This is a genomic window from Pseudomonas sp. S3_C06, assembly GCF_054667675.1.
The window spans coordinates 806,311-863,981 of sequence record NZ_CP162747.1; the positions used below are offsets into that span (position 1 = coordinate 806,311).

Consider the following 57,671-nt stretch of genomic DNA (forward strand, 5'->3'; position numbering starts at 1 on the left):
CCGGCGTGCGCGGGAGTCACTCATGGCTTGGCCGCCGCCCAGTCGATCCAGCCAAACTGCCACGTCGCCAGAATCACCAGACCAAACACGATCCGATACCAGGCGAACGCCGCGTAGCTGTGGCTGGCGATGAACTTGAGCAAGCCGCGCACGGCGATCATGGCGAAGATGAACGCTGTGACGAAACCGATGGCGAACACCGGGAAGTCTGCCGGTACAAACAGATCGCGGTACTTGTAGCCCGAGTAGACCGCTGCACCGACCATGGTTGGCATGGCGAGGAAGAACGAAAACTCGGTGGCGGTCTTGCGCGACAGGCCGAACAGCAACCCGCCAATGATCGTCGAGCCAGAGCGCGAGGTGCCAGGAATCATCGCCAGACACTGGGCGAAGCCGACTTTCAAGGCATCTTTCCAGGTGATCTCGTCGACCGTTTCGGCGTGCACTTCATGCTGACGCTTTTCCGCCCACAACATGATGATGCCGCCCACCACCAGTGCAGTCGCAACGGTAATCGGGTTGAACAGGTATTCGTGGATCAGGTCGGCAAAAATCACCCCCAGCACCACAGCGGGCAGAAACGCGATCAGCAGGTTGGCGGTAAAACGCCGTGCGCTTGGCTGGGTCGGCAAACCGATGACCACATCGAAGATCTTGCGTCGAAACTCCCAGACCACCGCGAGAATCGCGCCGAGCTGGATGATGATATTGAACGCCATGGCTCGTTCGCCGCCGAATTCGAGCAAGTCGGCAACAATGATCTGGTGTCCGGTACTGGAAATGGGCAAAAACTCCGTCAGCCCTTCTACAACTCCTAGTATCAGTGCCTGCAAGGCCGTCCAAAGATCCATCAATCCCCCAAAGAGCGATGCGCGCCGGCATGCCCCGATAGTATTTTTTTACGTTCACTGCGATCAGCGTAGCTGGTTGTGGCTGTACCGATTCCGCGCGCACAGGATCCACACGAAACGGTCAAAATTCCGTGAAATATCAATTTGGATTCAGGTTTTCACGCGCGGGGCCGAAATCCTAACAGACAAGCCTTAATAGCGCTGCCGCGTTATACGACTTGGGTCGCGTATGCCCGCTCACGAAATCGTGGTTGGATGCTGGCGGTCGTTTATTACAAGAAAAAGAATCCGGAGTGACAGCGTTATGAACAGCTTGCGCAGTGTGTCGATCAGCCGACGCTTGTGGCTCATCTTGATTGTGGCGGTGGTCATGTTGCTGACCTTGGGCGTGTTGATGCTCAAGCAGATCCACGACGACCTGTATCACGCCAAGGCCCAGAAAACCCAGCACGTGGTGCAGACGGCCAGCGGCCTGCTGACCTATTACCACGACCTCGAAACCGCCGGCACTTTGAGCAAAGACGCGGCGCAGAAGCAGGCACTGACGGCGATTCGCGGCCTGCGCTACGACCAGAGCGATTATTTCTGGATCAACGACCTCACGCCCGTGATGGTCATGCACCCGACCAACCCGAAACTTGAAGGCCAGAACCTCTCGGCGATCCGCGATCCGGACGGCTTTGCGGTGTTCAACGAAATGGTTGCCATCGCTCGAGCCAAAGGCGCTGGCATGGTCGACTATCGTTGGCCAAAACCGGGCGCCAGTGAGCCGGTGGCCAAGACTTCCTACGTCAAACTGTTCGAACCTTGGGGCTGGGTGCTCGGCTCCGGGGTTTATGTCGATGATGTGCAGGCGGAATTCCAGGGCCAAATGATCAAGGCTTCGGTCATCGGTTTGGCGATTGCGCTGATCATGGCGCTGCTGGTGATCCTGATCGCACGCAGCATCGTCCGTCCGCTGCAAGAAACCGTGAACGCCATGGCCAACATTGCCAGTGGTGAAAGCGACCTGACTCGCAGTCTCGATACCCATGGCAGGGATGAAGTCACCGAGCTTGCGCATCACTTCAACGCCTTCACCGCCAAACTGCGGCGGGTGATCGGTGATTTGCAGGTGTCGGCCAGCGCCTTGGGCCAGTCGTCCAGCGAACTGGGCAACGACGCCTCGCAGGCCCAGCAACGCAGCCAGCAGCAATCGCAGCAGATGGAACTGGTGGCCACGGCGATCAACGAAGTGACCTATGGCGTGCAAGATGTGGCGAAGAACGCCGAGCATGCCGCCGCCGAAATGCGTGACGCCGAAGCGCAGGCGCAACAGGGCCAGATCAACATCGACGGCAGCTTGCAGCAGATCGACAAGCTGTCCGGCACCATCGATCAAGCGGTTGAAGTGATTCGCACCCTGGCGGCCGAAAGCACCCAGATCGGTAGCGTGCTGGAAGTGATCCGCTCGATTGCCGAACAGACCAACCTGCTCGCACTCAACGCCGCGATCGAAGCCGCCCGTGCCGGTGAACAAGGTCGCGGGTTTGCCGTGGTGGCAGACGAAGTGCGCTTGTTGGCGCAGCGCACGCAGAAGTCGACCGCGGAAATCCAGTCGATGATCGAGCGCCTGCAGAACCATTCCGAGGCGGCCGTGAAGGTGATCGGTGACAGCAGCAAGGCGTCGCAATTGACCATTGAACAAGCCGGGCTGGCCGGTGCCAGTCTGAATGCCATCGGCCAGGCACTGCGCAATCTCAATGGCCTGAATGCGTCGATTGCCAGCGCTACGTTGCAGCAGGCGCATGTGGTCGAGGACATCAATCAGAACGTGACGCAGGCTGCTGGCCTCTCGCACAGCACGGCGATCGCGGCCGAGCAGTCGAGTGCCGCCAGCCTGCGCCTCGGCCAGTTGAGCGAACAACTCAACGCCCTCCTGCGCCAGTTCCGCGTCTGACCCGTGTAACTCTGGTGAGCCCACCCCTCACCCCAGCCCTCTCCCGGAGGGAGAGGGGGCCGACCGAGGTGTCTCAAGCTATACGTCGACCTGAAAAATCGAGTCGATTATGGATTCAACGCAGAAAGATCAGGTCGGCGTATCTCGAACATCCAACTTGGTCAGTCCCCTCTCCCTCCGGGAGAGGGTTAGGGTGAGGGGTTTGGCCCAATGCAGTACAATCCGCCCCCTCCTCAATTTCCCCCAAGGAAACCCCATGTCCGGGCTTGAACTGTTTGCCGCCGCCCTTGGCGTGATCGCCGTGTGGCTGACGGTCAAACAGAATCCGTGGTGCTGGCCGATCGGGCTGATCATGGTGCTGCTCTACAGCTGGATCTTCTTCGAAGTGAAGCTGTACTCGGACATGTTGCTGCAAGTGATTTACGCCGCATTGCAAGTCTATGGCTGGTGGCAATGGACTCGCGCCGGGACGATGCATGACGGCCGCGAGGTCACCCGCCTCGATCAACGCTCTATCCTGATCGGCCTCGGTGCTGGCGCGGTCGGCAGCCTGCTGCTCGGCGCGGCCATGGCCCACTGGACCGACGCCGCGCAACCGTGGCTCGATGCCGCGCTCACCGGTTTCAGCCTGGTTGCGCAACTGTGGATGGCGCAGAAACGCCTGCAATGCTGGGCGTTGTGGTTTGTGCTCGATGTGATCTTTGTCGGCTTGTTCATCTATAAAGGGCTGTACCTGACCGCTGCGCTGTACGGTCTGTTCACTCTGCTGGCCATTCAAGGCTTTCGCGAATGGCGCGCTGACCCGGCGTTGCGCACATGAAGGTCGTGGTGCTGACCGGGCCTGAATCCACCGGCAAGAGCTGGCTGGCGGCGGGCCTGCAACAACGCTTTGGCGGTGTGCGCGTGGATGAATACGTGCGCCGCTTTATCGAACTCAATCCCCGTGACACCTGCCTGGCCGACATCCCTGCCATCGCTCGGGGCCAGTTGCAACGGGAAGATGAAGCGCGGGCGCAACAGCCGTCGTTGCTGATTCTCGACACTCACTTATTGAGCAACATGCTGTGGAGCCAGACGCTGTTCGGTGACTGCCCGGACTGGTTGGCATCCGAGTTGCTGACCCGGCATTACGACCTGCACCTTCTCTTGTCCCCGGAACAGGTCGACTGGACCGATGACGGTCAGCGCTGCCAACCGGATCTGGACGAGCGTCTGGCGTTTTACCAGTCCACGCAAAACTGGCTGGAAACCCACCATCAGCGCTTTCTGATCATTCAGGGCAATTGGGCCGAACGCCAACGACAGGCTTTTGCCGCCGTCGAGCAACTGCTGGCGGAGTGACCCGGCCAACGGGTCAGTTTCCCCAATGATCCCCCCTGTTTTGGGGGCAAAGTGTCCGATCCTGAAACACTCCGTGAGGTGCAAAGTGCCCGTCTCAGCACTGTTCACTGTTTTGTCATCGCCGTTGTTTCACGGTTGAAACACATCGTCGCAAACCCTCGTTCCAGAGCTTTGTTCAGCCAATAGACAGGTCGGCGCGCGCACGCGTGTATCAATCCTGAAACAGTGTGTGTATCAGCTGCGCGGCTGATTTTTGCAAGCATCTGAAACCAAACGACATTTAAAAAGCGGCACAGCTTTCGCTCTCTCCTTCACAACGCTGACTCGGGCCAGCCCACTGAAGAAGGAATTGCAGCCGTGGGGAATATCCAAAAAGGTTTGACCTGCCTTCTGCTGATCGGATCAGCAGCCAGCACATTGCTCAGTTTCAATGTCCACGCAGAAGGCAATGGCGTCATCGTCCTCAACCGCGATGTCCAGCCGATCCCGATTGGTCGCAATGGCGGCAAAGACCCCTACCCGACCACCGTCAATGCCAATCCGTCCGCACGCATCAACTCCACCATGAACAGCACCGAATTGAGCGACGGCGACTTCGCCGGTGTCGCCAGCGGCAGCGCGTTCCGCACCGTCAACAATGTCCAGGCCGGCAGCAATCTGCCAGGCCTCAATACCGTCACCAATCCCAATGGCATGCCCGGCATGAGCGCAGGACACGGCGGCGGTTCCGGTGGCGCGATTTCCGGCACGATCAACCGCGCCATGAGTTCCGGCCTTGCGCCATTGACCCGCATGGCCGGAGGCCAATGAGATGAATCGTTCACTCCTTCTGCTTGCCCTGCTCGGTTGCACCACTGCCATGGCTGCTGAACCTGGTTCAGTGAACAAGGCCAACATTCAAGATTCCGGGGTTCAGTACCGCGGCAATTTCAACGTCAACCAGGCGGCTGGCGATCAAATGCAACAGGCCAACGTCAAGGCTGTGGCGATCGGCACCGAATCCCACGCCACTACCAGCGTCATGCAGAAAATCGATACACCTGCCTCGCGCTCGATGGACGCCAGCGCAACCATCGGCGGCACCTCTTTCAGCAATGGCAACGGGATCCTGGGCGTGAACCAGGGTGCCGGGGCCAACAACCAGATGGCCAATGTGACGCGCGTCAGCATCAGTGCTGCCCCGCAGAGCGTTGACGACAGTGCCCTTTCGCAACAGAACGTGGCGCTTTTACCGAGCTCAGGAGCAACTGGTACCTCACCCGGCAGTCGCCAGGTCACGACAAGTGATCAGGCCTTCACCGGCAGCCGCGGGGTAATCCAGGTGAACCAGAGTGCCGGGGTGGGGAACCGAATGGCTAACACCCTGAGCATCCGGGTCGCTGACTGACCCAAACAACAAAAGCAGTGCAATTAGAAAGTACCAACACTTAACCAACTAATAAGCACGATGGAGAAACACCATGAAACCTACAATGGCTCTCAAACCACTGGTTTTCGCACTTGCAGCAGTGATGGCAATCGCAGCACAGGCAGGCGGTCGTGATGACGATCATGGTAATGGTCACGGTAACGGGCACGGTAACGGCCATGGTAATAACCAGCCTAAAGGCCCAACCCTGGAACAACTGCTGCAAATCACCGCAGGCGCTGGTGCCGCTGTGCTTGACGTGCAAGACAGCGACGGCAACGTGGTGAAAAACCAGGGCACTCTGAACAACGCTAATGCCAGTGATTCGCTCAACGGTTCCAACGGCAACATGGGCGCCAACGTTGCAGCCGGCGACGGCAACCAGCAGGACAACGCTGCTGCGCTGGCCACAGCTGACGAAAGCTTCATCTTCGGTAACGCTGTTGCTGCTTCGAGTGCAACTCAAGTCAACAACAACAACTATGTGAAAAACTCGTCCACCTTCAACAACGCTACGCTCAACAACGCAGGCAACAATGGTTCCGGCAACATCGGCATCAACGTCACTGCCGGCAACTTCAACCAGCAGAAAAACAACCTGGCGATCGCCGTATCCGGTGGCCGCGTAGCTCAGGCTGCTGCTTCTGCCAACCAGTCTTCCACTGGCCTGGTTGTAGAAAACAAAGGCGTGCAAGCCTACAAAACCGACACACTCACCGGCACTTATGCCGCTGCTGGCGTGTTCAAAGCCAAAGGCACTGCAACCATCGAAGATGATGACCACCACGGCGGTTATGGCAATCGTGGCGGCGGCCACGGCGGCAACGATGACCAGAAAGCCAAGTTCGAAGCCGTCGGTACCTTTGGCCTCGCTGGCGTAACCACTCAGCAAGTGATGACCAAAGACGGCTGGAAAGCCCCTGTGGTCAACAATGCCAACATGACCAACTCGATGAACAACTTCTCCGGCAACGGCGGAGCCAACGTCTCGGCGGGTGTGGGCAACCAACAAAGCAACTCGCTGTCCATCGCTGCTGGCTGCAGAGCCTGCCTGTAATCGCGATCGAACGAAAGCCCCGGAAACGGGGCTTTTCCTCAGTCCGCAAAGGCGTATCGATCATGCGTAAGACTGCCCTCCTCGCTCTGCTTTTCGTCTGTGGCCTGACTCAGGCCGGTCAGATGCCCGTGGCTGCCCTGCCGGGTGGCACGCTCGTCTACAAAAACGTGCAGAGCATTCGTGAGCGCAAGTTTGCCGACATCGTCGAACAGAAAACCGATTTCAGCTGCGGCGCTGCTGCACTGGCAACGGTATTACGCCAGGCCTATTGGCTCGACGTCGATGAGGAGCACATCATCAAAGGCATGCTGGTCAACGCTGACCAGGACCTTGTTCGTACTCAAGGTTTTTCCATGCTGGACATGAAGCGCTACATAGAAAGCATCGGCATGCGCGCCAGGGGTTACAAGATTCCACCGGAAAAGCTCGAAGCGGTAACGATCCCGGTGGTGGTACTGATGGAAATTCGCGGCTACAAGCATTTCGTCGTGTTGCAGCGCTCGGACAAGGATTGGGTTTACATCGGAGACCCGGTGCTCGGCCATAAACGCTACAAACATGATGACTTTGTCAAAGGTTGGAACGGCATTGTCTTCGCCATCGTCGGTCCCGGATATGACAAGGCCAACGCCTTGCGCAGCCCTCCGGTGCCCTTGACGGCCAAGAACAAGCTGGATGGTTTCAACCCGGTCAAAGATGCTGAATTGATGGATTTCGGGTTCATTCAGAGCGACTTCTTTTAATCGCCGATTATAGAAAATGGGACTGGATGTCCCGGGAGCAGCAGATGAAAACCTCATACTGGCTGGCCGCCGCCTGCCTGGCAGCGAGTGCGTCAGGCTATGCCAATGCAGGATTCAAACCCATAGAAATCAAGGACCAGGAGCTCGCCGAGCTGCGTGGTCGTTATGTCATGCCGGGGCGGATTATCAGCTTCGGCATTGTCATGAGCAGTACCTGGCGCAACGCCAGCGGAGACCTGATCGGAGCGTCTGCCTCGATGCAGGTGCAACAGGCCACAATCAAACCAGAATTCTACGTTTCGACCATCAAGGAGATGGGCAACGGCAGTACGCCGGAACTGGGCACAGGATCGATTATCGGCGGTGCCGGTCTTAACTCATCGTCGGGCGTGACGCAGAGCGTACGCGCGGCGGGTGATGGCAACACGGCGAACAACAACGTCGCCATCAACGTCAAGGAAGCCAATCAGGCGCCAGCACTCGCACCCGCACAGGGCCAAGCCCTGCTGGCCGGCCAGACCATTTCCGGCAGTAATGCCGCCGGCAATGTCGCGGTGTCGGCAACCGGTACGGGTGGCGTGCAAATGGCGATTCAAGCCAGTGGCAATCAAGGTTCGGCGCTGCAACAGGTCGCCTCCAGCGGTTTACTGCAGAACACCCGCCTGCTCGGCAGTGCCAACGTGGTCAATAACCTGACTCAACTTAATGTCGTACTCAATAATAACGGCAGAAGCGCCGGCGCACTGGATTGCAACCTGACTCAACTCGGGGCCCTACGCAGTATTGGATATTGAACTACGCTGAGTCTCGATCATTGGGCTTAAAGGGACGGCTTATTCATGTATCGATCAGTATCACTGCGTGCCGCAGTGTGTTTGAGCACTCTTCTTCCTGCGGCGATGCTGCAAGCAGCACCGGATGCAGATGTACAGGCCCTGAAACAGGAACTTCTGGAGCTGAAACAACGATACGAAGTACAACAAAAGGCCCTGGCGGTTCTCGAACAACGAGTCCGCCAGGTTGAAGAACAACCCGCCGCCCCACCATCAAAACGGCTGGCAAAATCGCCGTCGGACATGAAAGGCAACCGCGTCGCCACCGGCACCGGTGCGGCAGCAGCATCAGGAGGCGCCGCCGGGGGCAGTGGCGCTTCTTACGGGCAATCACTGGCGGACGACTCACAACCGGCGCAGAGCGTTTCCAACCTGTACGACGAAGCCAGCGGCTTCTTCGGCGGCGGCAAGTTCAGTGTCGAAACCGGCATCACCTACTCGCGCTATGACACCCGTCAGCTGATTCTCAACGGGTTCCTCGCACTCGATTCGATCTTTCTTGGCAACATCAACCTTGACCGGATCAAGGCTGACACTTGGACCCTCGACCTTACCGGCCGCTACAACTTCGACAACCGCTGGCAGTTCGACCTGAACGTGCCCGTGGTCTATCGCGAATCGACTTATCAGTCGGGCGGCGGCAATGAGGGCGCGGCGGGTGTCACCACAGAAGAAACCGTCACCAAGGATCCCACCATTGGCGACGTCAACTTCGGCATCGCTTACAAGTTTCTCGACGAGTCGGTCAATACACCGGACGCGGTGGTCACACTGCGGGTCAAGGCGCCAACCGGCAAGGATCCGTTCGGGATCAAACTGCGCCAGACCGATGCCAACTCCAATCTGTTTGTGCCTGACACCCTGCCCACCGGCAACGGCGTCTGGTCGATCACCCCCGGCATTTCGCTGGTCAAGACGTTCGACCCGGCGGTGCTGTTCGGCAGCTTGTCCTACACCCACAACCTGGAGGAGTCGTTTGACGACATCAGCTCGACGGTCAACCAGAAAAACCCGGGCAAGGTAAAGATCGGCGACAGCTTCCAGATCGGCGCCGGTATTGCGTTTGCGCTGAACGAGAAGATGAGTATGTCGTTCTCGGTGTCTGACCTGGTGCAACGCAAGAGCAAGCTGAAACAGGATGGCGGGGATTGGGAATCGGTGGTGTCCAGCGACGCCAATGCCGGTTACTTCAACGTCGGCATGACCATTGCGGCCACCGACAACCTGACCATTGTGCCCAACCTGTCCATCGGCATGACCGACGATGCCCCGGACTTTTCCTTCAGCCTGAAATTCCCGTACTACTTCTAGGCAAAAGCCAAAGATCGCAGCCTTCGGCAGCACCTACATCGGATTTGTGTAATCCCTGTAGGAGCTGCCGAAGGCTGCGATCTTTTGATCTTCAGGTATCTAGCGAATCTGGTGTTTATGCAGCAGGCGATAAAACGTCGGCCGCGACACCCCCAGGACTTTGGCCGCCACACTGAGATTATCGCTGTGCCGGTTCAACACATCGCACAGTGCCTGGCGCTCGGCGCGGGTCTTGTAGTCTTCCAGCGTGCCCATGGGTGTCGCGATCGAATGCTGACTGATCAGCCCCAGGTCTCGGGCCTCGATCTGCCGCCCTTCGGCCAACACCAGCCCGCGCCGCACACGGTTGGCCAGCTCACGGACGTTGCCCGGCCAGTCATGTTTGCCCATGGCAATCAGCGCGTCTTCGCTGAAGCTGCGCGGGCGTCGACCGGTTTCGTGGCTGTAGAAATGGGAAAAATGGTTGGCCAGCATTGAGAGGTCGCCGTGGCGTTCGCGCAAAGGCGCAGTGACCACTTGCAGCACGTTGAGCCGGTAATACAAATCTTCGCGAAATCGCTTCTTCTCAATGGCCGCTTCCAGGTCGACGTGAGTCGCCGCCAGAACCCGCACATCCACCGGAATCGGCTGGCTGCCGCCGACACGTTCAATGTGCCGTTCCTGCAGGAAACGCAACAGATTGGCTTGCAGTTCCAGCGGCAGATCGCCGATTTCATCGAGAAACAGCGTGCCGCCATTGGCCGCTTCGATGCGCCCGATCTTGCGTTGATGCGCGCCGGTGAAGGCGCCTTTCTCGTGGCCGAACAGCTCGGATTGAATCAAATGCTCAGGAATCGCCCCACAATTGATTGCCACAAACGGCTTGCTGTGACGCTGGGACTGGCGGTGCAGCGTGCGCGCGACCAGTTCTTTGCCGGTACCGCTTTCGCCGCGGATCAACACAGGCGATTCGGTGGGTGCCAGTTTGCTGAGTAGTTTGCGCAGTTCACGGATCGGCTTGCTGTCGCCGAGCAGTTCATGTTCGGGCTGATCGACGTGGATCGTGCCTTGCCCGCGCAAACGCGCCATGCCGAACGCGCGCCCGAGCGTCACCTGCACGCGCGAGACGTCGAACGGCAAGGTGTGAAAATCGAAAAACCATTCGCAGACGAAGTCACCGACGTTTTGTAATCGCAGCACTTCCTGATTGAGCACGGCGATCCATTCGGTGCCACTGCGGCTGATCAGTTCTTTGACGGCTTCGGGACGTTCGAGGTGAAACGGCTGCAAACGCAACAAGCCGACGTCACAACTGCGATCGGCAGCGTTTTCCAGGGTACAACTATCAACATCCCAACCTACGGCGCGTAATCCGGGCAATAAGCGGTGGCAGTCGTCGCACGGATCGACCACCAGTAAACGTCGTAACGCAGGCGCTTCGCTCATGACTGTTCCTTGGCGCCAAATTATTAGAAATGATTGTAAAAACAGTCATTTGGCAGACCCGACTGTAACATTAGCAAGATTTTGACAGGGCCTTGTATCGATTGCTTATAGGTGTACAAGCAATCACGTTATAAGAAGCAAAGTTGTTAGTGAGCTATCGACTAATCCCAGCCTTAACCTTTCAGGGAGCTTTCAAAAACCTGTCGGTAAAGCAACGCCATGAAAGAAAGTTGAAATTTCTTTGTTTCATGTGTGACCTGCCTGCGGGTTCGGTGCATCAGTACAAGTACCAGCCGAACGGTAAGCCCAACCGACGGCACATCACTTGATTGGGCACCATAGAGAGAACAACCCATGACCGCCCCGCTCCGTATCAACGAAGCTCTTTTGATTGCCAACCACGCGTTCAAACCTTTCCAGTGCGTGGCCTGGGCGCCACAAGACGGCAATGGCGAACTGAGCCTTACCGTCATTGACCGAACCAATTCGCACATCGGTCGCAAACAGATCCCAAGCAGCGCCTACTCCGATCCAGCGCAACTCGAGCAACTACTGCAGCAGGCTCGCGCTGAGCTCAGCGAAGAAGGTTACAGCCTGCAATCGTGGTCGATGCCGCACTAACAGCCGGGCGATGCGGATGACTTTCAGGTCATCCGCCCTCTTCGCTTAGTTGTAATCTTTTAAACACCCGATACTTTTGTACAACTCTTTGCAAGGTGCTCAGGCTTAACTGCTTGGCCGGCTTGCTATTGGTTCAAAAAGACACTGTTCTGGCACAGTGCGACCCTCCACCTGTTAGTTCTTACAGTTGTACTTCTCCCGGTTCAGGGATTGAATGTTCCGCTCATGCAGTTACCCACCCGGTTCCGGTAAAGGTCAACTCGCAAGGAGATGCGTGCATGTCCACTCTGAACACTTTTGCGCTGCCGGCGTTATCGACGTCTGCCGGTCAACTCGATAAAACATTTGCCACCACCGGCATCGCCCAAGTGTATTTCGCTGACAGCCTGTCCAGCCTGACCGAGGATATCGCCCTCGATGCGCAGGGGCGGATCCTCGTCGCGGCGAAAGTCGGCGTTGCTGCCGGCAATCGATTCGGACTGGCACGAATGCTCGCCGATGGCTCGGCTGATCTGGCCTTTGGCGACAAAGGCAGCGTGATCGATACGTTTGCCCCAGGCTTCGAAGCCACGGCCGGTAAAGTCCAGGCACTGCCCGACGGGCGCATCCTGCTCGCCGGCCTGCATTATGAAAACGCTCATCGCACCCTGCCCGCACTGGCCCTGTTCGACGCTCAGGGCAAACCGGATTTGCGCTTTGGCGACAATGGTCGTCAGGTGGTGCGCTTGCCCGGCGATCTGTCCATGGGCAGCCGTGATGCCTGGCTGCCGCCGGGCGTACCGGGCGCCGAAGCCTGCGATTTTGTCGTCCAGGAAGACGGCCATATTCTGTTGATCGCCAATCACCACTTCGAACTCGCCGACCATGCCGGCATGCTGATTCGCCTCAAGCCCGACGGCAGCCTCGATGAAACCTTCAATGGCCGCGGTTTTGTGATGATTCGCCACTTGCTGCTCAACACCTGGCTGAGCAGTCTGCTGGTGCAGAAGGATGGGCGGATTGTGGTGGCAGGCTCCATCGACTTCCCGCAGGAGGGTTTATTGGCGCGCTACCTGCCCAATGGTCGCCTCGACGAACGCTTCGCCGTGGATGGTTTCATGGCGTTCAAGGCGCACGGCAAAAGCGCTCTGGTCAGTCAGGTCCTTGAGTCCGCCGACGCGCTGCACTGTTTCGGCAGCAGCCGCGATCCGATTCGTTGTATGGCGTACAGCCTGCACACCAATGGCCGCCCGAACCTGCACAACCATGCCGGCCAACCCCAACTGCTGGAAATCGGCCCCAGCGGCTGCCAATGGAGCGCCGCGCAACGTATGGCGGACGGCCGCATCATCGCGGTCGGTGCAACCATTGGTGGAATCGAAGCGGACTTTATCGTCGCCCGCTACTCGAGTGATGGCGGCCTGGATCACAGCTTTGCCGACGGTAAAGGCTGGCTGCGCACGCGCTTGGGCCGCAGCCTGGATACGGCCAACTCGCTGGCCGTGCAAGCGGATGGCGCCACCCTCGTTGGCGGTTATTCGCTCGATGGCAGCTACCGGGCAATGGTGGCGCGGTATTTCAATCACTAGTCAAGCGAAGAGCCGCAGCGCTGCCATTCATCGGATTTAGCCCTGCACCTGTAATTTCTGACAGTAGACGCTGCCATTGATCGGCGCTCAGATAGCGACACGCGCAGATGGCTGCGCGTTGAACCTGAAAAAGGAATTTTTGAATGACTGATCAACAGAAACTACCTGGACAACTGACGCAAGTTGAAGCCTCGAGCACGCGTGCTAGCAAGATCGAACCACGAATCCTCGAACTCACCGATCTGGATGGGAATTACATCGAACCCGACAGTGTTGTCACGGTTAGCGACTTTTTTATCAAAGGCGTGGCCACTCCGGCGAGACCGGCGGACATTCTGGATAGCCGAACCCCGATTGCCCCTGTTCTTGTAGACGCGACTGGCCACTTTACAACAGAACTTTTTAACCAGTCGCTGGGTACTCATGTATACACCGTGCTAGACGAGTCTGGACAAGAATCATCGCCTTGGGTGGTTACTATTGCTGCACTAGATCAGCTATTAATCGAATCTATAAAAGGGCCGGACGACCAGCCCATCGGAAACGGTTCAAGTACAGCTCATACCGACCTGAGGTTTATCGGCAAGGGCGTACCTGGCCAGGTGGTGGAACTTGTGGATAACGGTATTGTGCTTCGCTTGCTCAATGTCGATAACAGCGGGCACTGGAGCGCCCACCTCACAGGCCTTAAGCCAGGCAAGCATAAATTCGTCGCTCGAGAGTTAAACGGCAAAGAATCAGCCCCCTGGCATGTCGAGATCGAAAAACCGGCATTGTTGAGTATTCAATTTGGATACGGCCTGGGAAATTATCAGCCCATCAAAGATGGCGAAACCACAACGCAGACAGCAGTAGTTCTGATTGGCACGGCCAAGCCGAACGAATTTGGCCGGATACTCAGTGATGCCCATGAAGGGGTTGTCTTCGAAGCAAATGAATACGGGGTTTTCATTACCCCTATTAAGGACTTACTCCCCGGCGATAGTTATATGTTCATCTGCCGATCTGAATCCGAACCGGATCGCCACTCGGAACCTTGGATGATCCATGTAGCGTCTGAGAAACTGGCGCAACGGTAGTTCTGTTTCATCGTCAACATGACCCGTCGAGCGATAACTCGGCGGGTCTTGTTGTTTGCCCCGCGAATCGTCTAAAAAAACCTGCTTCCACGGCGACGACGGGGATTAAATCGACGAGCGGCTTGATCTTCCTCGACACATCCGGCAACTTTCGCGCTTCTTAATAAAAGGAGCTGCCGATGTCCGGTTCAATGGCCCAAGCGTTCGCGCATAATTTTCTCGGGCACTCGCCACGCTGGTACAAGGCGACCATTGTCGGTTTCCTCATCCTCAATGCGCTGGTGCTGTTCACCGTTGGCCCGGTCGCGGCCGGCTGGTTGCTGGTGATCGAATTCATCTTCACCCTGGCCATGGCGCTCAAGTGTTATCCGCTGATGCCCGGCGGCTTGCTGTTGATCGAAGCCTTGCTGTTGAAGATGACCACCCCGCAAGCACTTTACGATGAACTGGTGCACAACTTCCCGGTGATCCTGTTGCTGATGTTCATGGTGGCGGGCATCTATTTCATGAAAGACCTGCTGCTATTTCTGTTCTCGCGCCTGTTGTTGGGCGTGCGCTCCAAAGCGGCGTTGGCCTTGATGTTCTGCTTCCTCTCGGCGTTTTTGTCGGCGTTTCTCGATGCCTTGACGGTAACCGCCGTGATCATCAGTGCAGCGGTCGGTTTCTATTCCGTTTATCACCGTGTCGCGTCCGGCAACGATCCGCGCCAGGACAGCGAGTTTGCTGACGACGAGAACCTGCCGAAACTGCATCACGAAGATCTGGAACAATTCCGCGCTTTCCTGCGCAGTCTGTTGATGCACGGCGCTGTCGGTACGGCGTTGGGCGGCGTGTGCACACTGGTCGGTGAACCGCAGAACCTGTTGATCGGCCACGAAATGGGCTGGCACTTCGGCGAGTTCTTCCAGAAAGTCGCGCCGGTTTCGCTGCCGGTGCTGGCGGCAGGTCTGGTCACCTGCGTGCTGCTGGAAAAGCTGCGCTGGTTCGGCTACGGCACGCTACTGCCGGACAATGTTCGCACCGTGTTGGCTAACTTCGCCGCTGAAGACAATGCTGAACGCACGGCGCGCCAACGCGCAGCACTGCTGGTGCAAGGCGCTGCGGCATTGATCCTGATCGGCTGCCTGGCTTTTCACATCGCCGAAGTCGGCCTGATCGGGTTGATGGTGATTGTGTTGATCACCGCGTTTACCGGCATCACCGACGAGCATCGTTTGGGCAGTGCATTCAAGGACGCCATGCCGTTTACGGCATTGCTGGTGGTGTTTTTTGCCGTGGTGGCGGTGATTCACGATCAACAGCTGTTTGCGCCGTTGATTCAATGGGTGCTCGCCCTGCCGGTCGAGCAACAACCGGGCATGTTGTTTATTGCCAACGGCCTGCTGTCGGCGATCAGTGACAATGTGTTTGTCGCGACGATTTACATCACCGAAGTGAAACAGGCGTTCCTTGCCGGGCACATGAGCCGCGAGCACTTCGAGACGCTGGCGATCGCGATCAATACAGGTACGAATTTGCCGAGTGTCGCGACGCCGAATGGCCAGGCCGCGTTTCTGTTCCTGCTGACTTCGGCGATTGCACCGCTGGTGCGTCTGTCGTATGGGCGAATGGTGTGGATGGCGCTGCCGTACACCTTCGTCATGGGCCTGCTGGGCTGGTATGCCGTGAGCTACTGGCTCTGACAAGCACTGAATAAACCTGTGGGAGCGAGCCTGCTCGCGAAGAGGCAGTGTCAGACAACAGATTCGTTGAATGACACACCGCTTTCGCGAGCAGGCTCGCTCCCACATTTGGTTTTGCGTGCTTTCAGCGAGGCAGGATGTATTTCTCGATCGCTTGGGCTACCGCTCTGACAAGCACTGAATAAACCTGTGGGAGCGAGCCTGCTCGCGAAGAGGGAGTGTCAGACAACAGATTCGTTGAATGACACACCGCATTCGCGAGCAGGCTCGCTCCCACATTTGGTTTTGCGTGCTTTCAGCGAGGCGGGATGTATTTCTCGATCGCTTGGGCTACTGCTCTGACAAGCACTGAATAAACCTGTGGGAGCGAGCCTGCTCGCGAAGAGGGAGTGTCAGACAACAGATTCGTTGAATGACACACCGCTTTCGCGAGCAGGCTCGCTCCCACATTTGGTTTTGCGTGCTTTCAGCGAGGCAGGATGTATTTCTCGATCGCTTGGGCTACCGCTCTGACAAACACTGAATAAACCTGTGGGAGCGAGCCTGCTCGCGAAGAGGGAGTGTCAGACAACAGATTCGTTGCATGACACACCGCATTCGCGAGCAGGCTCGCTCCCACATTTGGTTTTGCGTGCTTTCAGCGAGGCAGGATGTATTCGATCGCTTGGGCTACTGGCTCTGACAAGCACTGAATAAACCTGTGGGAGCGAGCCTGCTCGCGAAGAGGGAGTGTCAGACAACAGATTCGTTGAATGACACACCGCTTTCGCGAGCAGGCTCGCTCCCACATTTGGTTTTGCGTGCTTTCAGCGAGGCAGGATGTATTCGATCGCTTGGGCTACTGGCTCTGACAAACACTGAATAAACCTGTGGGAGCGAGCCTGCTCGCGAAGAGGGAGTGTCAGACAACAGATTCGTTGAATGACACACCGCTTTCGCGAGCAGGCTCGCTCCCACATTGGTTTTTGGGTGGAGTCAGTGAGGGAGGATGTATTGCTCGATCGCCTGGGCCACGCCGTCTTCGGTGTTCGGCGCGGTGACCACGTCGGCTTGGCGTTTCACCGTCTCCTCAGCCTGCCCCATGGCAATCGACAGGCCTGCGCAATGAAACATCGCCGGGTCGTTGCCGCCATCACCAATCGCAGCGGTCTGCTCCAGCGGTATGCCCAAGTGCTCGGCCAAAGTCGCCAGTGCGGTGCCCTTGTTGGCCTCTAGCGCCGTCACGTCGAGATAAACCGGTTGCGAACGCGACACCTGCGCCATCCCGTTGACCTTCGGCAACAGTTGCGCTTCCAGTTCGATCAACAGTTCCGTGTTGTTGCTGGTCGCGACAATCTTGTCGATGCGCTGCAGATACGGCTCGAAACTCTCCACCACGACGGGTGGATAACCGAGGCCGTGCTGTTCGCGCGGCACCATCGGCCCGTGCGGATCCTTGAGCAGCCAATCGCCGCCGCTGAACACCCAGATTTCAACGTCCGGTTGATCAGCGAACAGCGCCAGCGCAATCAGTGCGGTGGTAGCCGGCAGGTAATGCGCGACCAGCAAACTGCCATCCGGGTTGACGATAGTGCCGCCATTGAACGCCGCCGTCGGCAAATCAACACCCAGGGCTTCGATTTGTTGCAGCATGGCTTTCGGTGGCCGGCCGGTGGCGAGGCTGAACAACACGCCCGCCTCCCGCAGCGAACGCACCGCGTCGATGGTGCGTTGGCTCAGCGTGTGATCCGGCAGCAACAGTGTGCCGTCCATGTCGCTGAGCAGAAAACGGATGGGTTGTTTCGGCACATCACTCATCCGAGGCCATGCCAGACGCGACCATCGCGAGTCAGCAGATCTTCGGCAGCTTGCGGGCCGTCCTCACCCGCGGCATAGGCCTGCACGCTCGCGTCCTGTTGCCAGGCATCAAGGAACGGCTGCACAGCGCGCCAGCCGTTCTCGATGTTGTCGGCACGCTGGAACAGCGTCTGATCGCCAGTCAGGCAGTCGTAGATCAAGGTTTCGTACCCCGTCGACGGCTGCATCTCGAAAAAGTCTTTGTAAGCAAAACCCAGCTCGATGTTGGCCATGTTCAACGCTGGCCCCGGCCGTTTGGCCAGCAGGTCGAACCACATGCCTTCGTTCGGCTGGATCTGGATACGCAGGTAAGTCGGCTGCAATTCGTCGACTTCGGTGTCACGGAACTGCGCGTAAGGCGCGGGTTTGAAGCAAATGACGATCTCGGTGTCGCGCACACTCATGCGCTTGCCGGTGCGCAGGTAGAACGGCACGCCGACCCAACGCCAGTTGTCGATCATCACCTTCAGCGCCACGTAGGTTTCCGTGGTGCTGTCAGGGGATACGTTGGGCTCCTGGCGATAGCCGTTCAAGGCTTTGCCATCGACTTCGCCGGCGCTGTACTGGCCGCGAACCGAGTTGGCGCGGGCTTCTTCGGTCGTCCATGGACGAATCGCCCCGACCACCTTGGCCTTCTCGCCGCGCACCGCGTCAGCGCCGAACGCCGCGGGCGGTTCCATCGCAACCATGGCGAGCAACTGGAACAGGTGATTGGGCACCATGTCGCGCAGTGCGCCGGTGTGTTCGTAAAAACTGCCACGGGTTTCGACACCGACGGTTTCGGCGGCGGTGATCTGTACGTGGTCGATGTAATGGTTGTTCCAGAACGCTTCGAACAGGCTGTTGGAGAACCGGCTGACCAGAATGTTCTGCACGGTTTCCTTGCCCAGATAATGGTCGATCCGATAGATCTGCTTCTCGGACATCACCTTGAGCAAACAGGCGTTCAACGCTTCGGCGGTGTGCAGGTCGGAGCCGAACGGCTTCTCGATCACCACCCTTCTGAACGCTTCCGGGGTTTCTTCCAGCAAACCGGCGCTGCCGAGACGGCGCACCACTTCACTGAAGAAACGCGGCGCGGTGGCCAGGTAGAACACCGCATTGCCGGTGCCGCTGTCGGCGATTTTCGCCGCCAGCGCTGAATAGGTGCTGTCGTCCAGAAAGTCGCCCTGGACGTAGCTGATACCTTTGGCGAGCTTGGCCCACAAGGCCGGATCAAGCATCTGATCGCCCTTGCCGACTTTCGCCGCCACTTCGGTACGGATGAAGTCTTCGAGCTTTTGCGCGAAGGCCTCATCGGTAATGGCGTTGTGGTCAACGCCGACGATCCGCAGATTGTCGTCAAGCAAGCCGTCGCGACTGAGGTTGTACAGCGCCGGCATCAGCAAGCGCTTGACCAGGTCGCCGTGGGCACCGAACAAAAACAGCGTGGTCGGTGGTGCGGGTTCTGCCTTGGATTTTCTGCGGATCGTATGGGTCATTTCTTCGGTGTCTCCACGTGGCCGCCGAAGCCGAAGCGCTGGGCCGAAAGAATCTTGTCGCCAAACGTGCCCTGGCCGCGCGAGCGGTAGCGCGAGAACAGCGAGTTCGACAGCACCGGTACCGGCACCGCTTGTTCCATGGCCGCTTCGATGGTCCATTGACCTTCGCCGCTGTCAGCGACGGAACCGGAGAAACCGTCGAGCTTCGGATCGCTGGCCAGCGCATCGGCGGTCAGGTCCAGCAGCCACGAAGAAACCACGCTGCCACGACGCCACACTTCAGCAATGTCGGCCACGTTCAGGTCGAAACGCTGATCTTCCGGCAGGCGCTCGCTGGATTTGGTCTTGAGGATGTCGAAGCCCTCGGCAAACGCGGCCATCATGCCGTACTCGATGCCGTTGTGAATCATCTTCACGAAGTGACCGGCACCGGCAGGACCGGCGTGGATGTAACCGTGCTCGGCACGATGATCTTCAGACTTGCGATCCTTGGTGCGCGGAATGTCACCCATGCCCGGCGCCAGTGCGGCGAACAGCGGGTCGAGGCGCTGCACGGTTTCAGCGTCGCCGCCGATCATCATGCAATAGCCGCGCTCCAGGCCCCAAACGCCGCCCGAGGTGCCGACGTCGATGTAGTGCAGGCCTTTTTCGGCCAAAGTCCTGGCCCGGCGAATGTCATCCTTATAGTTGGTGTTGCCGCCGTCGATGATGGTGTCGCCGGCTTCGAGCAAAGTGCTCAGGGTGTTGATGGTGTCTTCGGTGGGTGCGCCGGCCGGCAACATGACCCATACCGCACGCGGTTTGGCCAGGCCGGCAACCAGTGCCGGCAAGTCGGCGACGCCGGTGGAGCCCTCGGCGACCAGGTTATCGATGAAAGCGGTATTGCGGTCGTAAACAACGGTGGTGTGACCGTTGAGCATCAGACGTCGCGCAATATTGCCGCCCATGCGGCCCAGTCCAATAATCCCGAGTTGCATGTGCTGATGCTCCTTACTACAAATAAATGTGTGTCATTGGTTATAGCCCAACGCGACTGATGGAGGTTAGTCCAGAGCGTTGCGATGAAGTTTCCGGGCATTGTGCCCGATCCAGACTGATAACGCCCCGAATCCTGCTGAAGACACACCGACCATGAAAAATAAAAAAGTTCCATTCACAGGCAAAAGAAATCAAAATCGGCGCCGATAGTAGATCTGTACCGCAAGCCGGGACGACCTACAGTTGATGCACGCCATTTGCGAGGTGAGCAATGGGCACAGTACACACAGCAATGCCGCCACAAACCCTGTACGTGACGATTCGTCGCGATGAATTGCGTCAGTTGAAAGACGAACGCGACCAGTTGAAGCAGGAGCTGGCGCAACTGCGCCTGTTGACCCAGGGTGCGCAACCGCAACCTTTGCCGGTCGTTCAGCGTCATCCCCACGCCTGATCCCCCGCCTGATTCGGGAACGGCAGCGGCTGTTCCCGACGCGCTACCCTCTGGCTGCATGCCCCACGGCAAAAGCGCCGCTTAACAAAACTTTCACATTCTCTTCGTAATACTCCGCCCCATTCTGGCCGTACCTGCGTGTACGGCCTCCGTTCGTCGGCTTCATGGATGTTCCGGCGGTGGTTGTAACGAGTGAGCTGGAGCGCCGAATGGCATTGTTCAAACGCAGCAAAACGACTGCGACAGGTTTCGATTGGGCCGGTTTTCTCTGGCTGTTTGTATTCTTCTGGTACTTCTCGGGTATCACCCAACTGCTGATCCAGCTGACCGGCACTTCCGGCTTCACCGGGTTCCGTCAGGCGTTCGTCATGAGCGCGATCTGGCTGGCGCCGATGCTGCTGTTCCCCAAACGCACCAAACTGCTCGCCGCCATCATCGGCGTGGTGTTGTGGGCCTGCTCGATGGCCAGCCTGGGCTACTTCTTCATCTATGAGCAGGAATTCTCCCAGAGCGTCATCTTCATCATGTTCGAGTCGAACGTGTCCGAAGCCGGCGAGTACATGACCCAATACTTTGCCTGGTGGATGGTCCCTGCGTTCCTCGCACACACTGCCTTCGCTTACTTCCTGTGGACGCGTCTGCGCCCGGTGTACATGCCCCGTGGCCGTGCATTCGTCGCAGCAATGGCCATTCTGATTGCAGTGATCGGTTATCCGCTGGTCAAGCAAACCCTGCGCATGGGCACCTTCGCCCAAGGCTTCGAGAAATTCGAAACCCGCATTGAGCCGGCGGTGCCATGGCAGATGGTCGTGGCCTATCACCGTTACCAGGAAACCCTCGCCGACATGCAGGGCATGCTGCACAACGTCAGCAAGATTCCGCCGCTGAAAAATCTCAAGGATGCCTCGGCCGATCAGCCGAAGACCCTGGTGCTGGTCATCGGTGAGTCGACCAACCGCCAGCGCATGAGCCTCTACGGTTATCAGCGCAACACCACCCCGGAACTCGACAAGCTCAAGGATCAACTGGCGGTGTTCGACAACGTCGTCACCCCTCGCCCCTACACCATTGAGGCGTTGCAGCAGGTTCTGACCTTTGCCGACGAAGAAAATCCGGATCTGTACCTGTCGACGCCGTCGCTGGTCAGCATGATGAAACAGGCAGGCTACAAAACCTTCTGGATCACCAACCAGCAGACAATGACCAAGCGCAACACCATGCTCACGACCTTCTCCGAGCAGGCCGACGAACAGGTGTACCTGAACAACAACCGCAACCAGAACGCCGCGCAGTACGATGGCGACGTGATCGAGCCGTTCAACAAGGCGTTGACCGACGCGGCACCGCGCAAGCTGATCGTTGTGCATTTGCTCGGCACACACATGAGCTACCAGTACCGCTATCCGCCGACGTTCGACAAATTCCAGGACCGCAACGGCGTACCACCGGGCGTGCGTGATGATCAGGTGCCAACCTACAACAGCTACGACAACGCCGTGCTGTACAACGACTTCGTGGTGTCGAGCCTGATCAAGGATTACGCCAAATCCGATCCGAACGGCTTCCTGCTGTACCTCTCGGACCACGGTGAAGACGTATTCGACTCGGTGGGCCACAAGACTCTGGGTCGCAACGAAAACAAACCGACCGCGCCGATGTACACCATCCCGTTCATGGCCTGGGCGTCACCGAAGTGGAAGGCCAACCACGACTGGAACTTTGCCGGCGATCTGGATCGCCCGTACAGCAGCTCGCACTTGATCCACACCTGGGCCGACCTCGCCGGCTTGAGTTTCGATGAGCTCGACCGCAGCAAGAGCCTGGTCAGTGACAGTTTCAAGGTGCGGCCACTGCTGATCGGCGACCCGTATCAGACCGATCAGCGTGCACTGATCGACTTCAGTTTGATGAAGCCGAAGAAACCGACCGCAACCGTCGCTGACGCCGTGGAGCAATAACGTTGCGTTGGATGTGCAGGCATGAGAGCAACTGAATAGCGCTCTGCCTGATCGTTGAAAAGCTCTGTATCGAAAGATGCAGAGCTTTTTTTATGCCTTCGGAAATCCGGATCGTTCGATGAACGATCCATTGTGCAAACGCCTACCGCACGTCGGATTTCAGCCCGCACCTGTCAGATCTGACAGGTGCGCAATTCCACCAATCCGCTTTCAATCACTCCGTCACCTCACCGAACGGAGCACGCCCCCATGTCCAACCCAACACCGGATGCCCTGAAGTCCCTCTACTTCCCTGCCCTGAACCCACTCGACCCAGCGGAAGACTACGATGGCGGCATCCCCATTCGTGCGGTGGAAAACGGGTTGCAAGGCACTGTGCCTGCCTGGCTCTCCATGAGCATCGGCGACCGGGTCGATGTTTTCTGGAACAACGCTACGCAGGCAGTGTGGAGCAAGACCATTCAATACGAGTCCGAACTCAATCGGGATGTGACCTTCACCCTGGCCAAGGATTTTGTGCTCGACGGTGATGCCACCAACGTTTACTACAAGATTTCCGGCAAGAACCATCCCGGCGAAGAATCCAGGCCCCGTTTGAAACTGCTGATCAAACTCACCCGCCCCGGCGAATACGACGACATCCCCGGTGATGACGGCCACTCCGACCTCAATTTTTCCCTCGACCGCTACGAAGTCGACCAGGACTTTTTGGAAACCGACGTGGTGACGATGCGCATCACCCCCTACCGCAACCTGACCCGCTACGACCGCATCCACGCCCGCTGGGGCAGCCAGCAAGTGTTGCATCTGGTCAGCCCGGAACAAGCGGCGGATCCGCTGAAAAACCCCATCGACATCACTTTCGATTACACGCTGATCAAGGCCGCCGGCGATGGCTCAGCGGTGGCCGTGGCGTTTCAGGTGGTCGACCGCTGCGGCAACTACCCCGACGAGCGCGCGCCGTGGTCAGCCCTACAGTCGGTGCTGGTGGACATGAACGGCGACCGACTGGACTCACCACTGGTGCTGGTCCAAGGCAAGCCGACCGATCGGGTGGACCTCGACACACTGGGTGACGACGACGTCATCGTTCGCGTGTACACGCCGACTAAAGACTTTGCCGTGAACGATGAAGTGCTCCTGACCTGGACCGGCACCCCCGCCCAAGGCCCGCAAATCATCGTCGGCCCGTTATCGATGCCGGTGGAGTTCGTGCCCTTTCAGCTCGACTTCACCATCCCCAACGAAGCCGTGCGCGCCATCGCCAAGGGCAGTGCGTCGGTGGGTTTTGTCCGGCGCCGCGAGGGTGAATCCGACCGCCCCTCGAAAAACGCGAGCGTCAGCGTCGTCGGCGACATCAGCCGATTGCTCGCGCCTGGCGTCGCCGAGGCACCTGGCGGGACGTTGCCAGTCGATACACCGTGGGCGACGGTGAGTATTCCGTGGTACGTCGGTCGCAACGGCAGTGATCTGCTGAACCTGATCTGGGAAGCAAAGGCGCCCGGCGGCGACCCTGTTTACTACGAGGACCCGCGCCAAGTCGGCAACGTAGCGGATGGCGAGCCCGTCTTGCGCGCCGTTGCCCAGAGCGATATCCAGCGTTTCGATGGCCTGAGCGTCAAGGTCTACTACGTCGTCACCAACAGAGACAACCTGCTGCTGAGCGTGCGCGAATCGCTGCCATTCATCATGCAGGTGGGCGTGCCAATGCCGACCTTTGATCGCCCGGAAGTCGAAGAAGCAGACGCCGATGACGTGCTGGATCCGGACAAGGTGTCGCCGACCGGCGCAACGCTGGTCGCGCCCTTCCTCGGCACCCAGGACAAGGACCGCGTGACCTACCGCTGGCGCGGCTCGGCCAGCGGCGGCAGCACCAGCGATTATCTGGACATGATTCCGGCCACGGTGGGTAAACCGGTGAAGTTCACGGTGGGCAAGGCATTCGTGACTGCCAATCGTAACGGCACGGTGGTGGCGGATTACAGTATTCAGCGGGGGGAGAAACGCTGGGGCATTCGCGGGAGTTGACGTTGGGAGTTGGCCAGGCAACTGCTCCAACTATCGATGCGGTGATAGGCTCTCCCAGCAATGTTGAAATCCCTCAAGGCGGGGAAACGGAGGAAACGGCCGTAACCCTGAGCGGCATCGCTGCCAAAGGCCAGAAAGTCGAAATCTTTGACGGCGCAGTCTCCAAAGGTCCGGCACCTGCAGATCCCACAACCGGTGTCTGGACGCTGCTCGTCAGTGCCCTGGCTGTGGCTGCACACAGCTTTACCGCCAAGGCGTTGTATGGCAGTGAGATGTCATCCAATCCTCCGAGAACCTTAAGGGTAGTTGAGCCTTATATAGAAGAAAACTTCGACAACGTAGTAGATCAAAGAATTGTCGATTTAAATGCAACAATGGAAACTCCACTAATGACTATTAAAAATTTACTTGATGGTGCCGGCCCTCAGTATTATGCAGCAATTTGCAACACTGATGATTTTTACCCAGAAAAAATAAGTGGAAAAGTGCTGTTTATCAGTCACTTTTACACCGACTTCTACGGCAAATCATACATAATAAACCTTAAAAATCAATACAAAAAAATATCATTCTGGATAAAATCAGACAGAAGCATACGTGGACATATCATCCTTAAAAACGGCACAACCAACGTAGGACAACTAACAGTTAGCGGCTCTGAACTTACTCCAAATCTCTGCGAAATAGCGTCATCCGATTTTTTCAATGCAATAGAGCTAAATATGACCGGAGGCTTTTCATTTAAATACCAGATCGATCACATTCGACTATATAAATAACTACAATTACAGTTAAACGGAATTAAACGGGGGCAGACCACGTTATCTGCATTTCTGATCGAAGATCGCAGTCTTCAGTAACTCCTAAGCGATTCATTGTAGGAACTGCTGCAGGCTGGGACTAAACGGGGCCAGACTACGTTTTTCCAGCATTTCGAATTAAAAGATCACCAGCCTTCGGCAGTTCCTACAGATATGTGAGTAGGAGCTGCCGAAGGCTGCGATCTTTTGATTTGTAAGAACTGGCGGAAGGCAGCCGGAGTCGAACCTGCCCAGGAGCGGATGCCCTCCCCAACCAAGTTTGAAGCCCGGCCGCGCCACCGGGCGCGATTGCCTTCCTTGAACTCATTGTGCGTCGGCGTGGGCCAGCGCGTTGTCGGAGCGGATCTAGCGGGATTCACCGATACGCCTTGTCACGCCGATGCGATCAAAATACTCCAGATACTTTTTGCCTTTTAAACTCCTGCGTTTAAGAGACACCTCAAGACACGTCTTCAAGGCTACATATCCTTGCGCCATTGCCTACAGCTACGCCAGAATCCGCCGGTTTGTGCGCCTTGGGGTTGGGCCTTATCGTGGATCGGTCGCTGACGAATCAGCGATCGGGTTTAGCGATCCGATACCTTACAGACGCTCAATCCCCAGTCTCAATTGCAGCTTTGTCTGTCTGCACTTGGCGTCATGGTGGCTGTGCGTGGGAGACCTTCGGGTCTACCCGGGGTTTCTGTGACCCGGATCGCTAACCTGCGTACAGCCGCCACCCCGTAAAACCCGCCGGATGTACGCCGTCACCGCGGACTTCAAAAACGAGGAATTGCTGGCCGATGCCTGCGAAACCCTCGCCTCCGCCAGAACCATCGCCAATGACTTCCAGCGACGGACGCTTTCAGGGATCGCGCAACTGATCATGCTGGGCGAACTGGCGGTGAATCGGGTGATGGATAATCTGGATTTACCCCAATAGCGCACCCCCACCGATGATCGTTCCCGCGCTCCCGCGTGGGAATGCCTCAACGGACGCTCTGCGTTCGGCTCTGGAAGGGACGCAGAGCGCACCGGGCTGCATTCCTTTGCTGCGCGCGGGAACAATCAATCTCTAAGGCTTTTTCAGCATCGACTCGACCTCTCCCAAAATCACCATCCGTCGGATTCAAGCCCGCACCTGTCAGATCTGACAGGTGCGCAAATCGCTATTTAGCCGTTCAATCACTCCGTCACTTTCCGCCACGGAGTCCCCCTCCCATGTCCGCCAAAGACCAGCCTGACAACGCCCCACTGATCCTCAATGAACTCAAGATCCCCGGCCGTACCGGGCCAGTGTCCGAAACGCCCAAGGTCTGGGGCATCAACCGCGCCGCGGCACTGGACAATTTTCCGCGTCAGGGTCTGTTGTGCCAGGCCGGGCCTTGGGCGCCGATGAATCGCCTCGACAAGCTGGTGATCTACAAGGACAAGACCCAGGAGATATTGCCAAAAACCGTTGATGAGAACGAAGTCGGCACCGAGCTGCAAATGTTCGTGGAGGCGCGGCATATCACCGAGGGCACATACACCTTGTCCTACAGCGTTACCCGGCAGGGCGGGACGGCCGAACATTCGCTAGAGATGCAGGTGCTGGTCAAGCTCACCCGCCCAGGTGGCGAGGATCATAGCGAAGAGCCGGGGCATCCGGATCTGGTCATGACCATCCCTGAGGAGATTCTCAAGGGGGGTATCGACGAGGATAACGTCGCCGCTGGCGTACTGATCACCATCGGCAACGCCGATGGCAAGCCACCCTATCCATTCGCCGCGGCCGGCGATGTGATCCGGTGTAGCTGGGGCGGCGTATTTGTACTCAGCGCCCCGCTGACCCAAGCGCAGGCTGATGGCACGGACTCAATCACCGTGAAGATCGAGGAAGGCAAAATCCGCAAGGCCGGCGACTCCGACGACTCGGGTCTGGCTGTGGTTTTCGAGGTTTACGATCTGGTCGACAATCGATCATCGGACTGGAGTGTCGAACAACGGGTGTTGGTGGCAGTGGACACAACGCGCTTGGTCGCGCCATTGCTCAAGGAGGCGCTGAACAATGTGCTGGACGTCGACAAACTGGGCGACGCCGACGGCACAGCGCAGGTCTGGGTGTCAGGCTCCTCGTTCAAGGTCGGCGACATCCCCATCCTGACAATCAAGGGAACACCACAAGAAGGCCCGCCGGTTGATATTGAAGTGCTGGGTGAAGCCTTGGTCAGCGTGCCGACCACCCATGAAACCAAAATCGCCAATAGCCTCCTGCGCCAATTGGCAAAAAGCCAGATCGCCCTGTCCTATCGCCTGAAAAAGGCCGATGGCTCTGCTGATCTACGTGCCAAAACCCAGTTCATCCGCGCCATCGGCGAAGTCCAGCGGCTGGCCGCGCCGATCATGCTGGACGAGGACTCCGGGGCGCTGGACCCGACGCTGGCCCAGATACGCCTGGAGATTCCATTCGACAAATCCTTTGCCGAAGGCCAGGTTCTCAAGATATTCATGCTCGGCACCACGCCTGGTCTCAAACCTTACCTGCCTGACTTGCCTCTTCGCCTCATCACCCGCAACGACATCGTTGCGGCGAAACCGTTGTTGTACAACATCGACGGCAAACACCTGGCCCCGGTCAACGGCGGCACGGCGGAGTTCTACTACCAGCAACTGATCGAGGATGCGGTACTCGCCACGCTGGACAAGTACGCCGCCACCCGCGCCATTCGCGAGTCGATCCACACCGACATCCTGCAAGTCGGCGAACCGCGCCTGGAACTGCCCGAACCAGTGGTGGCTGGCGTGGTCGACGGGGTTCTGCCAGCCGACACCGCCGGCACAACCCTGACCGTGCCGTACACCGAAACGGTCAAAGGCGATGAAGTCTTCATGTTCTGGATCGGCTCGATCACCGACGAATACCCCGATTCGATCAAGCTGAACGAATTCACCGCCGGTAAGCAAGTACCGTTCACCATCCCGGCCGAGGAGATCAAGGGCAATGAAGGCGGGACGGTGATCGCCCGGTACGAAATCAAGCGTGCGGATGGGCGGACGAGTTATGCCGAGCCGCTGGAGTTCAGTGTGGGGGTGGCGCTGGAAAACCCCTTGCCATTGCCACATATGCCGGAAGCCACCGGCACAGGTGCCAACGTATCGTTGGCGCCGCTGAACGTGCAAAACGGCGCCCGAGTGATCGTGGCCTACACCGGCATGAACGAAACACATAACATCAAACTGAGCATGCTCGGGACACCCGGCGTCGGCTCACCGGACATCCCGGCCAAACCGGGCGTTGCCAGCGGCAGCGTCGAGTTCCTGATTCCCGCCGAAGCCATTGCAGCCAACATCGGCAACGAAACCAAAACCTTCACACTCAGCTACGAAGTCACCGCAGGCCAGACAACTCCATCTTTGCCTCTGACCGTCAGCGTCACGCCGCTGCCTGCGACAGAGCTGGACAAAATCAGCATCGAGCAGGCCGAGGGCACGGTGCTGGATCTGGCGAAGGTGACGTTGGGCGCAACGATTCTCGCTGGCGTCTGGGCATTTATAGCCGCCAATCATCGGGTAGGACTGAACCTCAAAGGTACGAAGAATAACGGCGATGCCTTCCATCACGTGGTATGGCCGTGGCCGTCTTCCTACGTTAATCAAAACTGGTTCAACAGCGGTCAATACACACATACGCTGGCGTACAACGCCATCAAGGACCTGGCGGATGGCAGTCGGCTGGAATTGCATTTCAAAGCGGCGTTGACGTTGAGTCGTGAGGAGGCTGAGGCGATTGATGCGCCGGTGAAGGTTTATACGATCAGAGCCCTCGATCTGAAAGAGCCTCGTATCAAGGAAGCCAGTGACGACAGTCTCGATCCATTCGCGGCCAGCGACACACTGACCGCTGTAATTCCGGCTTACACAAACATGATCGGGACCCAGGTCAGCGTGACCTGGAGCGGCACGCCCGGTGAGGGCAGCGCAACGGCCGGCCCCTTCGAGGTGACCGCGCAAGCAGACAAGGAAGTGGCGCTGCCGAATTCAGTGGTCGCGTTCAATCTAGGCAAACCGGTGAAAGTGACTTACACCGTCATCCGTAATGCCGTACCGCAGAATTCGGATGAATTGGATCTGACTGTGCTATCGATTACTGATGGCGATACGAATCTTCCGACGCCAGCCATCGACGGGGCGATAGGCGATGAACTGGAAGTGATGGAACTGGCGGAAGGTGCGCAACTCAGGATCGAAAAATGGCCGTTGCAGGCTTCGAATCAGTGTATTTGGCTGCGTTACGACGGAACTAACAAGAACGGTGACGCCGTAGAAAAAACCTTCTGGGCAGGAGAAGCGCATCAACAGGTAGAAGGGTTGGTAACGCCGGCACAGGTTGCCTGGTTAAGAGAACTAAAAAATGGACTGCCGCTGACGATTAGCTTCAAGGTAAACTTCAATAAAGTGGCAAATACTGATAAAGCGGTTGTTTTCCCCATTTGCACCTATATTATCAAATCCAAAAACCTTTCATCAGGGCATGAGAACTGGGACAACGCAGACATTCAAAGCTTTAAAATTGACACGCCTATCAAATTTGAAAGTGGAATCATCTTCACTCTTTTATCGGCCCTCTCTCCAACACAGGTATTTCGGACATTAGACACCCCCGAAAGCCTTAGACCTATATTTGGACAAAGAACACTGCTTTGCACTAATAGAACTAGCGGCAAATTTAGTTGGAATGGAGTGGCCACCAAAGTTTCATTCGTAGTAATGCACGTTGACGGTAACGATACGCATCAAGTAATTTATTACAATGATCAAGAACAGCTATATAGCGAGTTTATTCCACTCGCAAGAACTCAGCCAGCCACAGTGAAATATGAAGCGACCACTGGACAGTACATCTCCCACTTCATTCTAAAGTGTTTAAGCGAACCTATCGACCCCGGTTTCTTCCTTGATGAAATAAACTGGTCTTAATAACTTTTCGAGCATGGGCAATACCAGACACTTCAAACGTTAAGTAGAGCCAAGCTACATTTTCTGCACTGTTGATTAAAAGATCGCAGCCTTCGGCAGCTCCTAAACCAATCCCTGTGGGAGCTACCGAAGGCTGCGATCTTTTGCTTTTGGCAAACTGGCGGAAGGCAGCCGAAATCGAACCTGCCCGGGAACGGATGCCCTCCCCAACCGGGTTTGAAGCCCGGCCGCGCCACCGGGCACGATTGCCTTCCTTGAACTCATTGTGCGTCGGCGTTGGCCAGCGCGTTGTCGGGGCGGATCTGGCGGGATTCGCCGACGAGGTCGAATATTCCAGAGACTGAATACAGCGTTTGCGTCCCAGGTTGGTGGAACATCAATTGATGACACCTCACCATTTTGTCGACGTGGGCTCTGCGATATTCAGCATCATTGGGCGCTCATCAATGTTCATCGCGAGTAGCTTTTCTCCTACAAGAAAGCCCGGCAAACTCCGGAAGATTGCAGCGGTTGACTGTCCTGCTCTCACTCCCTATCCTCGCGCCTGTCACGACTCATTCGTGATCGGGTTTGACGGCTCGGACTTCCTTACTACGCGCATAGCCTTTCTCTGCTCGTGCACTTTTGTGCCCGCTCATTGCCTATGGTGACTGTGTGTGGGGCATCTTCGGATGCGCCGGGTTTGTGAGGACCGGTCCGTCAACCTGCGCACAGTTGCCACCCATTCGTTTGACGGCGATCAAGTGGCAGCTCTCTTTAACTCTGAAAGAGATACCTCACTTATGAAGCAAGCAAACACAGCCTCGACTCCCTGCGACCACATCGCTCACCACCCCTTCCGCGTCCGTCCCGACCTCTCGCTCCTCGACGCCCTCGAACACGCGGCCGTCTACCTCAACTGCGCCGAAGCCCTCGCTCACCAAGCCCCTAGCGTCGCTCGCCCGGATCACAGCAGCTCGCTGCGCTGGGCCAGCCAGCAAATGCTCGCCAACGCCCGCGCACTGGTCCTGGCTTCCATCGCCAGTCAGCACACCGCTCAGACCAGAGGTGACGTATGAAAGCGCACCTTTCGATGACCCACAACGAGGACAGCATTCCGGTGTTACTGGTCTCCACCGAAGCACCACTGGATGTCTTGCACGCTAGCGCGGCCAGTCGCTTTTTGGCGGTGACGCAGATGATGGAAAGTCTGGCCAGTCTGGATATCTCGTCCGCCAAAGGCGCCGATGTGCAGCAACTGGCCCATGCAGCGGCGATGTTGTTGCGTGATGGCTGTGACGTGATGGATGTGCTGGGCCGGCAGATTCGTTTGCGGGTCTGATATCGGCAAGATCAAAAGATCGCAGCCTTCGGCAGCTCCTACAGGGATCGGTGCAGGCGCTGCCGAATGCTGCGATCTTTTACGTTTGAACCGTGGTCGAGCCAACCGCTGAAACACTTTCAAATAACAATATTTCTCGTTTGATACTAAATCCCCGCCCCACGCCTCGTCTTTGAACAAACGGATTTTTTCCCTCGAAGACAAGGAGTCGGCTGCGATGTTCGCGCCCATTACCCGTTCCATGACCCTCACCCTCGGTCTGTGCAGCGCTGCATTCAGCGGCGGTCTGCTGGCTGAAACCGAAGCCGAAAAGCCGCTGAAACCCAGCAACACAGCGCTGGAGCTGGCCGAGACCAACGTCAGTGCGCAAGGCTTGGGCACGACCACCGAAAACACCGAGTCCTACACCACCGGCGCGATGAGCACCGCTACTCGTCTGAACCTGTCGATCAAGGAAACTCCGCAATCGGTCTCGGTGATCACACGTCAGCAGATGGATGATTTCAAACTCGGTACATTGTCCGAGGCCATGCGCCAGACCACGGGCATTGTGGTGCAGCATCTGGATTCGGATCGGGTCAGCTATTCGTCGCGCGGCTATGCGATCAACAACTTCCAGATCGACGGAATGCTCAATACCTTCGATCGCATGAAGTCCGATTCCGACACGATTATTTACGACCGTATCGAGGTAGTACGCGGTGCCACCGGGTTGACCACGGGTGCGGGTGATCCGTCGGCGACCATCAACATGGTGCGCAAACGCCCGACCGCGCAATGGCAAGCGCTGGCCGGGGTCAGTGGCGGCAGTTACGACAATTACTACAGCTACGTCGATGTCGGCGGGCCGTTGGCTTTCGACGGTCGTCTTCGCGGACGCACGGTGCTGGCCTATCGCGACAACCAGTCGATCAAAGACAAATACGCGCTGCAACGGGAAGTCGGATATGGCGTGCTCGAGGCGGATCTGACCGATTCCACCGTGCTGGCGGTCGGTTACGACTATCAGAACAAGCATGTGCAAGGTTCGTCCTGGGGCACCGTGCCCTACTGGAATGCCGATGGCAGCAAGGCCAGTCTGGGACGTTCGACCAACATGGCGACGTCGTGGAGTTCCTGGCCGCTGCAGGACAAAACCGCGTTCGCCACTCTCGATCAGCAACTGGCCGGCGGCTGGCGCCTGAAAGCGGCGTACACCCACCGCGACAGCAATACCGACGGCAAGGTCTATTACGCTGGCACCGGATATCCCGAGCCCGACCGCAGCGGCATGAGCGCCTACACCTCGCACATGATCGGCACGCAGAAAATGCAGGCGTATGACTTCAATGTCTCCGGCCCCTACTCGCTGCTGGGCCGCGAGCACGAAATGATGTTCGGCTACGGAGAGGCCGAGCGCCGCTCGAACTCTCCGTACACCATCGCCAGCCCACGCCCCAGAGGTTACGGGACTATCCGCGACTGGAAATACATGGGCGATATCGCCAAATTCAGTGACACCGTCACCGATCTCACCGGCGCCAAGGACGATACCCGGCAGAAAGCCGGATACATCGCCACGCGCCTGAGCCTGACCGATGAACTGCACGCGGTGCTGGGCAGTCGCTACGGCAGCTGGCAAGCCTCCAGCACCACCAACAGTTACAACGCCAATCGACAGCTGACCAAAGTCGATTACACCAGCCAGAAACAGAACGATGTCTGGACGCCTTACGCCGGACTGCTGTATGACCTGACCCCGGAATACACGGTGTACGTGAGTTACACCGACATCTTCAAACCTCAGGGCAACCGCGACAAGAATCGCAAGTACATCGACCCGGTAGTGGGTAAAAACTATGAGCTGGGCCTCAAGGGCAGTTTGCTCGAGGAACGCCTGAATCTGTCCACGGCGCTGTTCTGGAGCAAGCAGGATAATGTTGCTGAAGTGGACAATTCGGTGCCGGCGGATCCGGTTACCCGCGAACAGTTCTACAAGTCCGGTGGCAAGGGCAACAAGGTCAACGGCTTCGAAGCTGAAGTGTCCGGGGAAATTCTTCGTGCCTGGAACATGACTGCCGGATACACCTACACACACTCGGTCGACGGCGAAAGCGAGCGCACCAACACCAATCAGCCCATGAACCTGTTGCGTGTGTCCACCGCGTATCGTCTGCCGGGCGAATGGCAGGCGCTGACCGTGGGCGGCGCGGTGAACTGGCAAAGCGATATGTATGGCACCGCGCCCCGACCGGTTGGCCTCGGCACCGAAGAGACACGCATCAACCAGAGCGGCTACACCGTGGTCAACCTGATGTCGCGGTATGAGTTCGACAGGCACCTGTCAGCATCGCTGAACGTCAACAATCTGTTCGACAAGAAATATTACGACAACGTCGGCTTCTACGACGGCGTGTATTGGGGAGATCCGCGCACGCTAACGGTGAGTCTCGACTGGAAGCTCTGACCCGTCCCCCTCTGACGCGGTGCGCCTGGATCGATGGGCGCCGCGTCTGTCAGATATCGCTCTGCAACCTGCTGCAAAACCTACACTGAACGAGCGTTAACCCCGTGTTAATTCACACGGGAGAGACTCCTCTCGAGTTCTGATTCATGGATGAAACGGCTCCCACTTGTTCAGTAGGAGGCACCATGAAAATCGCTACCGTAATCCTTGCCGGGCTGTTTGCCCTGGGTTCTGCCAGCGTCTTCGCCGAAGGCGGCGCTGAGCGCATGCGGTATTACTACGACAACTTCCCGGTTCACCACGCCCAGAGCGCGCAGCAGAGCGACGCCAACGCGAAAGAAATTCGCGTTCCCGCCGACCAGACCGCGCAAGTGACCGAGTCCTATCGCGACTGAGATTGACCGAGCAACCGATGGACCTCCCGTGGCTCCGCTCTGGCCTGGGAGAAAACAGTTGGGCGCCCTGATTGGGGCGCCTTTTTTTGTGGTCATTCTGTTGATTAATCAGGAATGGGTGTCCGGCTTTCGACTTGTGGTGAATTCGCCCCTCACCCCAGCCCTCTCCCGAGGGAGAGGGAGCTGTTTTGTGGTGTTTTCAGGATCGCCGTTTGCCTGTAGGCAGGTTTGGCGTTTGATTTGTGGGCTTTTCAAACCTGAGTGCGGCTCGATGTTTCAGGTCGGCGTACCTCGACCCATCACCTCGGTCAGTCCCCTCTCCCTCCGGGTGAGGGGCTTTCAGGCTTGCAAATTCTTGATCCAGAACAGCATGCGCCCGTAATTCGGGTCGAACATGCCTGGCGCGAAGCCGAATTTGCCGTAAGCATTCTGCGCCACGGCGTTGCCTTCCAGCACTTCGAGGGTAATCTTGCAGCAGCCACGCTGACGGGCGATTTCCTCGACTTTCTGCAGCATTTTCTGGCTCAGACCGAGGCCACGAAACTGGCCCACCACCGCCACGTCGTGAACGTTGACCAGCGGTTTGCAGGCAAACGTGGAAAACCCTTCAAAGCAGTTCACCAGCCCCGCCGGTTCGCCACCGACAAAGGCCAGCACGCTGAACGCATGCGGTCGCCGGGCCAGTTCTTCAGGCAGCCGACGCAGCAGATCAGGGTCAAGCGAATGACCGCCGCCCATAGGGTCTTCAGCATAATGATTGAGCACAATACCGATGGCCTCGGCGTGCGTTGGATTGCTGTAGCTGGCTTGAAGTACAAGAATCTCTGTGGAATCCATTTCCATCCCCGAACACACAAAAGCCCCGGCACGCAAAGTGCGCACTGAAAGGCTGTCTGACCTTAGCGCGAGGATGATCCGGCGGGCAACCCGCAAGATCGCAGCCTTCGGCAGCTCCTGCAGGTAATCAGATGCAGGAGCTGCCGAAGGTTGCGATCCTTTGCTTGGTCAGTGCCCCCAGATCAGTTCCTCGGTCCAGCCGAGTTCGGCGAAATCTTCGGCACGCAGAGCACTTTCGCCGACACAGAAGAACTCATCCAGTTGCGGCGGTTTCACCGACGTGTCGCTGAGCATCGCGTGCACCTGGCCGCGGTGATGAAGCTGATGCTCGAACAGGTGCGAAAGCATGCGCAAACGGCTGTCGTGCTGCGGCGTGTCGCGTGCGATGGTGACGATTCGGCCCAGATCGGCATCGCGCAGTTGCTCGCAATAGGCGATCAGGCGCCGATCAACGTGGGCCTGCTCTTCGCGCAGTGGTGGGCCGTCGGTAAATGGCTCATCCGCATTGAAAAACACATAGCAGTCGGGATGCGGCTCGTCCCCACGCAACTCGCGTTCCAGTGCATCGACGTAGAACCAGTCGCAGGTGAGGATGTGATTGAGGGTCAGACGAATGCTCGGAAAAAAACTCACCCGAGGCGCGGCCAGATCTGCCGCTTCGAGCTGGCTCCAGGCCTTGGCCAGACGATGATTGGCCCAGGCATTCTGGTAAGCCATCGTCAGCAGATGATGGGAAAGCGGTTGGCTCATGTCGGCGCCCTCTTCACTCAAGCTTCGGCAAAGCGCTGCAGCTGCATCTCCTGCAAGCGACTGAGGGTGCGGCGGAACGGGAATTCCAGATAACCCTCGGTGTACAGCGCATCCATTGGCACTTGCGCCTCGATGTACAGCGGCACCTTGCGGTCATAGCACTCGTCGACCAGCGCAATGAAACGTCGCACGCCGTCATCGTGGACCGACAGTTGCGGCAACTCACGGTCACCCGCCACCACCCGCTGCGCGCCGTCTTCGGTGCCACGCGCGATGCGCCCTTCGCGTTTCTGTGCGCTGAGATTGGGTACTTCGCTCAACAGAATAGCCGTGTAACGGTCGCACAGTGCGATGAAATCCATGGCGGCGAACGGTTGCTCGCAGAGATCCGCATAGCGACACCACAACACCGTTTCACTGGCCTGCACCACGTTCAACTGGCGATGCCCGACCGACACCGGTTCGCGGCTGGCCGGTTGCCCGGCGGTCAAAGCCTGAAACACTTCGTCCAGCGCACTGAGCGAGGACGTGGCCACAAAGTAACGTTGCAGACCTGCACCCGGATGCAGTCGATGATCCTCGGCACCATTCACCGCGACCACCTGCATATGCGCCTTGATCGCGGCAATCGCCGGGACAAAACGGTCGCGGTTGAAGCCGTCGGCGTACAGATCATCCGGCGGCAGATTGGACGTGCACACGATGACCACGCCTTCGTCGAACATCACCTGAAACAGCCGACCAAGAATGATCGCGTCACCGATGTCGTTGACGAACAGCTCATCGAAGCACAGCACCCGCACCTGCGCCGCCAGCTCCTTGGCCAGCGCGCGCAACGGATCGGCAATCCCGGTCAACTGGAACGAGCGCTGATGCACCCAGCCCATGAAGTGATGAAAGTGTTGGCGTCGCGCCGGCACCCGCAGGCTCTGATAGAACTGATCCATCAGCCAGGTCTTGCCGCGCCCGACCGGCCCCCACAGATAAACGCCGGTGACCGAACGGACACCGGCGTGCAGGGCTTCGTGGCATTTTTGCAGCGCCCAGACCGCGTGTTCCTGGGCTTCATCCTGGATGAAGCCCTTGTGTTGAACGGCGTGTTGCCAGGCGCTGAGGGGGGAGTCGAAAGTCATGCGCGGCAGTATGCCACGATGCTTACAGGGAAATATCCAGGCGGGCGATTTTCCCCTGCTCGTTCAAGCGGAACGTATAACGCAGCTGGGCCGGGCTGCCGGGAAATGTCCCGGAAATCAGTCCGTGCACCAGCACTTTGCCGGTGCGTTGCTGGACCTCCAGCACTTCGACCCGAGGCTGATAGCGTTGCCCGGTGTCTTGCATCCATTGTGCAATGGCGTGCGGGCCGACCTGATGCTGGCCCTCGTCGAACACGTTGGCATCCTCGGCAAAAAAACTGGCGACCCGCGAGGTGTCACGTGCGTTGGCCGCATCGATATACGCAGCGATGGCCGGGGCCAGTGTAGAGGCGGGATGAGACATGATTGCAGCTCCTTTTGTGTGGTTCTGCCGTCATCGTAAAGCAGCGTTGCGTCAGTTTTTGTCAGGAGTGAATCGCCCGCTTTCATCCAGTTGCATCTGCTCGCGCCAGGTGCGCAACCAGTCGCTGCGGCGCCCAGGATAACCATCACCCTGACGCCTGGCGGCGCTGATCCGGTCAGTGCGAAATGTACGGTAGGCGCCGCGCAATTCGCACCACGCAACGATGATCCGCACCTCATTGAGAAAGCCCAGCGCCAATGGCCAGATCAGCCGCTGACTGGGCACCTGTTGCGCGTCGGCGTAATCGATGTGCAGTTTGGCCTGGTCGCGGATGGCATGGCGGAACACGTTCAAAGGCACAGCGTTTTGCGGAAAACCATAGCCCGGCGGCCCCGGCATCACCGTGGGATTACGCAGTGCTTCCTGGGCCTGCGGATCGAGCACGGCGGCAATTTTCGCCAGCGCATCTGCAGCCGCTTTGCCGAGGACTTCATCACCGCGCTGATCGACGTAGCGCAAACCGAGGACGATGGCTTCGGTCTCTTCGGCGTTGAGCATCAGTGGCGGCAGAAACAGGCCGCTGCGCAGCACATAACCGATCCCCGCCTCGCCATGGATCGGCGCGCCGAGGGCGGTCAGTTCAGCGATATCGCGATAGAGCGTACGCTCGGACACTTCCAGCTCGGCGGCGAGGATTGCCGCCGTGACCGGGCGTTTCTTGCCGCGCAGCACTTGCAGCAAAGTCAAAAGACGAGTGGTACGCGACACGATGGCCAGGCTCAGCAGGGAAAGTGCTCGCAGCTTAGCAGAGGCTGGTGTCAGAAAATGGCAGGAGCGTGGCGAGGCTGATGTGCTGGTTTTACCGTTGAGCGGCAAGCGTCTTGACAGTGAATATTATCGACATCATATTGACCAAATATTTCGAACGTAATTTTTACAACTGATGAATTTCCACCGAGGGCGTTGCCATGCATTACAAGGTTTTTGGTCGCAAAACCGGTCTGCGTGTTTCTGAACTGGCGCTGGGCGCCGGCAATTTCGGCACCGGTTGGGGTCACGGCGCCGAACGTGACGAAGCCAAGCGGATCTTTGATGGCTTCCTCGATGCCGGCGGCAATTTCATTGATACCGCCAATGGTTATCAGGGCGGACAGTCGGAATCGATGCTCAGCGAATTCATCGCCCCGGAGCGCGATCGCCTGGTGATCGCCACCAAATACAGCATGGGCACGACCCCGGCCGACGGCATTTCCCACACCGGCAACAGCCGGAAAAACATGGTTCGCGCGGTAGAAGAAAGCCTTAAACGCTTGAACACCGATCACATTGATCTGTTCTGGGCGCACGTGACCGATGGCGTGACGCCGATGGAAGAAATTCTCCGCGGTTTTGATGATCTGGTGCGCGCGGGCAAAATCCACTATGCCGGTTTGTCGAACTTCCCGGCGTGGCGCGTTTCCCGCGCTGACGTGTTGGCGGAGCTGCGCGGCTTTGCGCCGATAGTCGCGATTCAGGTCGAATACAGCCTCGCTGAACGCAGCGCCGAGCGCGAGTTGCTGCCAATGGCCGAAGCACTTGGACTGGCGGCAACCCTGTGGTCACCCTTGGCGGGTGGGTTTCTCACGGGCAAATATCGCGGCGGCGATGACAACAACCGTGCGAGCAAACTCGGCATGCTGGTGCATGCGGAAAAAAGCGCCCGCGAAACCGCCCTGCTCGATACGTTGCTGGCGGTGGCCGCAGAAATCGGCGCCAGCCCGACCCACGTCGCCATCGCCTGGTTACGCGAAAAAGCCCGCCGTTCGACGACTGCGCTGATCCCGATCCTCGGCTCGCGCACCCGCGAACAACTGGACGCCACCCTTGGCGCACTCGACGTGCAACTGAGCGAACAACAAATGGCGCGGCTTGAAGACAGCAGTGCCGTGCCGACGGGTGTACCGCACGAGACGATTGCCGGTGCCGCGCCTCGCTTTACCGGTCCGCAAACGTTGGACCTGCCGATCATCCCGGTAGCCTGACCCGCCTCGCGTCGCCACGGGATAATCGTTCCCACGCTCCCGCGTGGGAATGCCTCAACGGACGCTCCGCGTTCGGCCCTAGAGGGGACGCGGAGCGTCCCAGGCTGCATTCCCACGCAGAGCGTGGGAACGATCATTGGCGGCCGGTTTAGCGATCGACCTTGTGTCGGGCGGCGTAGAGGCAGAGCATTTCCATCGCCAGTGTCGCGGCGGCCAATGAGGTGACCTCGGCGTGGTCGTAGGCCGGGGCGACTTCCACCACGTCCATCCCGACCAAATTGATCCCACGCAAACCACCGAGAATTTCCAGCGCTTGTACGGTGCTCAAACCGCCGCAGACAGGCGTTCCGGTTCCGGGTGCAAACGCCGGATCCAGGCAATCGATGTCGAACGTCAGATACACCGGGTTATCGCCCACCCGCGCGCGAATCGCTTCGACAATCGCCTCACAGCCCCGCCGATGGACCTGCCGCGCATCCAGCACCTGGAAACCCATGTGATCGTCATTGGTGGTGCGCAAACCGATCTGCACCGAGCGCGCCGGATCAACCAGCCCTTCGCGAGCGGCGTGCCAGAACATCGTGCCATGGTCGACCCGCTTGCCCTCCTCGTCCGGCCAGGTGTCGCTGTGCGCATCGAAGTGGATCAGCGACAGCGTGCCGTGCTTGCGTGCATGCGCTTTCAGCAATGGGTAGCTGATGAAGTGATCACCGCCAAACGTCAGCATCGCGCTGCCGGCGTTGAGAATCTGCTCGGCGTGGGCTTCGATGCTTTCGGGGATGCTGTGGGGTGAGCCGTAATCGAAGTCGCAGTCGCCGTAATCGATGACAGCCAAATGATCAAACGGATCGAACGTCCATGGCCAGTGACGTTCCCAGGCGATCCCGGTGGAAGCCGCACGAATCCCCCGTGGCCCGAAACGAGCGCCGGGGCGGTTGCTGGTAGCGGTGTCGAACGGCACGCCGCTGACCGCGACATCGACGCCGCGCAAGTCACGGCTGTAGCGCCGGCGCATGAAACTGGTGATGCCGGCGTAGGTGCTTTCGGCGGCGGTGCCGTAGAGGCTGTCACGGGTCATCGCCTGATCGTTTTGCATGGGCACATCCATCGTGGTGCTCCTGTTGTTATTGATGGCTACGGAAAGTGGTCCACAGACGCGTGCGCTGGCGCATGTCCTTGAGGCTCATGCTGCGATCGGTGTAGAGCCGCGCACGCACGTCGCTCGGCGGATAGATGTCGGGATCGTTGCGCACCGCCTCATCCACCAATGGCGTGGCGGCCTGGTTGGCGGTGGCAAAGAACAGTGTATTGGTCAACTCGGCTACCGAGTCCGGCCGCAGCATGAACTCTATGAACGCCCGTGCGGCCTCGGGGTGCGGCGCGTCTTTGGGGATGGCCAGATTGTCCTGCCATACCAGCGTGCCTTCCTTGGGAATGCGGTACGCCACTTCGAACGCTTTATTGGCTTTGCGCGCCTGATCTGCGGCCATGCTCGCGTCGCCGTTGTAGGTCAGCGCGAGGCACACGTTGCCGCTGGCCAGATCATTGATCTGCCGGCCGGTGGCGACGTAGAGCACCGACGGCTGGAGTTGCTGCAACAACGCTTCGGCGGCAGCCAGATCGTTCTTGTCGGTGCTGTAGGGATCCTTGCCCAAGTAATGCAGGGCCAGACCAATGACCTCCTGCGGCGAATCGAGAATGGCGATGCCGCAGTCCTTGAGCTTGCTGGCGTTCTGCGGTTTGAACAGCAGATCGAGGCTGTTCAGCGGCACATCAGGCAGACGCTGCTTCACCGCCTCGACATTCATGCCCAGCCCCAACGTGCCCCAGGTGTACGGCACGCCATAGCGATTGCCGGGGTCGACCGCGGCCATTTTTTCCAGCAAATCCGGATCAAGATTGGCGTAACCCTTGAGGCCCTCGTGAGGGATTTCCTTCAACGCGCCGGCCGCCAGTCCACGGGCCAGAACGCTGGACGACGGCACCACCACGTCGTAACCGCTGCCACCGGTGAGCAACTTGGTCTCGAGCACCTCGGAGGTATCAAAAGTGTCGTAACGCACATGTATGCCGGTTTCCTGTTCGAACCGTTGCAGGGTTGACGGCGGCACGTAATCGGCCCAGCTATAGAGGTTGAGGGTTTTGTCCTCGGCCTGAGCCTGAACAGCCACGGACAACAGCAGCACGGGGAAACACAGCTTGAATACGGGAGCCATGACGAACACCTGACCGGAGGAAGTGGTTGCAGGATGCGCCGTCGGATACATTAGAAAAATAGTCGAATAATCATCCTGACTTTACGCCGGAGTAATGTGATGTTGGGTCAACTGCACGACGTCGATTTGCAACTGCTGCGCCTGTTTGTGCGAGTGGTCGAGTGTGGCGGCTTCAGCGCTGCCCAGGGTGATCTGGGCCTGAGCCAGTCGAGCATCAGCCAGCAAATGGCCAAACTGGAAACCCGCCTCGGCTACCGTTTGTGCAGCCGTGGCAAGGCTGGCTTCAGCGTTACGCCCAAGGGCGAGCAGTTGCTGATCGCGGTGCGCACGTTGTTTGAATCGATCGAAACCTTCCGCCATCAATCCAACGGCGTCGCCGGACGCTTGATCGGCGAAGTGCGCCTGGGGATTTCCGAGTCGGTCGATCAATCGGTGCTGCAAAGGGTAGCTGCGGCGATCCGACGTTTTCGCGAGCGCGATGAGTCGGTGCGTATCGAGCTGATCAGTGCCATGCCCGGCGAAATGGAACGGCTGCTGCTGCAACAGCGGCTGGATCTGGCCATCGGTTATTTCTCGCAAGTGCAAAGTGCCTTCGACTATCGCCAGTTGTTCAGCGAAACCCAGCATTTGTACTGCGCCGCCGGCCATCCATTGTTTAACGACGAGACGCCCAGCGACGCCGCGTTGCAGGCCTGCGACCGGGTCGATCACCCCTATCGTTTTTTCCGCAGTGACGAGCCGTTTCAGGGCAAGCTCTGCTCGGCGCGATCGGAGCAGGTTGAAGGCACGCTGACGTTTATCCTGTCCGGCAAACACGTCGGCTATCTGCCCGATCACTATGCGCGGAGCTGGCAGGAAAAGGGGTTGCTGCGGCCCGTGCGTGAAGGCGAATTGAGTTTTGATGTGGCGTTTCATCTGGCCCGGCATCGGGCGCAGGTGCCGGGGGATGCGCAAAAGGCTTTTGAAGAGGATTTACTGGCCGCATTCAATCTCGCGTAGGAGCTGCCACAGGCCGCGATCTTTTGATCTTCAAAGATCGCAGCCTCGTTTCACTCGACAGCTCCTACACGGGCGTTTGCCGATAGCGACCAATAAAACCTGACCTTTCAGGCAGTTATTGCTCGTTGCCCTCGCCGCCCTCTTCCGGCATCCTGCGCCTCCATTTTCTGACCCGGCCCCGCCTTGCGGCGCGCAAAACACCATGACCGCCTCTGAAAAAGCCCCGCGCAACAACGACCTGATCTACGGCCTCAACGACCGCCCGCACCTGACTGCCACCGTGTTTGCCGCACTGCAACACGTGCTGGCCAGCTTCGTCGGTATCATCACCCCGACCCTGATCATGGGCGGCGCCCTCGGTCTGCAAAGTGAAATTCCTTACCTGATCAGCATGGCGCTGTTCGTCTCCGGCCTCGGTACTTTCGTCCAGGCCAAGCGCTTCGGCCCGGTCGGTTCGGGATTGTTGTGCCTGCAAGGCACCAGTTTTTCCTTTATCAGCGTGATTCTCAGCGCCGGTTTCATGGTCAAGGCGCGCGGTGGCGGCACCGATGAAATCCTCTCGACGATCTTCGGCGTGTGCTTTTTCGCCGCCTTCATCGAAGTGGTGCTGAGCCAGTTCATCGGCAAACTGCGCATGCTGATCACCCCGGTGGTCACCGGTACGATCATCACGCTGATGGGCCTGTCGCTGATCAAAGTGGCGATGACCGACATTGCCGGCGGCTTCGGCGCGCCTGATTTGGGCGCCGCCAGCCATGTGTTTCTGGCAGCGCTGGTGATCGGCACCATCGTCGTGCTGAACCGCGTCGACGTACCGTTCTTGCGCCTGGGCGCGATCGTCATCGGCCTGACCCTTGGCTATGTGGTGGCGTGGCTGATGGGCACCGTGGATTTCGCCTCGATGCCCGAAGTGCCGCTGGTCAGCGTGCCAGTGCCGTTCAAGTACGGTTTCAACTTCGACTGGGTGGCGTTCGTGCCGGTCGCGGTGATTTTCCTGGTCTCGCCACTGGAAGCTGCGGGCGATCTGACCGCCAACTCGATGATCTCGCGGCAACCGGTCAAAGGCCCGCTGTACATCCGCCGAATCAAATCCGGCCTGCTCGCCGACGGCCTCAACTCGGCCATGGCGGCGGTGTTCAACAGCATGCCGATGGTGACCTTCGCGCAGAACAACGGCGTGATTCAACTCACCGGTGTGGCCAGCCGCTACGTCGCCTTCTTCATCGCCGGTCTGCTGGTGTTGCTCGGGCTGTTCCCGATGATCGGCGCGGTGCTGCAGTTGATGCCGAAACCGGTACTCGGCGGCGCTGAACTGGTGATGTTCGGCACCGTCGCGGTGGCCGGGATCAAGATCCTCGCCGAAGCCGGTCTGCATCGGCGCAACATGCTGATCGTGGCGATTTCGCTGGGTATGGGCCTGGGCATCGCCGCTGTGCCGGAAGTTCTGCGCGAGCTGCCGCAAGCGCTGCGCAACATCTTCGAATCGCCGATCACCGTCGGCGCGTTGTGCGCTATCGTGCTGAATATCTTCCTGCCGGAAGAATTCATCGAGCTGGAAGAAGACGATTTCGACCCGGAAGCCTCGATTCTTCAGGTCATGGAAAATCCGGACATGCCGGCCAAAGGTGAACCTGCCCCAGCGGCGGCTGTCGCACAGTTGAACCGCTAACGTCTGGCCTTTGATAGAAAGGGCTGAGCCGGTGACGGTTCAGCCCTTTTTTGTTGAGAGACCGTTTATGCGCCGCTTCCAAGCCGTCATTCTGTCACTGCTTCTGCTGTCCCTCAGCGCCTGTGCGCTGTTCCCCAACCGAGACCCGGTGAACATCAACGTGGTCGGCCTGGAGCCGTTGCCAAGCCAGGATCTGGAAGTGCGTTTCGCCATCAAGATTCGCGTGCAAAACCCTAATGAAACGGCCATCGACTACAACGGCATCGCTTTGGATCTTGAGGTCAACGGCCATTCACTGGCCTCGGGTGTCAGCGATCAGAGCGGTTCAATCCCAAGGTTTTCCGAGGCCATTGTTAGCGTTCCGGTCAGCATCTCGGCGTTTTCGGTATTACGCCAGACGCTGGGCCTGAGTCAGACGCAAACCCTCGATAACCTGCCCTATGTGCTGCGCGGCAAGCTTGCCGGCGGTCTGTTTGGCACCATGCGTTTTGTCGACAGCGGCAAGCTCAGCCTGCCCAAGGCCAGTGCCACAACCTGGTAAAAATGCGCTAGCCTGCCTCGTTCCTTAAAGACACTTATGGAGGCTGCAGGTTTATGGAAGACATACCGACGCTGTACACCGAACGACTGATCCTGCGCCCATTGCAACTGGCCGATGCCGAAGCCGTGCAGCGCGAATTTCCGCATTGGGACGTGGTGCGTTATCTGAACGCAGCCGTGCCATGGCCGTATCCGAAGGACGGTGCCCGCGCCTATCTGCGCGACGTTGCCTTGCCGGCGGTTGCGGCGGGCAAGGAATGGCCGTGGACGATTCGCCTGAAATCGGCACCGGAACTGTTGATCGGCAAAATCAGCCTGATGGATCAAGCGGACAACCACCGCGGCTTCTGGCTGGCACCGGCGTGGCAAGGTCAGGGTTTGATGACGGAAGCCTGCGCGGTGGTGACCGATTACTGGTTCAACGTTCTGCAACGCCCAGTGATGCGCGTGCCGAAAGCGGCGCCGAACATTGGCTCGCGCAAGCTCTCGGAGCGCGCGGGGATGCGCTTGATCCGAACCGATGAAGGCGATTTCGTCGGTGGGCGTTTCCCTCGGGAGCTGTGGGAAATCACCCGGGAAGAATGGCAGCAGCGCCACTGACTTCCAGACACACCACCGATCCATTGTAGGAGTGAGCCTGCTCGCGATAGCGGTCTGCCAGACACCATAATCGTTAACTGACAGATTGCTATCGCGAGCAGGCTCACTCCTACAGGTTTTGTGTCAGCCAGTGGGTTATGTGTTGAATCGCACCCCGGGCTTGGCCCGTTCATCCACAGACAGCTCAAACACATCCGGCCGCGCATAGTGGCCGACCACATCGTAGTCATACCGCGCACGCACCAGTTCATCGGTGTCGATTTCAGCTGTCAGCAACCCCGCCTCGCCGCGCAACGGCCCCGCCAGCACATCGCCCATCGGCCCGACAATCACGCTGCCGCCAGCAATCAGCGGACGCTCCGCTGGCCAATTGGCGATTTCAACGCCCAACGCCTGAGGCGAAGCTTGCACCTGACACGCACTGACCACAAAGCAGCGGCCTTCATGGGCGATGTGGCGCATGCTGACTTGCCACATCTCGCGCTCATCGACGGTTGGTGCGCACCAGACTTCGATGCCTTTGGCGTACATCGCGGTGCGCAGCAGCGGCATCATGTTTTCCCAGCACACCACCGCGCCAAGCTTGCCGACCTGCGTGTCGAACACCGGCAACGTCGAGCCATCACCCTTGCCCCAAATCAGCCGCTCGGTGCCGGTGGGCATCAGCTTGCGGTGTTTGCCGACGAGCCCTGCCTGCAGATCGAAATACAGCGCCGTGCAATACAACGTGCTGCCAGCACGTTCAATCACACCGATTACCAGGTTCGCCCCGGTTCGTGCCGACAGTGCCGCCAGCGCTTCCGTTTCGGCGCCCGGCACATCGATCGCGTTGGCGAAGTATCGGGCATAGGCTTCGCGCCCTTCTGGCAGGCGATAACCCAGTTGCGTGCCGAACCCTTCACCTTTCGGATAGCCGCCCAGCAGCGCTTCCGGCATCACCACCAGCGCCGCGCCGGATTCGATGATCGCGCCTTCCCAACTCAGAATCTGTTCCAGGGTGGCGTTTTTGCCCTCGGGCAAGGCGCCGATTTGCAGCGCAGCAACAATTGATTTGGCCATCGCGATAACTCCGTCAGGTTCAGTGGTTGCCGATTCTGCGGCGCCACGCGATCATGAATAAAGCCCCGTTCGCTGCTAAATGATATGAGCCAAATGAATATCGCCACGGTCGACCTCAATCTGCTGAAAGTCTTTGAAGCCCTGCATGAAGAATCCAGCGCCAGCCGGGCAGCGCTGCGTCTGGGCGTCACACAATCGGCGGTCAGTGCGGCGCTGCGCCGGTTACGCGAGGTCTACGGCGATCAATTGTTCGTGCGCACCGGCCGCGGACTGGCACCGACGCTCAAAGCCAATCAACTGAAACCGGTGGTCAGCGAAGCGCTGAACAAGTGCCGGCAAAGCCTGGCCATGGTCGACCCGGCGGCCAACCAATACGAGGGCCGCTCGGTCACCGTAGGGCTGTCCGATGACTTCGAGATTGCCTACGGTCGCCGCCTGATCGAGGAAATTGCTCGCAGCGCACCGAAACTTCGACTGATCTTTCGTCAGACCCACAGCCAGATTGTCGCCAGCGCCCTGATGGAGCGCAGCATCGACCTGGCGATCACCGCCGGTGGTTTTGCCGAACGTTTGCTCAGTCGTCAGGTGTTGGGCGAAGGCGGCTATGCGTGCCTGGTCGATCCGGCGAGCCTGGCGCCCGGCCAGCAGCAGGTCGATCTTGAGGAGTTCGTCACCCGCGAGCACATTCTGGTGTCGTCCGGCGGTTTTATCGGGATTACCGATGAAGGTCTGGCGGCGCTGGGCCTGAGCCGACGGGTGTGCGCCTCGACCACGCATTTCGCCGCGCTGCCTTATCTGCTCAAGGGCAGTCGGGCGGTGGCGACGATTCCGGCGCATGCCGCCGAGAGCATCGCGGCACTCAGCGGCCTGGCGCTGCTGCCCTGCCCGCTGAAATTGCCGCGTTATCCGATCGAACTGGGCTGGCGCACCAGCGCGCAGATCGATCCGGTGGTGGTCAAGGTTCGCGAGGTGATTGCCGCGACCTTCACCTGAGGCATTACTTGTTGGCGGCCATCAGTCGATTGACTTCACTGCGCACCATGTTGGCGAACTCCGGCGGCGACATGCCGTCCAGTTCGGCGCGGACCCACTCGGCCCACTTGCCCTTGCGCTTGCCACGCTCGCCGAACAAACGCGCGGCTTCGCCTTTGGCCTTGCCGAGGTTGTTTTGCCAGAGTTCGAACAGACGGGACTTCTCGTCCTCCAGTGCGGCGCGCTCTGCGAGTGATTTGTCGGCCAGATTGAAACTCATCGGGAATTATCCTGCTGCATAAAATGGCGACATCTTACACGCTCGACGGAAATCTCCCGCGCAGGTTTTTCTTTCTGGCCTAAATTCAGTGCAACTTTTTGCTCAGCGCCACACTCCATTGATCACTGTCCATTCAACTGCAAGGAGTCACCCAATGGCCCGCAAATCCGCCGTGCAAGCCGCCGAAGATCAAATCAAGGATCAAGCCTTCAGCGAACTTCAGGCTCTGATCGAAGAGTCGGACAAACTGCTCAAGAGCAGCGCCTCACTGGTCGGCGAAGAAGCGGAAACGCTGCGCGGACAAATCGCCCTGAAACTGCAGCAGGCACTGGACTCGGTATCGAGCGTGCGTGATCGCACCAAACCGGCGGTCGATGCCACTGAAAGTTATATCGGCGGTCATCCGTGGCAGACTGTGGCAATCTCCGCGGGATTCGGTCTGGTGGTCGGCTTGTTGCTCGGCCGTCGCTGATTCAAACGCATACTAAAAAGGCGAACCCACTGGGTTCGCCTTTTTTCTGCCTGCCGTTTTTTCGCTATTCAGATCTTGAATTCAGCTTGGTATCCCACGTCGGCGTACCTCCCCCATTCACCCCGGTTCAGTCCCCTCTCCCTCTGGGCGGTCCGACGTTTCGGGAGGGCTAGGGTGAGGGGCCTTTGCTCTTTGCTCACACCCCCGCCAACTCGCGCAACTGCGCCAACGTCTGCGCCTCCAGCACAATGCCCTCAGCCAACGACTTACTACGCTGCCAATGCCGACGATCCCCCGGCAAACGCTTGAGCCCGACGCTGTGCATCTGCCGCACCAGTTCACCACTGCGTTCGGCAAAACCCTGCCCGGCGGCCTTGCTCGGGTCGATGACGATCAACAACTGTCCGGTCCACGGCGTTTTCGCCCCGGGATGATTGGACCAATCGAACTCGAAGGAAAAATTGCCTCCCGTCAATGCTGCAGCCAACAGCTCGACCATCATCGACAGCGCCGAACCTTTATGGCCACCGAACGGCAACAGCGCCCCGCCCTCAAGAATCGCTTTGGGATCCTGAGTCGGCTGACCGAGGCTGTCCACGCCCATCCCGGCCGGCAGCCGTTCGCCTTTGCGCGCAGCAATCTGCACGTCGCCATGGGCAATCGCGCTGGTGGCCAGATCGAAGACGATCGGTGCGGCGCCGGCCCGTGGCGCGGCGAAGGCAATCGGGTTGGTGCCGAACAGCGGCCGGTCGGCGCCGTGGGGCACCACGCAGGTCATGCTGTTGACCACGCTGAGCGCTACCAGACCTTCGTCAGCGAAAGGCTCGACATCCGGCCACAGTGCGGCGAAGTGATGAGAGTTGCGAATCGCCAGCACGGCGATCCCGGCGTGCCGCGCCTTTTCCACCAGCAGCGGCCGAGCGGCGGCCAATGCCGGCTGAGCGAAACCGTTACCGGCATCGACACGGACAAATCCCGAGGCAACATCTTCGACTTGCGGCACGGCGTGCCCGTTGACCCAGCCGCTGGCCAGGGTCGAGACATAACCGGGAATGCGGAAAACCCCGTGACTGTGGGCACCATCGCGCTCGGCGCCGGCGCAATTGGCGGCCAGCACTTGCGCGACTTCAGCGGAGGTGCCGTGGCGCAGAAAAATCGTTTCAAGCAGTTGCGTCAGCGCTTCGAGAGACAACGAGGACGAAACAGCAGAGGACACATGATCGTGTGGCGCAGACATCTGAAGCTCCAGAATGATTATTGGAGGGAACAACAGCGTATGGACGACTAGCTCACCGATTAACCATGGCTCAGCTGCCGGCTGTCAACCTTTCGATTGCTCAGCCATGACTGGCATCGCTGTCCTGGCACATTTCGACTCGGTGCGTGCGGTAACTATTTACCGCCAGTGCGCCCAGTCACGTCTCTATTCTTGCGCTCCCCGGCCCCAACGCCTCCGCTCCGAGTCTCGATGATGTCTACGCCCCTTGCTCCACTCCTGTTTCCGGATGTTCTCAAAGCTCCCGGCCAGCACGCTGACCTGGCTACCGCGCAGGGTCTCAACAGCAAAGATTTCAGCTGGCTTGCGCATGTGGAACTCGCGACTCACACGTTGCGCAGTGAACAAACCCCGCCGATGTTGGCCGAGCGCATTCTGCTTAACGCCGACAGGCAATTGGCGGTGCCGCTGGCCGGGAGTTTTACTCTCGGCGCCGGGCCGGATGATGGCGGTGTGTTCCTCTACACCCCCTATGACGGCCTGAAGAAATACAGCGATCAGCAAGCGCTGCTCGAAGCGTTGCAGACGCGCCTCGACAACGCTGACGAACAGGATGATCTATTGGCGTTCCTCAGCGTCTCGCTGCGCAAGGAACTGGTGGAAAAACGCGGAATCAGTCTGACCCTTGAAACGATCGAAGGAGACGTGTTCGAGGATCAAAAAGCGGCGATCAACACGTCACAGGATTTGTCCACGCGCGACCTGCTGGATGAGCTCAAACGTCTGCCTTCGCTCACCACCCTGCTGGAAAAGATTCTCGACGAACTGCTCGAACCTCACTTCGCGGGTCTGCAACAGTCACGCACCCGCGTCAGTTTTTTCGCCGACACCGCGCCCCTCTCCGGGGATGTACGGCAGTGGGTCGATTCGCTGTCGCTGAGTGAGGCACTGCTGCTGCACTTCCGCCGCCAGGGCTGGCCGCATGGTCAGACAGCCGAATTTTCCAATCCGGCTCGCTCCGGCTCAGATGTTGACCAGGCAATATGGGCGGATGCAATCAAGTCCGCCTCGGGAAAGCTGACCATGCTGTTGTTTCGACAGCTCGAGGTTTACTGGAATGCCGCCGCTTTTGAAGGTTCCCCCAGACGCACATTCTTCAGCCGGACGTTGCTCGATCAAGCACGTGCAGACTTACTGCTCAAGCGCGAAACCGACATCCTCGAGGCGAAGGAATTCGAAGCCCTTCACAGCTTGATACGTGAGCCGGACAGCGCCGTGCGGCGTCCGACCTTCGAAACGGTATGCCTGGGCGAAGAAACCACCTATGTCGAGTTGGCTGGATCGCTGATGATCAACCATGACAAGGCTTATCTCTACACCCCCACCCAAGGCGTGCAAGTACTCACCGACTACGCCGACCTGCGCCAAACGCTGATCGCCAAACTCAATGCCGCCGGACATGAAGACGAGCTGTACGGGCTCATGAACCTGGAGGAGCGCAATCGCTACCTGGGCTTCGCCAATGCTCAGGTGTCCGGCGAAAACATAGCCGGCGATATCATGGCAACACTGATGGAGGCGATTATCACCAAGCAACGGCAGAGCGTTGAATTCGCCTTGCAGCTGTTTCGCCAAAGCGAACGCCGTACTGACATTCATGCATTTTTCGATAAGGCGCTGGATATCCGTTCGATGATTCACGAGCGCTTGGTCAGGCTAGACGTCAATGAGCGCTGGAGCACCCGCCCGCTGTTCTCCAGCGCACCGCCCTCGTCATTGGTCCAGGCCGACAAAGCTGCGCAACTGGCGACAACGTTAGAACGAACACTGGAAAATCTCACCGACAACTTCAAGGGCCAGCCGACCGCGAGCAGCGCTGAACAACGGGTCTTTCTCGAAGGCATTCGATGGAAACTGGCGCAGGCTTTCGAGGATGGAGTGCGCGGTGAAGCGCACATGAGAAATCTCGGCGACTCCTGGCCTGCAGCGGAACGAAAAATCGTCGATACCGTATTCGACGCAAAACACGCAACACGCATGGACCGCCAGTCACTCAACGGTTTCCGGCCGGATGCGTGGGCGCTCAACCTCACTTGCGAGGGCCGGAGTGGCGTGCTGTCACTCGCTCACTGTGTGTTGCTGACCGAGCGCGGAGGCATGGACGTAGCGCACTCCGGGCGCGCCATCTTGTGGACGCCCGCCATCGGCCTGGAATCGTTCGACAACATAGCGATTGCGCAAAAACAATTGCAACAGCGCCTGAACGACAACAACCAGAGCCAGACGCTGCTGGAAAACCTGCCGAAGACGCAACATCGGCTGGATCAGCAATACACGCTGGGCACCTTTCAATTGATTGAAGGCAACGTGTTGAACGACCGTATGCAATCGGCCATTGACCACTATCTGGACCATTGCGAGGCGTTACGCGTTTGCATAAAGGATGAGGACTCACTCGCCGGTTTTCTCGACAAACTGAAAAACAAGGTCATCGAGACCAATCTGCGCCGGGCCGTTGAGCTTGCCAGGACTGTTGCCCGTCATCTCGATTTCCCCGATTGGCTGCGCATGGCCCCGGTCGCGGAACAGCGTACCCAGCTCGCACTGCTGGATGAGTTGCGCCGCTGCTTTATCGATGGCAAGGATTTTCTCGAGGGTGTGCCCGCGTTGGACAGCCACGTCGAGCAGACTTTGAAAACGCTGCTCGACAGCAGATTTCCGAACAACGGCCTCAAGCCACAAGACATCCGCATCACGCCGAATCTGACGCTGGCCGGTCCTGCCTGCAACCTGCTCGAATTTGCTCTGCACCACTACAACATTGTGCAGGGCACCGGGTTCAAGGTTGCCTCGAATACCACCGCAGGGTTGCCGGCAAAACTCAATCAGTCCGCCGTCCGCCAACTGCTGCAATCCCTCGATATCAGCACCACCTACACGCAGAAAGTGAGCGAGGCGCTGTCAGCTGACAGTGAGTCTGCGCGCACCAGCAAAGAGCGGTTTTTACGTCAGTTGCCCTGGCAGTTGATGCAGCATGCGCACGCGATGAAGTTGCAGCAACAATTGTCAGAAACCGGCTACGACTTCATTTGTCAGGTTCTGGACATGCCGGACGGAGTGGCGCGTGCAACGGTAGAGGGCGCTCACGCCATTGCCAGTCCACTGTCATTGATCAAGACCACGGGGGCTGACCTGGTCGATACCCTCGGGCTTTATCTCATCGGGCCCGGCGCGGGGCAGACAGGGCCACAGGTGCTCTATGCCCCCTACTCCAAATACGTTTTTCGTGAGTTCGAAAATGAAACGCAGTTGATCGATGCATTGAATACACCGGGACATTTCCAGGACCTGATCATCCGGCGCCTGCCCGCCGGCGAGCAGTCCGCGTTCAAAAACCTGCTGAAAACGACGATCGGCAAAACCAGTGAAATCAAACTGCAAAGTACGCCCATCTCCGGCAATGTGCTGGAGCGGCTGCACAAGGATACGCTCAGCCTTTTGCCGCAATTACTCGGTTGCCAATCGCAGATCAATGCGCAAGCGGACTGGGAAGCGGCAAAGTTTCTATTCAGTCACGGTGTCCGTCTGGTTCCGCACGTTTTGCCGGGGAAACTCGCTTCCCTGTTTTTTCTTTGGAAAAGCTACGAGGATTTCAAGGAGTCTGCCGAGGAGCTTCAGCAACATCATTGGGCAAATGCCTTGAAAAGCTTTATCTCGGGGGCGATTTCCCTGTTCAGTCTGGGTCGTTTTTCCTGGGAAACAGCGGCGGAAAGTGAAACGGCCGAATTTGCTGTCCAGGCGCAGGCTAGCGACGCAAACGCGGCAGCCACGGCCCCGCCGCTCTGGTCGAAAGTCCCACCAGCTACGCCCTCCCGCGTTAATCTGCAGCCCTTTGAAACCACCACAGCGCTGGAAAACTTCAAGCTTGAAACCAATAAACTTGTCTATGGCAGTTCGTCGAGCACGCAAAAGTTTGCGGCGATCGCTGGCAAGGTCTACCCGGTGGTCAAGGATGAAAAGGTCTGGTATTTGAGCAAGAAAGACGGCGGACAAGGACCAACCCTTGAACAGAAAAACTCAAGGCTGGTACTGGCACCCGCGGGTCAGCCTGTTCATCGCTGTCGATCCAAACGCAACCGTGTGCAAGCTGACGTTGAACGCAGCCGTTCGATACTCATGTATATCCAGGCTCAAGGGATGGCACAAATCAATCGGCGCTATCCGGCCAGAGCCTTCGTGATCCAGCAAGCTGTCGCTCGGGCAAGAGAATACGCGCTGAATTGTCTGCATAACTTCGTCATACATCGCGACAATCTGGGCGGCACTCGCGTGGAAGCCGTACTCAGAAATTTTTTCGACGTGTTACAAGTCACGCCCACGCTGCTCAGAAAAGTAGAACAGGTGATAATCCCCATCTGCCGCGAGCTGACGGACCCAGCAGATGATCTGCTCTATACGGAGCGCTTTTTCGCTGGTTTGAATGCGCGTTATGGCGACGATACGGTTGCATTTGTCTTCAAACAAGACCGGCGAAAGATAGTCCACCTGACCGAGCTTTTCTTTAATCCGCGCCTGGATCCCTACACCGCTTTCCTGCCTCCCAGATTCAATGTTGACTCCCATGCTCGCGCGGTCACGCTGATCCACGAGCTTTCTCATTTGGTTTGCGATGCCGAAGACTTCGACTTCGTGGAGGCGATGAGTCCATACCCTGACCTTATAAACACGACAACCGCTGAAGGAGCGGCTCTCCAAGCGGGTCTGGAGCGTGAGCGCAAATCCTTGTCCCGCTCTGCTGCGCCTACGCGCTTGTTTGCGGAGAAGAGCAAGAATGGGGTGTGGGTAGACATGGACCAGGTACCAGCACGGGCCGAAGATTACAAAAAAATTCTCAAACTGACCAAAACCAGAAACCTTGCAGATGCACGTAAAGCCTTCCGCGATCCAGTCTCTGCCGACGCACGCATCGAGGTGAAAATGGCCAACGCTGACTCGATCGCACTGTTCATCAGCGAACTGGGCAGGGTGCTGGACCCTCCTCCGGCCCCGATACCTTTACCGGCGCCAGGCTCAAGCCAGACAGGATCCTCGCCAGCATTGCCGTAACAACCGCAACAGACATACGCCGGCTTGCAGCCGGCGTATGTTTTACAACGCGTAACCAGGGTGGTTAATCCTTCTGATCCCGCAATACATTGCCTGAAGCGCCGTCGATGCGGAACTCGTAGACAACACCGTCAGCCTTGCGCCCTTCGCCTTTCCAATAGCCATTGTTGTCGGCTTCGATCTCATAGACCTCGACATAACCGGCCTTGGTCTTGACGATCTCGATGGCTTTTTCGATGGTGATCCAGCCTGCGCCCGGCCGATCGGCCAGCGCTGCGCCTGCGCTCAGCAAGCCGGCAGTGGCAATTAGCGCTGCGATTGTCTTTTTGATCATTTTTTCACTCCATTTATGGATAGTAGTCGTTTGCATCCTGCTTTTTTGGGTGCCGGAGCGAAAAATAAGTTCCACTTTGATGGGCAATTGCCATGACGAATGTTCTCGGTAACTTCCCGACAAGGTTAGAATGTGCGAAATCAGGACGAGTCAATGACCCAAGACACTCTCTCGGAAGCCGAATACGATGCGATCACCGATGCCGCCGCGCATTGGTGCATGCGTGTGCACGCCGCCGACTGCACCGATGAAGATCGTCGCGCATTCAAGCAATGGCACGACGCCCATCCGCTGCACGCGTTCGAATATGAAGCCATGCTGGAAATCTGGAACGTGGCCGAACATTTGCCACGCCCCGCATCGGCCACCGCCCTCCCGGCGCACGGGCCAGTGCAGCAGCCTTCGAGCTCGTGGCGCCAGTTTGCTGTAGCAGCAGGCGTGTGTGCGCTTGCTCTGCCATTGGCAGCCTACACCGGCTGGAACCTGGGCTGGCTGCCCGACAGTTATGAGCATTTTACCGCCACCGATAATGTCCGGCAGGTGACGTTGGGCGATGGCAGCCAACTCGAACTGAACCTCAACACCGATCTGACCTTCAGCAACTACAAGGACGAACGCCGCGTTACCCTGAAAAAAGGCGAGGCGTTCTTTACGGTCAGCCACGACATGTCCCACCCGTTTGTCGTCCGTGCAGGCGAAGGCAAAATTCGCGTCACGGGCACGCGTTTCAATGTCTGGATGTATCAGGATCAAGTGCGCGTGAACCTGATCGAAGGCTCCGTGCTGGTCACCAGCGATCGCTCATTGCCGGGCGATGGCCTGCGCCTCGGTCCATCGATGCAGGCGCGCTACAAACACGGCGACTACATACCGCAGATCAGCCAGACCTACTCCGGTGACACGTCACTGGCCTGGCGCAACGGCAAACTGGTGCTGGACAACCTGGCGCTGAGCGAGGCCCTGCCACTGATCAATCGCTATCTGAACAATCCTTTGGAACTGGCTGACAACAGTACCGGTTCGATTCGTGTCGGTGGCATCTACAACATCAAAGAGCTGAACAACCTGGCCAACAGCCTGCCCAAGGTACTGCCGGTCTACCTGAGCCGTAACAAGGAAGGTAACCCGGTGATCAACTCGATACCGCAACAACCGCCAAAAAGCTGAAGGCCGCACCCTTTGCAGGATGCGGCCTTCAGGCTTGATGCCATTAATGCTCGGGCTTACTGAGCGGCGACTTTCCCCGCCTTGTCCAACGCCTCGCGAACAGTCTGCACCTGGTATTGCGGGTCAGCCTGAATCTGCTGCTCGGTAAACGGCAGCACACTCCACTGTTTCTTCGAGAACGCCTCGGTCTGATCCCGCGAATACTTCGACGCCGGATCGCTCGACAGCGAGAACGCCAGCAGCCCTTGGGCGTGCGGGCCCTTCTCATCGAAGGTCACGACTTGCAGGTAGCTGGTACCGCTGACCACTTCAAGTTTGCCGTCTTCACGCGGCACGCTCTGAATGGCGTTGTAAATTCCCAGCGTACCCGGGCCGCCGTGAATCGGCGTCTGTTTCCCGCCACTGCTGACCACCTGGATGTCACCCCAGCGGGTTTGCGGCTTCAAACCCATTTTCTGGCTCAACTCGACCGACGCCAACATGGCTTCACGCAGCGCCTTGGCCACCGCCGGCTGCTCGACCGCCAGTCCACGTGGCGTGTGTTGCGCATCTTCAGGATCGAACGCCACGCGCCAGACGTCCGGCGAAGCCTGCAGCGCCTGCATGATGGTCTGGAAATGCACCAGGCCCAGGCCTGAATCCAGATTGGCGCGGCCATCCCATGCCTTGAGGCTGACGCAAACCGGCTTAAGCGCCTGCGCGTCGGTGCCAAGGTCTGAGGCACAGAACTTCAGCAGATCCGGGATCACCTGAGTCGCCAGGTACACCTGATCGTCCATCACCATTTGTTGCAGATCCTTCACCGCCAGCGGGCCTTTCTTGCTCAGCGTGCCCAAACGATCCAGCGCAAACCGCGAGCGCAAGCCCAGCGGCTGGCCGTCCTGACTGATCAGTGGCGAGAAACCGGTGAGCGGTTGCGCCGGGTTGGCCAGCCACGCCGAGTCGTTGGAGTGCTGGACGAAGTCCTTGCGCAGCAGTTGCGGTAATTGGCTGGAGGCATAAATGCCCTTCTGCGCAGCTTGTGGGTCAATGTCCCACGCGCAGGCACTGTTGGAGCCGTCCAGCACGATCATTTTTGTGCCGATACGCGGATCACTGCACTTGGCCAGTTTCTCGGCGTTGACGTTCGGCACTACTGACAAGTTCATATACAGCGTCTGGCCTTTGTCATCGACGGCCAGGGTGTTGACCCACGGAATACCCTGAATCTTGTGCACCGAATCCTGCAGCTCCTGAAGCGTGGACGCCTGATTCATCGCGTACCACTGATTCAGCACCCGATCATTGTCGAGGTTGGCATCGCGCAGGCTGTAGGCGAACCGATTGTCCCAGTCGAGCTTGCCCGGCCATTGCACAATCGGCCCGAACTGCGAGCTGTAGATATCCCGCGAAACCGGCACCACTTGCCCGTCAGCCTGTTTC

General features: G+C 58.4%; 50 protein-coding genes, 2 tRNA genes and 1 pseudogene (2 of these 53 only partly in view). 32 read left to right on the forward strand and 21 right to left on the reverse strand.

The features are described from left to right. Together AB4N44_RS03445 and AB4N44_RS03450 are read right to left on the reverse strand one after the other, a co-directional pair. Positions 1–24, reverse strand: partial view of a DUF1294 domain-containing protein gene (locus tag AB4N44_RS03445; RefSeq protein ID WP_460110213.1) — the 5' end (the start) only. 405 nt of this gene lie to the left of the window's left edge; only the first 24 of its 429 coding nucleotides appear in the window; its start codon is at positions 22–24; its stop codon lies beyond the left edge, outside the window. Then, on the reverse strand, positions 21–851 hold the full coding sequence (locus tag AB4N44_RS03450) for an undecaprenyl-diphosphate phosphatase (RefSeq protein WP_127927848.1): 831 nt from the start codon (positions 849–851) through the stop codon (positions 21–23). The genes AB4N44_RS03445 and AB4N44_RS03450 overlap by 4 nt, the downstream gene beginning before the upstream one ends. Positions 852–1,155: 304 nt before the next feature. On the opposite strand from AB4N44_RS03450, the gene AB4N44_RS03455 reads away from it, so the two are divergent. From AB4N44_RS03455 to AB4N44_RS03495, 9 genes are all read left to right on the forward strand, one after another. After that, positions 1,156–2,790 carry a methyl-accepting chemotaxis protein gene (locus AB4N44_RS03455; RefSeq protein ID WP_460110212.1) on the forward strand — a complete coding sequence of 545 codons (1,635 nt, stop codon included), beginning with the start codon at positions 1,156–1,158 and terminating at the stop codon, positions 2,788–2,790. 256 nt (positions 2,791–3,046) lie between these two features. Beyond that, entirely contained in the window at positions 3,047–3,610 is a 564-nt protein-coding gene (pnuC, locus tag AB4N44_RS03460; RefSeq protein ID WP_160040243.1) for a nicotinamide riboside transporter PnuC, read from the forward strand. Then, entirely contained in the window at positions 3,607–4,131 is a 525-nt protein-coding gene (locus tag AB4N44_RS03465; RefSeq protein ID WP_160040245.1) for an AAA family ATPase, read from the forward strand. Before pnuC ends, AB4N44_RS03465 begins: the two co-directional genes overlap by 4 nt. A 357-nt stretch (positions 4,132–4,488) precedes the next feature. After that, entirely contained in the window at positions 4,489–4,941 is a 453-nt protein-coding gene (locus tag AB4N44_RS03470; RefSeq protein WP_127927856.1) for a hypothetical protein, read from the forward strand. 1 nt (position 4,942) lies between these two features. Continuing rightward, entirely contained in the window at positions 4,943–5,518 is a 576-nt protein-coding gene (locus AB4N44_RS03475) for an adhesin (RefSeq protein WP_150751325.1), read from the forward strand. A 73-nt stretch (positions 5,519–5,591) separates the two neighbouring features. After that, entirely contained in the window at positions 5,592–6,596 is a 1,005-nt protein-coding gene (locus AB4N44_RS03480) for a heme utilization protein (RefSeq protein WP_127927860.1), read from the forward strand. 62 nt (positions 6,597–6,658) lie between these two features. Further along, a complete protein-coding gene (locus AB4N44_RS03485) occupies positions 6,659–7,339 on the forward strand; it encodes a C39 family peptidase (protein ID WP_127927862.1) in 681 nt (226 codons plus the stop codon). A 44-nt stretch (positions 7,340–7,383) separates the two neighbouring features. Continuing rightward, a complete protein-coding gene (locus tag AB4N44_RS03490; RefSeq protein ID WP_127927865.1) occupies positions 7,384–8,133 on the forward strand; it encodes a hypothetical protein in 750 nt (249 codons plus the stop codon). A 45-nt stretch (positions 8,134–8,178) separates the two neighbouring features. Beyond that, a complete protein-coding gene (locus AB4N44_RS03495) occupies positions 8,179–9,483 on the forward strand; it encodes a hypothetical protein (protein ID WP_460110209.1) in 1,305 nt (434 codons plus the stop codon). Positions 9,484–9,582: 99 nt separating this feature from the next. On the opposite strand, the gene AB4N44_RS03500 is transcribed toward AB4N44_RS03495, so the two are convergent. Beyond that, positions 9,583–10,908, reverse strand: coding sequence for a sigma-54 dependent transcriptional regulator (locus AB4N44_RS03500; protein ID WP_127927869.1), 1,326 nt, complete (start codon positions 10,906–10,908; stop codon positions 9,583–9,585). Between the two features lie 354 nt (positions 10,909–11,262). Between AB4N44_RS03500 and AB4N44_RS03505 the strand changes: the two genes are divergently transcribed. The 4 genes from AB4N44_RS03505 (at position 11,263) to nhaB (ending at position 15,858) form a co-directional block, all read left to right on the forward strand. Beyond that, the gene (locus AB4N44_RS03505) at positions 11,263–11,529 is read left to right on the forward strand and encodes a hypothetical protein (protein ID WP_016983763.1); all 267 of its coding nucleotides are present in this window, start codon (positions 11,263–11,265) and stop codon (positions 11,527–11,529) included. Positions 11,530–11,807: 278 nt separating this feature from the next. Then, entirely contained in the window at positions 11,808–13,097 is a 1,290-nt protein-coding gene (locus AB4N44_RS03510; RefSeq protein WP_460110207.1) for an NHL repeat-containing protein, read from the forward strand. Positions 13,098–13,240: 143 nt separating this feature from the next. Further along, positions 13,241–14,176 (forward strand): hypothetical protein, encoded by a 936-nt coding sequence (locus AB4N44_RS03515; protein ID WP_223026867.1) that lies wholly within the window; start codon positions 13,241–13,243, stop codon positions 14,174–14,176. A 179-nt stretch (positions 14,177–14,355) separates the two neighbouring features. After that, positions 14,356–15,858 carry a sodium/proton antiporter NhaB gene (gene nhaB / locus AB4N44_RS03520; protein WP_150708585.1) on the forward strand — a complete coding sequence of 501 codons (1,503 nt, stop codon included), beginning with the start codon at positions 14,356–14,358 and terminating at the stop codon, positions 15,856–15,858. Between the two features lie 975 nt (positions 15,859–16,833). Here the strand turns inward: nhaB and AB4N44_RS03525 are convergent. Genes AB4N44_RS03525 through gnd form a run of 3 tightly spaced genes read right to left on the reverse strand, consistent with a single transcriptional unit; the run spans position 16,834 to position 20,152 of the window. Beyond that, the gene (locus AB4N44_RS03525; protein WP_460110205.1) at positions 16,834–17,655 is read right to left on the reverse strand and encodes an HAD family hydrolase; all 822 of its coding nucleotides are present in this window, start codon (positions 17,653–17,655) and stop codon (positions 16,834–16,836) included. After that, positions 17,652–19,175: a glucose-6-phosphate dehydrogenase gene (zwf, locus tag AB4N44_RS03530; RefSeq protein WP_460110203.1), complete on the reverse strand. Its 1,524-nt coding sequence runs from the start codon at positions 19,173–19,175 to the stop codon at positions 17,652–17,654. The genes AB4N44_RS03525 and zwf overlap by 4 nt, the downstream gene beginning before the upstream one ends. Then, positions 19,172–20,152: a phosphogluconate dehydrogenase (NAD(+)-dependent, decarboxylating) gene (gene gnd / locus AB4N44_RS03535; protein WP_034153922.1), complete on the reverse strand. Its 981-nt coding sequence runs from the start codon at positions 20,150–20,152 to the stop codon at positions 19,172–19,174. The genes zwf and gnd overlap by 4 nt, the downstream gene beginning before the upstream one ends. 272 nt (positions 20,153–20,424) lie before the next feature. Between gnd and AB4N44_RS03540 the strand changes: the two genes are divergently transcribed. From AB4N44_RS03540 to AB4N44_RS03555, 4 genes are all read left to right on the forward strand, one after another. Next, positions 20,425–20,607 carry a DUF6026 family protein gene (locus AB4N44_RS03540; protein ID WP_016983768.1) on the forward strand — a complete coding sequence of 61 codons (183 nt, stop codon included), beginning with the start codon at positions 20,425–20,427 and terminating at the stop codon, positions 20,605–20,607. 209 nt (positions 20,608–20,816) lie between these two features. Beyond that, positions 20,817–22,565: a phosphoethanolamine transferase CptA gene (locus AB4N44_RS03545; protein ID WP_160040249.1), complete on the forward strand. Its 1,749-nt coding sequence runs from the start codon at positions 20,817–20,819 to the stop codon at positions 22,563–22,565. Positions 22,566–22,814: 249 nt separating this feature from the next. Next, on the forward strand, positions 22,815–24,593 hold the full coding sequence (locus AB4N44_RS03550) for a hypothetical protein (protein ID WP_460158178.1): 1,779 nt from the start codon (positions 22,815–22,817) through the stop codon (positions 24,591–24,593). 2 nt (positions 24,594–24,595) lie between these two features. Further along, positions 24,596–25,372 carry a hypothetical protein gene (locus AB4N44_RS03555; protein WP_460158179.1) on the forward strand — a complete coding sequence of 259 codons (777 nt, stop codon included), beginning with the start codon at positions 24,596–24,598 and terminating at the stop codon, positions 25,370–25,372. Between the two features lie 243 nt (positions 25,373–25,615). On the opposite strand, the gene AB4N44_RS03560 is transcribed toward AB4N44_RS03555, so the two are convergent. Then, positions 25,616–25,711: transfer RNA gene (locus AB4N44_RS03560), tRNA-Sec, on the reverse strand. Between the two features lie 48 nt (positions 25,712–25,759). Next, positions 25,760–25,891 carry a SelB domain-containing protein gene (locus tag AB4N44_RS03565; RefSeq protein WP_127927887.1) on the reverse strand — a complete coding sequence of 44 codons (132 nt, stop codon included), beginning with the start codon at positions 25,889–25,891 and terminating at the stop codon, positions 25,760–25,762. Positions 25,892–26,123: 232 nt separating this feature from the next. On the opposite strand from AB4N44_RS03565, the pseudogene AB4N44_RS03570 reads away from it, so the two are divergent. After that, positions 26,124–26,336, forward strand: a pseudogene (locus AB4N44_RS03570) (DUF6124 family protein); the annotation flags it as partial. A 278-nt stretch (positions 26,337–26,614) separates the two neighbouring features. Beyond that, positions 26,615–30,352 carry a hypothetical protein gene (locus AB4N44_RS03575; RefSeq protein WP_460158180.1) on the forward strand — a complete coding sequence of 1,246 codons (3,738 nt, stop codon included), beginning with the start codon at positions 26,615–26,617 and terminating at the stop codon, positions 30,350–30,352. 158 nt (positions 30,353–30,510) lie between these two features. Here the strand turns inward: AB4N44_RS03575 and AB4N44_RS03580 are convergent. Beyond that, positions 30,511–30,606 (reverse strand) — tRNA-Sec (locus AB4N44_RS03580). Positions 30,607–31,134: 528 nt separating this feature from the next. Here AB4N44_RS03580 and AB4N44_RS03585 point away from each other — a divergent pair. From AB4N44_RS03585 to AB4N44_RS03600, 4 genes are all read left to right on the forward strand, one after another. Continuing rightward, on the forward strand, positions 31,135–31,410 hold the full coding sequence (locus AB4N44_RS03585) for a DUF3077 domain-containing protein (protein WP_160040254.1): 276 nt from the start codon (positions 31,135–31,137) through the stop codon (positions 31,408–31,410). Next, complete coding sequence (locus tag AB4N44_RS03590; protein WP_150775626.1) at positions 31,407–31,673, forward strand: short-chain dehydrogenase; 267 nt, start codon at positions 31,407–31,409, stop codon at positions 31,671–31,673. The genes AB4N44_RS03585 and AB4N44_RS03590 overlap by 4 nt, the downstream gene beginning before the upstream one ends. Before the next feature lie 217 nt (positions 31,674–31,890). Beyond that, a complete protein-coding gene (locus tag AB4N44_RS03595; RefSeq protein ID WP_460110196.1) occupies positions 31,891–34,119 on the forward strand; it encodes a TonB-dependent siderophore receptor in 2,229 nt (742 codons plus the stop codon). 185 nt (positions 34,120–34,304) lie between these two features. Beyond that, positions 34,305–34,514, forward strand: a complete 210-nt coding sequence (locus AB4N44_RS03600) for a hypothetical protein (protein ID WP_150649465.1) — start codon at positions 34,305–34,307, stop codon at positions 34,512–34,514. A 339-nt stretch (positions 34,515–34,853) separates the two neighbouring features. Here the strand turns inward: AB4N44_RS03600 and AB4N44_RS03605 are convergent, their stop codons facing one another. The 5 genes from AB4N44_RS03605 to AB4N44_RS03625 all read right to left on the reverse strand — a co-directional run bounded on the left by AB4N44_RS03605 (position 34,854) and on the right by AB4N44_RS03625 (position 38,366). Beyond that, entirely contained in the window at positions 34,854–35,351 is a 498-nt protein-coding gene (locus AB4N44_RS03605) for a GNAT family N-acetyltransferase (RefSeq protein ID WP_127927901.1), read from the reverse strand. Between the two features lie 168 nt (positions 35,352–35,519). Then, complete coding sequence (locus AB4N44_RS03610) at positions 35,520–36,101, reverse strand: DinB family protein (RefSeq protein ID WP_127927903.1); 582 nt, start codon at positions 36,099–36,101, stop codon at positions 35,520–35,522. A 17-nt stretch (positions 36,102–36,118) separates the two neighbouring features. Then, the gene (zapE, locus tag AB4N44_RS03615) at positions 36,119–37,234 is read right to left on the reverse strand and encodes a cell division protein ZapE (RefSeq protein WP_460158181.1); all 1,116 of its coding nucleotides are present in this window, start codon (positions 37,232–37,234) and stop codon (positions 36,119–36,121) included. Positions 37,235–37,256: 22 nt separating this feature from the next. Continuing rightward, on the reverse strand, positions 37,257–37,598 hold the full coding sequence (locus AB4N44_RS03620; protein WP_127927907.1) for a nuclear transport factor 2 family protein: 342 nt from the start codon (positions 37,596–37,598) through the stop codon (positions 37,257–37,259). A 51-nt stretch (positions 37,599–37,649) separates the two neighbouring features. After that, a complete protein-coding gene (locus AB4N44_RS03625) occupies positions 37,650–38,366 on the reverse strand; it encodes a helix-turn-helix transcriptional regulator (RefSeq protein WP_127927909.1) in 717 nt (238 codons plus the stop codon). Between the two features lie 200 nt (positions 38,367–38,566). Between AB4N44_RS03625 and AB4N44_RS03630 the strand changes: the two genes are divergently transcribed. Continuing rightward, a complete protein-coding gene (locus AB4N44_RS03630) occupies positions 38,567–39,619 on the forward strand; it encodes an aldo/keto reductase (protein WP_460110193.1) in 1,053 nt (350 codons plus the stop codon). A gap of 148 nt (positions 39,620–39,767) precedes the next feature. Here AB4N44_RS03630 and speB read toward each other — a convergent pair whose 3' ends face one another. Together speB and AB4N44_RS03640 are read right to left on the reverse strand one after the other, a co-directional pair. After that, a complete protein-coding gene (gene speB, locus AB4N44_RS03635) occupies positions 39,768–40,727 on the reverse strand; it encodes an agmatinase (protein WP_460110191.1) in 960 nt (319 codons plus the stop codon). A gap of 16 nt (positions 40,728–40,743) precedes the next feature. Continuing rightward, on the reverse strand, positions 40,744–41,835 hold the full coding sequence (locus tag AB4N44_RS03640; RefSeq protein WP_460110189.1) for a polyamine ABC transporter substrate-binding protein: 1,092 nt from the start codon (positions 41,833–41,835) through the stop codon (positions 40,744–40,746). A gap of 99 nt (positions 41,836–41,934) precedes the next feature. On the opposite strand from AB4N44_RS03640, the gene AB4N44_RS03645 reads away from it, so the two are divergent. The 4 genes from AB4N44_RS03645 (at position 41,935) to AB4N44_RS03660 (ending at position 45,643) form a co-directional block, all read left to right on the forward strand. Beyond that, positions 41,935–42,834, forward strand: coding sequence for a LysR family transcriptional regulator (locus AB4N44_RS03645; RefSeq protein ID WP_460110187.1), 900 nt, complete (start codon positions 41,935–41,937; stop codon positions 42,832–42,834). Between the two features lie 202 nt (positions 42,835–43,036). Beyond that, on the forward strand, positions 43,037–44,503 hold the full coding sequence (locus AB4N44_RS03650) for a nucleobase:cation symporter-2 family protein (protein ID WP_034156004.1): 1,467 nt from the start codon (positions 43,037–43,039) through the stop codon (positions 44,501–44,503). Positions 44,504–44,570: 67 nt separating this feature from the next. Continuing rightward, positions 44,571–45,044 carry an LEA/WHy family protein gene (locus tag AB4N44_RS03655; protein WP_127927921.1) on the forward strand — a complete coding sequence of 158 codons (474 nt, stop codon included), beginning with the start codon at positions 44,571–44,573 and terminating at the stop codon, positions 45,042–45,044. 53 nt (positions 45,045–45,097) lie between these two features. Next, on the forward strand, positions 45,098–45,643 hold the full coding sequence (locus tag AB4N44_RS03660) for a GNAT family N-acetyltransferase (protein ID WP_127927924.1): 546 nt from the start codon (positions 45,098–45,100) through the stop codon (positions 45,641–45,643). A gap of 135 nt (positions 45,644–45,778) precedes the next feature. Here AB4N44_RS03660 and AB4N44_RS03665 read toward each other — a convergent pair whose 3' ends face one another. Then, complete coding sequence (locus AB4N44_RS03665; RefSeq protein ID WP_460110185.1) at positions 45,779–46,702, reverse strand: carbon-nitrogen hydrolase family protein; 924 nt, start codon at positions 46,700–46,702, stop codon at positions 45,779–45,781. 84 nt (positions 46,703–46,786) lie between these two features. Between AB4N44_RS03665 and AB4N44_RS03670 the strand changes: the two genes are divergently transcribed. After that, a complete protein-coding gene (locus AB4N44_RS03670) occupies positions 46,787–47,695 on the forward strand; it encodes a LysR family transcriptional regulator (RefSeq protein ID WP_460110184.1) in 909 nt (302 codons plus the stop codon). Between the two features lie 4 nt (positions 47,696–47,699). Here AB4N44_RS03670 and AB4N44_RS03675 read toward each other — a convergent pair whose 3' ends face one another. Then, complete coding sequence (locus AB4N44_RS03675; RefSeq protein WP_007917411.1) at positions 47,700–47,954, reverse strand: hypothetical protein; 255 nt, start codon at positions 47,952–47,954, stop codon at positions 47,700–47,702. A gap of 154 nt (positions 47,955–48,108) precedes the next feature. On the opposite strand from AB4N44_RS03675, the gene AB4N44_RS03680 reads away from it, so the two are divergent. After that, the gene (locus AB4N44_RS03680) at positions 48,109–48,426 is read left to right on the forward strand and encodes an ElaB/YgaM/YqjD family protein (RefSeq protein WP_016982860.1); all 318 of its coding nucleotides are present in this window, start codon (positions 48,109–48,111) and stop codon (positions 48,424–48,426) included. Positions 48,427–48,622: 196 nt separating this feature from the next. Here the strand turns inward: AB4N44_RS03680 and AB4N44_RS03685 are convergent, their stop codons facing one another. Continuing rightward, complete coding sequence (locus AB4N44_RS03685; RefSeq protein WP_316916465.1) at positions 48,623–49,663, reverse strand: Ldh family oxidoreductase; 1,041 nt, start codon at positions 49,661–49,663, stop codon at positions 48,623–48,625. Positions 49,664–49,897: 234 nt separating this feature from the next. Between AB4N44_RS03685 and AB4N44_RS03690 the strand changes: the two genes are divergently transcribed. Further along, entirely contained in the window at positions 49,898–54,748 is a 4,851-nt protein-coding gene (locus AB4N44_RS03690) for a dermonecrotic toxin domain-containing protein (protein ID WP_460110182.1), read from the forward strand. A 64-nt stretch (positions 54,749–54,812) separates the two neighbouring features. Here the strand turns inward: AB4N44_RS03690 and AB4N44_RS03695 are convergent, their stop codons facing one another. Beyond that, entirely contained in the window at positions 54,813–55,082 is a 270-nt protein-coding gene (locus tag AB4N44_RS03695; RefSeq protein WP_127927934.1) for a PepSY domain-containing protein, read from the reverse strand. A gap of 153 nt (positions 55,083–55,235) precedes the next feature. Here AB4N44_RS03695 and AB4N44_RS03700 point away from each other — a divergent pair, with 153 nt between their 5' ends. Beyond that, positions 55,236–56,249: a FecR family protein gene (locus tag AB4N44_RS03700; RefSeq protein ID WP_460110180.1), complete on the forward strand. Its 1,014-nt coding sequence runs from the start codon at positions 55,236–55,238 to the stop codon at positions 56,247–56,249. Between the two features lie 56 nt (positions 56,250–56,305). Here the strand turns inward: AB4N44_RS03700 and pvdQ are convergent, their stop codons facing one another. Then, positions 56,306–57,671, reverse strand: partial view of a bifunctional acylase PvdQ gene (gene pvdQ, locus AB4N44_RS03705; protein ID WP_460110178.1) — the 3' portion only. The gene runs 980 nt beyond the window's last position; only the last 1,366 of its 2,346 coding nucleotides appear in the window; its start codon lies off the right edge, out of view — the gene reads right to left on this strand; it ends in the stop codon at positions 56,306–56,308.

Bases quoted from the DNA above. Each gene is read 5' to 3' on its own strand.
- AB4N44_RS03450 (WP_127927848.1), bottom strand. From the start codon at position 851: ATGGATCTTTGGACGGCCTTGCAGGCACTGATACTAGGAGTTGTAGAA.
- AB4N44_RS03455 (WP_460110212.1), top strand. From the start codon at position 1,156: ATGAACAGCTTGCGCAGTGTGTCGATCAGCCGACGCTTGTGGCTCATC.
- pnuC (WP_160040243.1), top strand. From the start codon at position 3,047: ATGTCCGGGCTTGAACTGTTTGCCGCCGCCCTTGGCGTGATCGCCGTG.
- AB4N44_RS03465 (WP_160040245.1), top strand. From the start codon at position 3,607: ATGAAGGTCGTGGTGCTGACCGGGCCTGAATCCACCGGCAAGAGCTGG.
- AB4N44_RS03475 (WP_150751325.1), top strand. From the start codon at position 4,943: ATGAATCGTTCACTCCTTCTGCTTGCCCTGCTCGGTTGCACCACTGCC.
- AB4N44_RS03480 (WP_127927860.1), top strand. From the start codon at position 5,592: ATGAAACCTACAATGGCTCTCAAACCACTGGTTTTCGCACTTGCAGCA.
- AB4N44_RS03485 (WP_127927862.1), top strand. From the start codon at position 6,659: ATGCGTAAGACTGCCCTCCTCGCTCTGCTTTTCGTCTGTGGCCTGACT.
- AB4N44_RS03490 (WP_127927865.1), top strand. From the start codon at position 7,384: ATGAAAACCTCATACTGGCTGGCCGCCGCCTGCCTGGCAGCGAGTGCG.
- AB4N44_RS03495 (WP_460110209.1), top strand. From the start codon at position 8,179: ATGTATCGATCAGTATCACTGCGTGCCGCAGTGTGTTTGAGCACTCTT.
- AB4N44_RS03500 (WP_127927869.1), bottom strand. From the start codon at position 10,908: ATGAGCGAAGCGCCTGCGTTACGACGTTTACTGGTGGTCGATCCGTGC.
- AB4N44_RS03505 (WP_016983763.1), top strand. From the start codon at position 11,263: ATGACCGCCCCGCTCCGTATCAACGAAGCTCTTTTGATTGCCAACCAC.
- AB4N44_RS03510 (WP_460110207.1), top strand. From the start codon at position 11,808: ATGTCCACTCTGAACACTTTTGCGCTGCCGGCGTTATCGACGTCTGCC.
- AB4N44_RS03515 (WP_223026867.1), top strand. From the start codon at position 13,241: ATGACTGATCAACAGAAACTACCTGGACAACTGACGCAAGTTGAAGCC.
- nhaB (WP_150708585.1), top strand. From the start codon at position 14,356: ATGTCCGGTTCAATGGCCCAAGCGTTCGCGCATAATTTTCTCGGGCAC.
- AB4N44_RS03525 (WP_460110205.1), bottom strand. From the start codon at position 17,655: ATGAGTGATGTGCCGAAACAACCCATCCGTTTTCTGCTCAGCGACATG.
- zwf (WP_460110203.1), bottom strand. From the start codon at position 19,175: ATGACCCATACGATCCGCAGAAAATCCAAGGCAGAACCCGCACCACCG.
- gnd (WP_034153922.1), bottom strand. From the start codon at position 20,152: ATGCAACTCGGGATTATTGGACTGGGCCGCATGGGCGGCAATATTGCG.
- AB4N44_RS03540 (WP_016983768.1), top strand. From the start codon at position 20,425: ATGGGCACAGTACACACAGCAATGCCGCCACAAACCCTGTACGTGACG.
- AB4N44_RS03545 (WP_160040249.1), top strand. From the start codon at position 20,817: ATGGCATTGTTCAAACGCAGCAAAACGACTGCGACAGGTTTCGATTGG.
- AB4N44_RS03550 (WP_460158178.1), top strand. From the start codon at position 22,815: ATGTCCAACCCAACACCGGATGCCCTGAAGTCCCTCTACTTCCCTGCC.
- AB4N44_RS03565 (WP_127927887.1), bottom strand. From the start codon at position 25,891: ATGGCGCAAGGATATGTAGCCTTGAAGACGTGTCTTGAGGTGTCTCTT.
- AB4N44_RS03575 (WP_460158180.1), top strand. From the start codon at position 26,615: ATGTCCGCCAAAGACCAGCCTGACAACGCCCCACTGATCCTCAATGAA.
- AB4N44_RS03585 (WP_160040254.1), top strand. From the start codon at position 31,135: ATGAAGCAAGCAAACACAGCCTCGACTCCCTGCGACCACATCGCTCAC.
- AB4N44_RS03590 (WP_150775626.1), top strand. From the start codon at position 31,407: ATGAAAGCGCACCTTTCGATGACCCACAACGAGGACAGCATTCCGGTG.
- AB4N44_RS03595 (WP_460110196.1), top strand. From the start codon at position 31,891: ATGTTCGCGCCCATTACCCGTTCCATGACCCTCACCCTCGGTCTGTGC.
- AB4N44_RS03600 (WP_150649465.1), top strand. From the start codon at position 34,305: ATGAAAATCGCTACCGTAATCCTTGCCGGGCTGTTTGCCCTGGGTTCT.
- AB4N44_RS03605 (WP_127927901.1), bottom strand. From the start codon at position 35,351: ATGGATTCCACAGAGATTCTTGTACTTCAAGCCAGCTACAGCAATCCA.
- AB4N44_RS03610 (WP_127927903.1), bottom strand. From the start codon at position 36,101: ATGAGCCAACCGCTTTCCCATCATCTGCTGACGATGGCTTACCAGAAT.
- zapE (WP_460158181.1), bottom strand. From the start codon at position 37,234: ATGACTTTCGACTCCCCCCTCAGCGCCTGGCAACACGCCGTTCAACAC.
- AB4N44_RS03620 (WP_127927907.1), bottom strand. From the start codon at position 37,598: ATGTCTCATCCCGCCTCTACACTGGCCCCGGCCATCGCTGCGTATATC.
- AB4N44_RS03630 (WP_460110193.1), top strand. From the start codon at position 38,567: ATGCATTACAAGGTTTTTGGTCGCAAAACCGGTCTGCGTGTTTCTGAA.
- speB (WP_460110191.1), bottom strand. From the start codon at position 40,727: ATGGATGTGCCCATGCAAAACGATCAGGCGATGACCCGTGACAGCCTC.
- AB4N44_RS03640 (WP_460110189.1), bottom strand. From the start codon at position 41,835: ATGGCTCCCGTATTCAAGCTGTGTTTCCCCGTGCTGCTGTTGTCCGTG.
- AB4N44_RS03645 (WP_460110187.1), top strand. From the start codon at position 41,935: ATGTTGGGTCAACTGCACGACGTCGATTTGCAACTGCTGCGCCTGTTT.
- AB4N44_RS03650 (WP_034156004.1), top strand. From the start codon at position 43,037: ATGACCGCCTCTGAAAAAGCCCCGCGCAACAACGACCTGATCTACGGC.
- AB4N44_RS03655 (WP_127927921.1), top strand. From the start codon at position 44,571: ATGCGCCGCTTCCAAGCCGTCATTCTGTCACTGCTTCTGCTGTCCCTC.
- AB4N44_RS03660 (WP_127927924.1), top strand. From the start codon at position 45,098: ATGGAAGACATACCGACGCTGTACACCGAACGACTGATCCTGCGCCCA.
- AB4N44_RS03665 (WP_460110185.1), bottom strand. From the start codon at position 46,702: ATGGCCAAATCAATTGTTGCTGCGCTGCAAATCGGCGCCTTGCCCGAG.
- AB4N44_RS03670 (WP_460110184.1), top strand. From the start codon at position 46,787: ATGAGCCAAATGAATATCGCCACGGTCGACCTCAATCTGCTGAAAGTC.
- AB4N44_RS03675 (WP_007917411.1), bottom strand. From the start codon at position 47,954: ATGAGTTTCAATCTGGCCGACAAATCACTCGCAGAGCGCGCCGCACTG.
- AB4N44_RS03680 (WP_016982860.1), top strand. From the start codon at position 48,109: ATGGCCCGCAAATCCGCCGTGCAAGCCGCCGAAGATCAAATCAAGGAT.
- AB4N44_RS03685 (WP_316916465.1), bottom strand. From the start codon at position 49,663: ATGTCTGCGCCACACGATCATGTGTCCTCTGCTGTTTCGTCCTCGTTG.
- AB4N44_RS03690 (WP_460110182.1), top strand. From the start codon at position 49,898: ATGTCTACGCCCCTTGCTCCACTCCTGTTTCCGGATGTTCTCAAAGCT.
- AB4N44_RS03695 (WP_127927934.1), bottom strand. From the start codon at position 55,082: ATGATCAAAAAGACAATCGCAGCGCTAATTGCCACTGCCGGCTTGCTG.
- AB4N44_RS03700 (WP_460110180.1), top strand. From the start codon at position 55,236: ATGACCCAAGACACTCTCTCGGAAGCCGAATACGATGCGATCACCGAT.